The 56,717-nt window shown below is 56.3% G+C and carries 54 protein-coding genes and 3 tRNA genes (1 of these 57 running past the window's edge); 31 read left to right on the forward strand and 26 right to left on the reverse strand.

Translation table 11 applies throughout. The features are described 5' to 3' along the window. Window positions 1-122 precede the first annotated feature (122 nt). The 5 genes from N6P30_RS12525 to aspA all read right to left on the reverse strand — a co-directional run bounded on the left by N6P30_RS12525 (window position 123) and on the right by aspA (window position 5,705). Window positions 123-698 (reverse strand): transcriptional regulator, encoded by a 576-nt coding sequence (locus N6P30_RS12525; protein WP_021240733.1) that lies wholly within the window; start codon window positions 696-698, stop codon window positions 123-125. A 49-nt stretch (window positions 699-747) separates the two neighbouring features. Beyond that, window positions 748-2,439 (reverse strand): protein-disulfide reductase DsbD, encoded by a 1,692-nt coding sequence (locus tag N6P30_RS12530; protein ID WP_023293470.1) that lies wholly within the window; start codon window positions 2,437-2,439, stop codon window positions 748-750. Further along, a complete protein-coding gene (gene cutA / locus N6P30_RS12535) occupies window positions 2,415-2,738 on the reverse strand; it encodes a divalent cation tolerance protein CutA (protein WP_014168278.1) in 324 nt (107 codons plus the stop codon). Before cutA ends, N6P30_RS12530 begins: the two co-directional genes overlap by 25 nt. Window positions 2,739-2,851: 113 nt before the next feature. Beyond that, window positions 2,852-4,153 carry an anaerobic C4-dicarboxylate transporter gene (locus N6P30_RS12540; RefSeq protein ID WP_023293469.1) on the reverse strand — a complete coding sequence of 434 codons (1,302 nt, stop codon included), beginning with the start codon at window positions 4,151-4,153 and terminating at the stop codon, window positions 2,852-2,854. 115 nt (window positions 4,154-4,268) lie between these two features. Beyond that, window positions 4,269-5,705, reverse strand: coding sequence for an aspartate ammonia-lyase (gene aspA / locus N6P30_RS12545; protein ID WP_003855923.1), 1,437 nt, complete (start codon window positions 5,703-5,705; stop codon window positions 4,269-4,271). Between the two features lie 334 nt (window positions 5,706-6,039). Here aspA and N6P30_RS12550 point away from each other — a divergent pair, with 334 nt between their 5' ends. Further along, complete coding sequence (locus N6P30_RS12550) at window positions 6,040-6,504, forward strand: FxsA family protein (RefSeq protein WP_023616652.1); 465 nt, start codon at window positions 6,040-6,042, stop codon at window positions 6,502-6,504. Between the two features lie 36 nt (window positions 6,505-6,540). Here N6P30_RS12550 and yjeH read toward each other — a convergent pair whose 3' ends face one another. Further along, window positions 6,541-7,761: an L-methionine/branched-chain amino acid transporter gene (yjeH, locus tag N6P30_RS12555; protein WP_023293468.1), complete on the reverse strand. Its 1,221-nt coding sequence runs from the start codon at window positions 7,759-7,761 to the stop codon at window positions 6,541-6,543. Window positions 7,762-7,940: 179 nt separating this feature from the next. Between yjeH and N6P30_RS12560 the strand changes: the two genes are divergently transcribed. Then, window positions 7,941-8,234 (forward strand): co-chaperone GroES, encoded by a 294-nt coding sequence (locus N6P30_RS12560; protein WP_003855929.1) that lies wholly within the window; start codon window positions 7,941-7,943, stop codon window positions 8,232-8,234. 31 nt (window positions 8,235-8,265) lie between these two features. Next, on the forward strand, window positions 8,266-9,909 hold the full coding sequence (gene groL / locus N6P30_RS12565; RefSeq protein WP_008502946.1) for a chaperonin GroEL: 1,644 nt from the start codon (window positions 8,266-8,268) through the stop codon (window positions 9,907-9,909). A gap of 65 nt (window positions 9,910-9,974) precedes the next feature. Here the strand turns inward: groL and iadA are convergent, their stop codons facing one another. The 3 genes from iadA to N6P30_RS12580 are packed head-to-tail and all read right to left on the reverse strand — an operon-like array spanning window position 9,975 to window position 12,253. After that, entirely contained in the window at window positions 9,975-11,138 is a 1,164-nt protein-coding gene (iadA, locus tag N6P30_RS12570) for a beta-aspartyl-peptidase (RefSeq protein ID WP_023293467.1), read from the reverse strand. A 10-nt stretch (window positions 11,139-11,148) separates the two neighbouring features. Next, complete coding sequence (locus tag N6P30_RS12575) at window positions 11,149-11,610, reverse strand: YjiG family protein (RefSeq protein WP_023293466.1); 462 nt, start codon at window positions 11,608-11,610, stop codon at window positions 11,149-11,151. After that, window positions 11,591-12,253, reverse strand: coding sequence for a nucleoside recognition domain-containing protein (locus N6P30_RS12580; protein WP_023293465.1), 663 nt, complete (start codon window positions 12,251-12,253; stop codon window positions 11,591-11,593). Before N6P30_RS12580 ends, N6P30_RS12575 begins: the two co-directional genes overlap by 20 nt. A 234-nt stretch (window positions 12,254-12,487) precedes the next feature. Between N6P30_RS12580 and N6P30_RS12585 the strand changes: the two genes are divergently transcribed. Continuing rightward, window positions 12,488-12,841, forward strand: a complete 354-nt coding sequence (locus tag N6P30_RS12585) for a DUF4156 domain-containing protein (protein ID WP_008502942.1) — start codon at window positions 12,488-12,490, stop codon at window positions 12,839-12,841. A 65-nt stretch (window positions 12,842-12,906) separates the two neighbouring features. Here the strand turns inward: N6P30_RS12585 and epmB are convergent, their stop codons facing one another. After that, window positions 12,907-13,935 carry an EF-P beta-lysylation protein EpmB gene (gene epmB / locus N6P30_RS12590; protein WP_008502941.1) on the reverse strand — a complete coding sequence of 343 codons (1,029 nt, stop codon included), beginning with the start codon at window positions 13,933-13,935 and terminating at the stop codon, window positions 12,907-12,909. A gap of 40 nt (window positions 13,936-13,975) precedes the next feature. Between epmB and efp the strand changes: the two genes are divergently transcribed. The 3 genes from efp (at window position 13,976) to ecnB (ending at window position 14,987) form a co-directional block, all read left to right on the forward strand. Next, a complete protein-coding gene (gene efp, locus N6P30_RS12595; protein WP_008502940.1) occupies window positions 13,976-14,542 on the forward strand; it encodes an elongation factor P in 567 nt (188 codons plus the stop codon). Window positions 14,543-14,600: 58 nt separating this feature from the next. Next, entirely contained in the window at window positions 14,601-14,732 is a 132-nt protein-coding gene (locus N6P30_RS12600; protein WP_024907352.1) for an entericidin A/B family lipoprotein, read from the forward strand. 108 nt (window positions 14,733-14,840) lie between these two features. Beyond that, on the forward strand, window positions 14,841-14,987 hold the full coding sequence (gene ecnB / locus N6P30_RS12605; RefSeq protein WP_003025482.1) for a lipoprotein toxin entericidin B: 147 nt from the start codon (window positions 14,841-14,843) through the stop codon (window positions 14,985-14,987). Window positions 14,988-15,024: 37 nt separating this feature from the next. Here the strand turns inward: ecnB and N6P30_RS12610 are convergent, their stop codons facing one another. After that, window positions 15,025-15,624 (reverse strand): helix-turn-helix transcriptional regulator, encoded by a 600-nt coding sequence (locus tag N6P30_RS12610; protein WP_021240725.1) that lies wholly within the window; start codon window positions 15,622-15,624, stop codon window positions 15,025-15,027. Window positions 15,625-15,885: 261 nt separating this feature from the next. On the opposite strand from N6P30_RS12610, the gene sugE reads away from it, so the two are divergent. Next, on the forward strand, window positions 15,886-16,203 hold the full coding sequence (gene sugE, locus N6P30_RS12615; RefSeq protein ID WP_008502938.1) for a quaternary ammonium compound efflux SMR transporter SugE: 318 nt from the start codon (window positions 15,886-15,888) through the stop codon (window positions 16,201-16,203). On the opposite strand, the gene N6P30_RS12620 is transcribed toward sugE, so the two are convergent. Both N6P30_RS12620 and N6P30_RS12625 read right to left on the reverse strand, forming a co-directional pair. Next, window positions 16,200-16,730, reverse strand: a complete 531-nt coding sequence (locus N6P30_RS12620; RefSeq protein WP_021240724.1) for a lipocalin family protein — start codon at window positions 16,728-16,730, stop codon at window positions 16,200-16,202. The two genes, sugE and N6P30_RS12620, sit on opposite strands and share 4 nt — an antisense overlap. A 130-nt stretch (window positions 16,731-16,860) precedes the next feature. Continuing rightward, entirely contained in the window at window positions 16,861-18,006 is a 1,146-nt protein-coding gene (locus N6P30_RS12625; protein WP_023293464.1) for a cephalosporin-hydrolyzing class C beta-lactamase MIR-16, read from the reverse strand. 132 nt (window positions 18,007-18,138) lie between these two features. Between N6P30_RS12625 and ampR the strand changes: the two genes are divergently transcribed. Then, the gene (ampR, locus tag N6P30_RS12630; protein WP_023293463.1) at window positions 18,139-19,014 is read left to right on the forward strand and encodes a LysR family transcriptional regulator AmpR; all 876 of its coding nucleotides are present in this window, start codon (window positions 18,139-18,141) and stop codon (window positions 19,012-19,014) included. Window positions 19,015-19,043: 29 nt separating this feature from the next. Here ampR and frdD read toward each other — a convergent pair whose 3' ends face one another. The 4 genes from frdD to frdA are packed head-to-tail and all read right to left on the reverse strand — an operon-like array spanning window position 19,044 to window position 22,337. After that, window positions 19,044-19,403, reverse strand: a complete 360-nt coding sequence (gene frdD, locus N6P30_RS12635) for a fumarate reductase subunit FrdD (RefSeq protein WP_008502934.1) — start codon at window positions 19,401-19,403, stop codon at window positions 19,044-19,046. Window positions 19,404-19,413: 10 nt separating this feature from the next. Next, window positions 19,414-19,809: a fumarate reductase subunit FrdC gene (frdC, locus tag N6P30_RS12640; protein ID WP_008502933.1), complete on the reverse strand. Its 396-nt coding sequence runs from the start codon at window positions 19,807-19,809 to the stop codon at window positions 19,414-19,416. A 10-nt stretch (window positions 19,810-19,819) separates the two neighbouring features. Continuing rightward, window positions 19,820-20,554 carry a succinate dehydrogenase/fumarate reductase iron-sulfur subunit gene (locus N6P30_RS12645; RefSeq protein ID WP_021240721.1) on the reverse strand — a complete coding sequence of 245 codons (735 nt, stop codon included), beginning with the start codon at window positions 20,552-20,554 and terminating at the stop codon, window positions 19,820-19,822. Next, window positions 20,547-22,337: a fumarate reductase (quinol) flavoprotein subunit gene (gene frdA / locus N6P30_RS12650; RefSeq protein WP_023293462.1), complete on the reverse strand. Its 1,791-nt coding sequence runs from the start codon at window positions 22,335-22,337 to the stop codon at window positions 20,547-20,549. The genes N6P30_RS12645 and frdA overlap by 8 nt, the downstream gene beginning before the upstream one ends. A 310-nt stretch (window positions 22,338-22,647) precedes the next feature. Here frdA and epmA point away from each other — a divergent pair, with 310 nt between their 5' ends. Both epmA and yjeM read left to right on the forward strand, forming a co-directional pair. Beyond that, on the forward strand, window positions 22,648-23,625 hold the full coding sequence (gene epmA / locus N6P30_RS12655) for an elongation factor P--(R)-beta-lysine ligase (RefSeq protein ID WP_008502931.1): 978 nt from the start codon (window positions 22,648-22,650) through the stop codon (window positions 23,623-23,625). A gap of 177 nt (window positions 23,626-23,802) precedes the next feature. Next, entirely contained in the window at window positions 23,803-25,302 is a 1,500-nt protein-coding gene (gene yjeM / locus N6P30_RS12660; RefSeq protein WP_023293461.1) for a glutamate/gamma-aminobutyrate family transporter YjeM, read from the forward strand. A 37-nt stretch (window positions 25,303-25,339) separates the two neighbouring features. Here yjeM and mscM read toward each other — a convergent pair whose 3' ends face one another. The 3 genes from mscM to rsgA form a co-directional block, all read right to left on the reverse strand. Continuing rightward, window positions 25,340-28,663, reverse strand: coding sequence for a miniconductance mechanosensitive channel MscM (gene mscM, locus N6P30_RS12665; protein ID WP_008502929.1), 3,324 nt, complete (start codon window positions 28,661-28,663; stop codon window positions 25,340-25,342). Between the two features lie 19 nt (window positions 28,664-28,682). Next, window positions 28,683-29,651 (reverse strand): archaetidylserine decarboxylase, encoded by a 969-nt coding sequence (gene asd, locus N6P30_RS12670; protein WP_023293460.1) that lies wholly within the window; start codon window positions 29,649-29,651, stop codon window positions 28,683-28,685. Between the two features lie 97 nt (window positions 29,652-29,748). Then, a complete protein-coding gene (rsgA, locus tag N6P30_RS12675; RefSeq protein ID WP_008502927.1) occupies window positions 29,749-30,801 on the reverse strand; it encodes a small ribosomal subunit biogenesis GTPase RsgA in 1,053 nt (350 codons plus the stop codon). A 107-nt stretch (window positions 30,802-30,908) separates the two neighbouring features. Between rsgA and orn the strand changes: the two genes are divergently transcribed. The 4 genes from orn (at window position 30,909) to N6P30_RS12695 (ending at window position 31,950) form a co-directional block, all read left to right on the forward strand. Then, on the forward strand, window positions 30,909-31,454 hold the full coding sequence (gene orn, locus N6P30_RS12680; RefSeq protein WP_008502926.1) for an oligoribonuclease: 546 nt from the start codon (window positions 30,909-30,911) through the stop codon (window positions 31,452-31,454). Window positions 31,455-31,650: 196 nt separating this feature from the next. Next, window positions 31,651-31,726 (forward strand) — tRNA-Gly (locus tag N6P30_RS12685). A 36-nt stretch (window positions 31,727-31,762) separates the two neighbouring features. Then, window positions 31,763-31,838, forward strand: a tRNA-Gly gene (locus tag N6P30_RS12690). Between the two features lie 36 nt (window positions 31,839-31,874). After that, window positions 31,875-31,950: transfer RNA gene (locus tag N6P30_RS12695), tRNA-Gly, on the forward strand. Window positions 31,951-32,220: 270 nt separating this feature from the next. Here N6P30_RS12695 and queG read toward each other — a convergent pair. Further along, complete coding sequence (gene queG / locus N6P30_RS12700) at window positions 32,221-33,360, reverse strand: tRNA epoxyqueuosine(34) reductase QueG (protein WP_021240717.1); 1,140 nt, start codon at window positions 33,358-33,360, stop codon at window positions 32,221-32,223. Here queG and nnr point away from each other — a divergent pair. The 14 genes from nnr (at window position 33,359) to rlmB (ending at window position 49,133) form a co-directional block, all read left to right on the forward strand. Then, window positions 33,359-34,882, forward strand: a complete 1,524-nt coding sequence (gene nnr, locus N6P30_RS12705; protein WP_032664549.1) for a bifunctional ADP-dependent NAD(P)H-hydrate dehydratase/NAD(P)H-hydrate epimerase — start codon at window positions 33,359-33,361, stop codon at window positions 34,880-34,882. The two genes, queG and nnr, sit on opposite strands and share 2 nt — an antisense overlap. Beyond that, the gene (tsaE, locus tag N6P30_RS12710) at window positions 34,875-35,336 is read left to right on the forward strand and encodes a tRNA (adenosine(37)-N6)-threonylcarbamoyltransferase complex ATPase subunit type 1 TsaE (RefSeq protein ID WP_023293458.1); all 462 of its coding nucleotides are present in this window, start codon (window positions 34,875-34,877) and stop codon (window positions 35,334-35,336) included. Before nnr ends, tsaE begins: the two co-directional genes overlap by 8 nt. Window positions 35,337-35,352: 16 nt before the next feature. Beyond that, window positions 35,353-36,693 carry an N-acetylmuramoyl-L-alanine amidase AmiB gene (gene amiB, locus N6P30_RS12715; protein WP_021240715.1) on the forward strand — a complete coding sequence of 447 codons (1,341 nt, stop codon included), beginning with the start codon at window positions 35,353-35,355 and terminating at the stop codon, window positions 36,691-36,693. 9 nt (window positions 36,694-36,702) lie between these two features. After that, a complete protein-coding gene (gene mutL / locus N6P30_RS12720; protein ID WP_023293456.1) occupies window positions 36,703-38,547 on the forward strand; it encodes a DNA mismatch repair endonuclease MutL in 1,845 nt (614 codons plus the stop codon). Continuing rightward, window positions 38,540-39,490: a tRNA (adenosine(37)-N6)-dimethylallyltransferase MiaA gene (miaA, locus tag N6P30_RS12725; protein ID WP_023293455.1), complete on the forward strand. Its 951-nt coding sequence runs from the start codon at window positions 38,540-38,542 to the stop codon at window positions 39,488-39,490. Before mutL ends, miaA begins: the two co-directional genes overlap by 8 nt. A gap of 85 nt (window positions 39,491-39,575) precedes the next feature. Continuing rightward, entirely contained in the window at window positions 39,576-39,887 is a 312-nt protein-coding gene (gene hfq, locus N6P30_RS12730) for an RNA chaperone Hfq (RefSeq protein WP_008502919.1), read from the forward strand. Between the two features lie 74 nt (window positions 39,888-39,961). Further along, a complete protein-coding gene (gene hflX, locus N6P30_RS12735; RefSeq protein ID WP_008502918.1) occupies window positions 39,962-41,242 on the forward strand; it encodes a ribosome rescue GTPase HflX in 1,281 nt (426 codons plus the stop codon). 56 nt (window positions 41,243-41,298) lie between these two features. Continuing rightward, on the forward strand, window positions 41,299-42,558 hold the full coding sequence (hflK, locus tag N6P30_RS12740) for an FtsH protease activity modulator HflK (protein WP_008502917.1): 1,260 nt from the start codon (window positions 41,299-41,301) through the stop codon (window positions 42,556-42,558). A 2-nt stretch (window positions 42,559-42,560) separates the two neighbouring features. Beyond that, on the forward strand, window positions 42,561-43,565 hold the full coding sequence (gene hflC, locus N6P30_RS12745) for a protease modulator HflC (RefSeq protein WP_008502916.1): 1,005 nt from the start codon (window positions 42,561-42,563) through the stop codon (window positions 43,563-43,565). A gap of 71 nt (window positions 43,566-43,636) precedes the next feature. After that, window positions 43,637-43,834, forward strand: a complete 198-nt coding sequence (locus N6P30_RS12750) for a DUF2065 domain-containing protein (protein ID WP_003855996.1) — start codon at window positions 43,637-43,639, stop codon at window positions 43,832-43,834. A gap of 104 nt (window positions 43,835-43,938) precedes the next feature. Continuing rightward, the gene (locus N6P30_RS12755) at window positions 43,939-45,237 is read left to right on the forward strand and encodes an adenylosuccinate synthase (protein WP_032676879.1); all 1,299 of its coding nucleotides are present in this window, start codon (window positions 43,939-43,941) and stop codon (window positions 45,235-45,237) included. 192 nt (window positions 45,238-45,429) lie between these two features. Next, the gene (gene nsrR / locus N6P30_RS12760) at window positions 45,430-45,855 is read left to right on the forward strand and encodes a nitric oxide-sensing transcriptional repressor NsrR (RefSeq protein ID WP_023293453.1); all 426 of its coding nucleotides are present in this window, start codon (window positions 45,430-45,432) and stop codon (window positions 45,853-45,855) included. A 38-nt stretch (window positions 45,856-45,893) separates the two neighbouring features. Beyond that, window positions 45,894-48,335 (forward strand): ribonuclease R, encoded by a 2,442-nt coding sequence (gene rnr, locus N6P30_RS12765; RefSeq protein WP_023293452.1) that lies wholly within the window; start codon window positions 45,894-45,896, stop codon window positions 48,333-48,335. A 66-nt stretch (window positions 48,336-48,401) separates the two neighbouring features. Beyond that, the gene (gene rlmB / locus N6P30_RS12770) at window positions 48,402-49,133 is read left to right on the forward strand and encodes a 23S rRNA (guanosine(2251)-2'-O)-methyltransferase RlmB (protein ID WP_023293451.1); all 732 of its coding nucleotides are present in this window, start codon (window positions 48,402-48,404) and stop codon (window positions 49,131-49,133) included. A gap of 91 nt (window positions 49,134-49,224) precedes the next feature. Here rlmB and N6P30_RS12775 read toward each other — a convergent pair whose 3' ends face one another. Next, the gene (locus tag N6P30_RS12775) at window positions 49,225-50,499 is read right to left on the reverse strand and encodes an MFS transporter (RefSeq protein WP_023293450.1); all 1,275 of its coding nucleotides are present in this window, start codon (window positions 50,497-50,499) and stop codon (window positions 49,225-49,227) included. A 194-nt stretch (window positions 50,500-50,693) separates the two neighbouring features. Between N6P30_RS12775 and N6P30_RS12780 the strand changes: the two genes are divergently transcribed. Continuing rightward, window positions 50,694-52,316, forward strand: a complete 1,623-nt coding sequence (locus N6P30_RS12780; protein WP_023293449.1) for an isovaleryl-CoA dehydrogenase — start codon at window positions 50,694-50,696, stop codon at window positions 52,314-52,316. On the opposite strand, the gene N6P30_RS12785 is transcribed toward N6P30_RS12780, so the two are convergent. From N6P30_RS12785 to bsmA, 3 genes are all read right to left on the reverse strand, one after another. After that, a complete protein-coding gene (locus tag N6P30_RS12785) occupies window positions 52,313-54,244 on the reverse strand; it encodes a methyl-accepting chemotaxis protein (protein ID WP_023293448.1) in 1,932 nt (643 codons plus the stop codon). The genes N6P30_RS12780 and N6P30_RS12785 overlap by 4 nt on opposite strands. A gap of 172 nt (window positions 54,245-54,416) precedes the next feature. Continuing rightward, window positions 54,417-54,704 (reverse strand): DUF1471 family protease activator YjfN, encoded by a 288-nt coding sequence (gene yjfN, locus N6P30_RS12790; RefSeq protein ID WP_021240708.1) that lies wholly within the window; start codon window positions 54,702-54,704, stop codon window positions 54,417-54,419. Window positions 54,705-54,840: 136 nt separating this feature from the next. Then, window positions 54,841-55,170 carry a biofilm peroxide resistance protein BsmA gene (bsmA, locus tag N6P30_RS12795; RefSeq protein ID WP_071788887.1) on the reverse strand — a complete coding sequence of 110 codons (330 nt, stop codon included), beginning with the start codon at window positions 55,168-55,170 and terminating at the stop codon, window positions 54,841-54,843. A gap of 137 nt (window positions 55,171-55,307) precedes the next feature. On the opposite strand from bsmA, the gene yjfP reads away from it, so the two are divergent. After that, complete coding sequence (yjfP, locus tag N6P30_RS12800; protein ID WP_023293446.1) at window positions 55,308-56,030, forward strand: esterase; 723 nt, start codon at window positions 55,308-55,310, stop codon at window positions 56,028-56,030. Here the strand turns inward: yjfP and ulaR are convergent. Continuing rightward, window positions 56,027-56,717, reverse strand: partial view of an HTH-type transcriptional regulator UlaR gene (gene ulaR / locus N6P30_RS12805; RefSeq protein ID WP_023293445.1) — the 3' portion only. 65 nt of this gene lie beyond the right edge of the window; 691 of the gene's 756 nt are visible here — the last part of the coding sequence; the start codon falls outside the window, past its right edge — the gene reads right to left on this strand; it ends in the stop codon at window positions 56,027-56,029. The genes yjfP and ulaR overlap by 4 nt on opposite strands.

A 56,717-nucleotide genomic window follows, 5' to 3' on the forward strand; every position in this document is an offset into this window, starting at 1 on the left:
AGCGCATTAAACCGCAATCGCGCCTTATCGTCAACATTATTTCGGGGAAAGCTGTTCAATTGCTTAACTTTGCGGCAATCTGATGGTTTACGCGTCGAATACGTCAAATATGACAGGTTCGCTTACGTTAACGCCCCGCCCATACGGCACTGAGCAAAGCGCAGAATATCTTCTGCCAGCCGGTGCGCCGTATCCACATCGGCCTGGCTACGGTTCACCAGCATGCGGCTCAGGCAGCCCTCCAGCACCAGCTCCATCTGTTTCGCCACCATTGCCGGGTCATCCACTTCAAGACGGGTCAGCAGCTCGTGGGTGAAGTCATGCGCTGCCCGTTTTTGCTGATCCGCCAACTGGTGGACAGGATGGTCGGGATCGGGATAGAACGTACAGGCCGCAATAAACAGGCAGCCCGGATAGCGGTTGTTGCTGACACATTCCGTCAGGGCGGTATAGCGCGCCAGCAGCTTTTGTTCCGCAGTCAGTTCTTCATTCAGCATCAGCTGCCTGCGCCAGATATCAACCTGCTGGCTGAGATAGCGCAGAGCATCATAAACGAGCGCCTCTTTATCCGGCCAGAAGCGCTTAAGATCATCCAGGGGGTAATCGATACGGTCGGCTACCATCTCAAGCGTGGTGCTGGCGATCCCATAAATCTCAAGTAATTGCAGGGCTTGTCCCAGTACGTCTTCACGTTGCACGGTTATCTCCTCCGCTATTCCCAACGGTATGTTCCGTTTAAAGTGTTGTTTACGGTTGGCGATTGCGCAAATGCGCGCTAAATGCCGCTGCATCCATAAACCCGGTTACACGCTGTTCTGGCTGCTCCTGACCCTGTTGATTGAAGAACAGAATGGTTGGCAGCCCGAGCACGTTAAGCTGTTTTAGCAGAGCCTTATCCTGCGCATTATTGGCGGTTACGTTCGCCTGGAGCAGAACCGTCTCTTTCAGGGCATTTTGCACCTGTGGATCGCTAAAGGTGTATTTTTCAAACTCTTTGCAGGCGACGCACCAGTCGGCATAGAGATCGAGCATCACCGGTTTGCCCTTCGCCTGCGCAAGCGCGCTGTTGAGCTCATCGACGTTCTTAATCTGCATAAAGTTCAAATGCGCCTGCGTCTGGCCGACCGGCGAGCCGAACGCCCAATCCTGCAGAGGACGCACGCTCACCAGCGCGGCGGCGAGCAGGAGAATTTGCACCAGGCGCATCCACGCTTTTTTGGCCCCCAGACTGACGATAAATGCCCAGGAGAAGAACGCTACGCCGAGCATCGCCCACAGGCGAGTGCCCCAGACGTCACCCGTAATGCGTTCCAGCAGGAACACCGGCAGCGCCAGAATCACAAAACCAAATGCGGTTTTCACCGTCTCCATCCACGGGCCGCTCTTCGGCAGCAGGCGGTTGCCGAAAACCGTGACCAGAATCAGCGGCAGGCCCATGCCCAGCGCGTAAAGGTACAGCGTACCGCCGCCGAGCCACAGATTGCCGCTCTGGGCAATATAGAGCAGGATGGCGCTCAGCGGGGCAGTGGTGCAAGGGGAGCAAATCAGTCCGGCGATGGCCCCCATCATAAACACGCCGCCTGCCGAGCCTCCCTGCTGACGATTACTCATCAGCGTTAAGCGGGTTTGCAGAGCAGACGGTAACTGCAGCGTGAACAGGCCAAACATCGACAGTGCCAGCAGAATAAATATCGCCGACAGGCCAATCAGCACGTACGGGTGCTGAAGTGCGGCCTGGAACTGCAACCCGGCAGCGGCGACCACAAGGCCGAGCGCCGTGTAGGTCAGCGCCATACCCTGCACGTAAATAAAGGCCAGCAGCAGCGCGCGTGCGGTGGAAAGGCGCTGTTTGCCGCCCAGTACGATGCCAGAGATGAGCGGATACATCGGCAGCACGCAGGGGGTAAAGGCAATGCCAATGCCAATCAGTAAGGCCCACAGCGCGGAGAACGGAAGGTCAGCGGTATCCTCATGCTTCTCGCCTGAAGGAAGAGGTGAAATCGTGGGCGACGCTTTCACCTCACTAAGCGGAACCACCTTTGTTTCCGGCGGATAGCAGAATCCGGCATCCGCGCATCCCTGGTAGGTCACCGTCAGGGTCGCGCCTTTATCCGCCTGGTTCACCGTAACGGGCACACTCAGGCGCTGGCGATAGATTTCGCTTTTGCCGTAAAACTCATCTTCATGCCACTCGCCAGCGGGCATCTGTAATGCGCCCACGCTGGCCTGAGCAGGCGTAATGCTCACCTGCTTGCGATAGAGGTAATAGCCCTCTTTCACCTGCCAGTTGAGCGTAAGGTCGTGCTGGTTTTGCTGGAAATCGAAAACAAACGCCCGATCGGCAGGAATGAAGTTCGAACGGCCGGGCGCGTCAAACAGCCCGGCAAAAACTGATGTGCTGCAAAGCAGCAGGATCAGCGTAAGGAAGCGTTGAGCCATGATAGATAGTCGTTATCGCCATGAACCACTGGCAAGACCAGCAGTTCCGGGGTTTGGTAAGGATGATGAGATTTGAGGCAGTCCAGGAGTGCCTGCTGATTCGCCAGATTGGTTTTAAGCAACATCTGGACTTCGTACTCTTGCTCCAGCTTACCTTCCCAATAGTAAAGAGAGGTAGCGCCGGGGAGGAGCGTGACGCAGGCTGCCAGTTTTTCGGCCAGCACTTTGGCGGCGAGATCCTGGGCAGAAGCTTCATCAGGGGCGGTGCACAGTACGACAACGGCATCAGGCGTGTTCACAAGTCGACCTCCTCATCACGAAAGTCTTCACTATATCACGCAGGACGATTGGTCATTAATGAAACGGGCCGCTGAGCGGCCCGATTTTAACTATTTTTACAACGGCTAACCGTTTACAGCACAATGCCGCCGATGATAAAGCCGAGGACCACGCAAAGCGTAATCGCCACCACGCCCGGGATGAGGAACGCGTGGTTAAACACGTACTTACCGATACGGGTTGAGCCGGTGTCGTCCATCTCCACCGCCGCCAGCAGGGTTGGGTAGGTTGGCAATACGAACAGGGCAGAAACCGCCGCAAAAGAGGCAATTGCCGTCAGCGGCGTCACACCCAGCATCAGCGCCGCAGGCATCAGCGCTTTGGTGGTCGCCGCCTGGGAGTAAAGCAGAGTAGCCGCGAAGAACAGCACGACAGCCAGCAGCCACGGATAGTTGTGCAGCAGGTCACCAGCGACGGTCTGGATATCACTGATGTGCGCTTTCACGAAGGTATCACCAAGCCACGCCACACCCAGCACGCACACGCAGGCGCTCATACCGGATTTGAAGGTGCTGGCGTTCAGCACTTCGCTGGTATCAATTTTACAGGTGATGCTAATCAGCGTCGCGATGGTCAGCATGAACACCACAATCGCTTCGTTACGCGGCAGGACCGGGTTCTGGATCAGCCCCACGGTATCGCTGATGGCGGTCGCATAGAACATGACGGCAACAATACCAATCAGGAACAGCAGCACGGAGCGTTTCGCATGTGGCTTCAGTTCGAAGACCTGGCTGCCGCGCAGGCTCACTTCACCTTTTGCCAGACGCTCCTGATAAACCGGATCGTCTTTCAGTTCAGCACCGAGGAAGTTACACAGCACGGCGGTAATCATCACCGCAATCAGCGTCACCGGAATGCAGATCGCCAGCAGCGTCAGGTAGCTCACGCCCATCGGCTCCAGGATACCGGCGAAGAAGACCACCGCCGCGGAAATCGGCGAGGCGGTAATCGCGATCTGGGACGCGACGACTGCAATAGAGAGCGGACGCGACGGACGGATACCCTGTTCTTTCGCCACTTCGGTAATCACCGGTAACGTGGAGAAAGCGGTGTGGCCAGTACCGGCGAGAATGGTCATAAACCAGGTCACCAGCGGAGCAAGGAAGGTTATGTATTTCGGGTGGCGGCGTAACATGCGCTCCGCCAGGCTCACCAGGTAGTCCATACCGCCTGCCACCTGCATGGCGGCAATAGCGGCAATGACTGCCATGATGATTTCGATAACGTCGAACGGGATTGCGCCGGGTTTAATCTGAAAGATAAGGGTAAGAACGAGCACTCCAAGACCGCCGGCAAAACCGATGCCGATACCCCCGAGTCGTGCTCCAAAATAAATCGCCAACAAGACGATGACGAGTTCTGCTCCAAACATAAGGACCTGCCTTGCTTATTAACAAGTTGATATTGAATTGTTGTATTTTGGTAACGCCTAAAAAGAAAAAAGGCACGTCACAATTGACGTGCCTTAAGAAGCCTAGCCTGAACGGTTACTGTTCGCTTTCATCGGTATATCGTTTCGCTTTATAGGCCGGGTGCATCAGGTTCTGGGCTGAGAAAATATCGTCCAGCTCGGCTTCGGTCAACAGCCCGCGCTCCAGCACCACTTCACGCACGCTCTTACCGGTTTCGGCGCAAATCTTACCGACGATGTCGCCGTTATGGTGCCCGATGAACGGGTTGAGGTAGGTGACGATCCCGATGGAGTTATAGACATAACCCTCGCAGACTTCTTTATTCGCCGTGATGCCGTTGATGCATTTTTCCAGCAGGTTGTAGCAGGCGTTGGTCAGAATGTGGATAGATTCAAACATCGCCTGGCCAATGACTGGCTCCATCACGTTCAGCTGCAGCTGACCCGCTTCAGAGGCCATGGTCACGGTCGTATCGTTACCGATGACTTTGAAGCAAACCTGATTCACTACTTCTGGCACGACTGGGTTCACCTTGGCTGGCATGATGGACGAACCTGCCTGCAGTTCTGGCAGGTTGATTTCGTTCAGGCCAGCGCGCGGGCCGGAAGAGAGCAGGCGCAGGTCGTTACAAATTTTGGACAGCTTAACCGCCAGACGTTTCAGCGCGCTGTGTACCATGACGTAGGCGCCGCAGTCGGAGGTCGCTTCAATCAGGTCTTCTGCAGGCACAACCGGCAGGTTGGACACTTCAGCCAGCTTCTGTACCGCCAGCTGCTGATAGCCATCCGGGGTGTTCAGACGCGTACCGATGGCGGTAGCGCCCAGGTTCACTTCCAGCAGCAGCTCGGAGGTGCGCAGCAGATTTTTAGTCTCTTCGTTCAGCAGGACGTTAAACGCGTGGAATTCCTGGCCGAGGGTCATCGGCACCGCATCCTGCAGCTGGGTACGACCCATTTTCAGAATGTCCTGGAACTCAACCGCTTTACGCTGGAAGCCATCACCCAGCTGGTTGATCGCATCCACCAGTTTCACCACGGAGGCATACACCGCGATACGGAAGCCGGTAGGGTAGGCGTCGTTGGTGGACTGGCATTTGTTGACGTGGTCGTTCGGGTTCAGGTACTGGTATTCACCTTTCTGGTGACCCATCAGCTCCAGGCCAATGTTTGCCAGTACTTCGTTGGTATTCATGTTGACGGAGGTGCCCGCGCCGCCCTGATAGACGTCAACCGGGAACTGATCCATGCATTTGCCGTTGTTCAGCACTTCATCGCAGGCTGCGATAATCGCATTTGCCGCGCTTTTAGGAATGGTTTGCAGCTCTTTGTTGGCCAGGGCTGCGGCTTTCTTCACCATCACCATGCCACGAACAAACTCAGGGATGTCGCTGATTTTGCTGTTGCTGATGTAGAAGTTTTCAATCGCTCTCAGAGTGTGGACACCGTAGTAGGCATCCGCTGGAACTTCCCTGGTACCCAACAAGTCTTCTTCGATACGAATGTTGTTTAACATGTGAACCTTCTTTTCAAGCTGCCGATGGATTGTACTAAACACACAGTATTTATGTGGTTTTGAATATTTTCTGACCGACGATTATTCCCTCAATCAGCCAGATGCTCGAGATCATATGCTGATGATAGCGAATTGCCGTAAGCTGGATCACTTATTATCGAGCCGATTCCATGATAATTATTAATCTGTGAAATGGGTCACCGCTTTAATATTTCCAAAAAAAATATCCGTGCAAACTGATTGAATTTTCGCTAACCGTCACCATCTCATACAAACGCGTGTCGCGAACACATTCAGACAGGGGCCGATGGCCTCTGCCACACAGGAGATGCCAGTGCGCTGGATACCGTTTATTGCTTTCTTTCTCTATGTTTACATTGAGATTTCCATTTTCATCCAGGTTGCCCATGTGCTGGGCGTCCTGCTGACGCTGATTCTGGTGATTTTCACCTCCGTCATCGGCATGTCGCTGGTGCGTAATCAGGGTTTCAAAAATTTCCTGATAATGCAGCAAAAGATGGCCGCAGGCGAAAGCCCGGCGGAAGAGATGATCAAAAGCGTGTCGTTGATTATTGCGGGGCTGCTGCTGATTCTGCCCGGGTTCTTTACCGACTTCCTCGGCCTTCTGCTGCTTCTGCCGCCGGTGCAAAAGCACCTGACTATGAAGCTGCTGCCGCATCTGCGCTTTAGCCGTATGCCGGGCGGTGGGTTCAGCACCGGGCCAGGCGACACGTTTGAAGGGGAATATCAGCGTAAGGATGAACAGCACGACCGTCTGGATCACAAAGACGATCGGTGATTTTGTTGCCCGGTGGCGCTTCGCTTACCGGGCCTACTAAAGCGCCAGCCACAACACCGCCAGCATGACGATGGCATACACGCTCTTCCATCCCACCATCGCCAGCAGCAGCAGGCACAGTAGCCCCCCGACAAGCGCCAGTGCTTTATAACGACCTTTCAGCAAACGACAACCTGCCAGCATGCACAGCAGGTAGATCATGATGAAAATGCCGTTGGCGTAGACGAGCAGCGTATCCAGATTGACCTTCAGGGCGTAAATGCACAGCGTACTCACCACGCAGCAGCCCAGTACGGCATTCAGGGCATTCAGCGGCAGCTGGCGTTTAGACAGGCGCGCGAGGCGGTTATCAGGTTTATCCAGCGCCTGCGACCACACCAGACGGGCAAAGCTCTGGATATAAATGTTGAGGCTGGCAAAACAGGCCAGATAGCCGATAACGCAGGCGATCCACAGCGCCTTCACACCAAACAGTTCAACCACGATACCCGGCAGCGATGCCGCGGCGGCGAGATCGGCTCCGAAAGCCTTGAAGTGCAACACCAGCACGGTACACGCCCAGTACACCGTGCCTGCCAGCAGCAGGCCGATCATCAGTGCGCGGGGGAAATCACGTTCAGGCTGCTTAAATTCCGACGCCAGATGAGCAAAGGCTTCCAGACCGACAAAACACCAGAACATGACGGAGAGCGCGGCAAAAAGCTGTGAGTGGTCGACGTCTGTCACGGCCGGAAAGGGAATCTCTTTTACGGTGATATCGCCCGCCCACCAGATAGCGGCAACGAGCGCGACAATCAGCACCGCAACCAGTGTCTGCAGGTTGGCGCTGGAGCGGGCTCCGCGTGAACCCACCCACCAGACGATAGCCAGCGTACCCAGTTCGGCCAACAGCAACTGCTCGTCATGCCAGCCAAACAGCGCCTGGCCAAAGCCGGTTGCAATGTGCAGCGCCGCAGGAAGCCCAACCGGAATAACGGAGAGAAACAGCCAGCCGGTCACACGCTCCAGTCGCGGGCCAAATGCCAGCCTGACAAAATGCGCCACGCCGCCCGCGCTGGGGAAATGCCGCCCCAGGATGGCAAACACAATGGCAATCGGGAAAACCAATACAATCAGAACGGGCCACGCCCACAGACTGTTATTTCCGGCTACCAGTGCCGCCAGTGCAGGTACGGCGAACACGCCCGTTCCTAACAAGGAGGTTGAGAGCAGGCCGACGCCCTGCGCCAGCCCCAACTCCTGCTTGAGTCCACTCATTGACATCGTCCTGCCAATTCCAAAAGAGAGGCGATGGTAACACTTTCGCAAAATTTTTTTTCAACTCCCCCTTGAAGGGGTAAAAAGCTATCCCCATCTCTCAGGGCACTAGTCGGAAAACCGCATGCGGGCCGGCGTCATCCATAACTGATAATGACTTTCTCAAAGGAGAGCTATCAATGAGTATTCGTCCGTTACATGATCGTGTGATCGTCAAACGTAAAGAAGTTGAAACCAAGTCTGCTGGCGGCATCGTTCTGACCGGTTCTGCAGCAGCCAAATCAACGCGTGGCGAAATCATCGCTGTCGGTAAGGGCCGCATCCTGGAAAACGGAACTGTGCAGCCACTGGACGTTAAAGTTGGTGACATCGTAATTTTCAACGATGGCTACGGCGTGAAATCCGAGAAGATCGACAATGAAGAAGTGTTGATCATGTCCGAGAGCGACATTCTGGCAATTGTTGAAGCGTAATTTACGCACGAGAATTTGAGGAAATAAGAACATGGCAGCTAAAGACGTAAAATTCGGTAACGACGCTCGTGTAAAAATGCTCCGCGGCGTAAACGTACTGGCAGATGCAGTTAAAGTGACCCTGGGCCCGAAAGGCCGTAACGTAGTGCTGGATAAATCCTTCGGCGCGCCAACCATCACCAAAGACGGTGTTTCCGTAGCACGTGAAATCGAGCTGGAAGACAAGTTCGAAAACATGGGTGCGCAGATGGTGAAAGAAGTGGCCTCTAAAGCGAACGACGCTGCAGGCGACGGTACCACCACCGCGACCGTTCTGGCGCAGGCCATCATCACCGAAGGTCTGAAAGCCGTTGCTGCGGGCATGAACCCAATGGATCTGAAACGTGGTATCGACAAAGCTGTCGCCTCCGCTGTGGAAGAACTGAAAGCGCTGTCCGTACCGTGCTCTGACTCTAAAGCGATTGCTCAGGTTGGTACCATCTCCGCTAACTCCGACGAAACCGTAGGTAAACTGATCGCGGAAGCGATGGACAAAGTCGGTAAAGAAGGCGTGATCACCGTTGAAGACGGTACCGGTCTGGAAGACGAACTGGACGTGGTTGAAGGTATGCAGTTCGACCGCGGTTACCTGTCCCCATACTTCATCAACAAGCCAGAGACTGGCGCTGTTGAGCTGGAAAGCCCGTTCATCCTGCTGGCTGACAAAAAAATCTCCAACATCCGCGAAATGCTGCCAGTGCTGGAAGCCGTTGCGAAAGCAGGCAAACCGCTGGTTATCATCGCTGAAGATGTTGAAGGCGAAGCGCTGGCGACCCTGGTGGTTAACACCATGCGCGGCATCGTGAAAGTGGCTGCGGTTAAAGCACCTGGCTTCGGCGATCGTCGTAAAGCGATGCTGCAGGATATCGCTACCCTGACCGGCGGTACCGTCATCTCTGAAGAGATCGGTATGGAGCTGGAAAAAGCGACCCTGGAAGACCTGGGCCAGGCGAAACGCGTTGTGATCAACAAAGACACCACCACCATCATCGATGGCGTGGGTGAAGAAGCCGCTATTCAGGGCCGCGTTGGTCAGATCCGTAAGCAGATCGAAGAAGCGACTTCCGATTACGACCGTGAAAAACTGCAGGAGCGCGTAGCGAAACTGGCAGGCGGCGTTGCGGTAATCAAAGTCGGTGCTGCGACCGAAGTTGAAATGAAAGAGAAAAAAGCGCGCGTTGACGATGCCCTGCACGCGACCCGTGCTGCGGTAGAAGAAGGCGTGGTTGCGGGTGGTGGCGTTGCGCTGGTGCGCGTTGCCGCTAAACTGGCTGGCCTGACCGCTCAGAACGAAGACCAGAACGTGGGTATCAAAGTTGCGCTGCGCGCAATGGAAGCGCCTCTGCGTCAGATCGTGTCTAACGCCGGTGAAGAGCCATCTGTGGTGGCGAACAAGGTGAAAGCGGGCGAAGGTAACTACGGTTACAACGCGGCAACTGAAGAATACGGCAACATGATCGACTTCGGTATCCTGGACCCAACTAAAGTGACCCGTTCTGCTCTGCAGTACGCGGCCTCTGTTGCTGGTCTGATGATCACCACCGAGTGCATGGTGACCGACCTGCCTAAAGGCGATGCGCCTGACTTAGGTGCTGCTGGCATGGGCGGCATGGGTGGAATGGGCGGCATGATGTAATCATGTTGTTCTGAACCTCTCAGAACGAACCCCGGGCAGAAATGCCCGGGGTTTTTTATTACGTGCTATTCGAAAGTCCCTTTGACGCACACGGCACCTTCTCGCACCATCTGGCGGCCTTTGGCCCAGACCTCGCGAATCTTCAGATCGTCCGTCAGTACCAGGAAATCCGCGTCGCATCCGGGCGCGAGCCGTCCCTTATGCTCCAGCCCGAGAAACGCCGCCACGTTTCGCGTAAAGGGAAGAAGCGCCTCTTCCAGCGGCAGCTGATGTCGGCTGACCAGCTGCTGCAGCGTTTCGAGCAGGGATTCGAACCCCGCCACGCCCATACCCACCAGATTGCCGCTCTCATCAAATTTCGGCTGGCTGCCGTTGCCGTCCGAACTGAGCGTAAGCCGGTTAAACGGCACCTGCGCCTCGCGGGCCATCACGATGGCGCTGGCGGCGTTAATCGGTTCACTGATGCTGGTTGTGATGTCGATAAAACCGCCTTCGCGGGCATAGCTCAGCGCGGCATCGAACAGCGCCCGGGCGCGGTTAACGTGGGTTGGCAGCAGTTTTACGCGGGGAACGTCGGCGTTATTCAGGATGCTAAACAGCGGCTCTAGCAGCTTTGGGCTGTTGCCGAGGTGAAACACGGAGATACCCGCTTTGGCACCCAACAGCCCGCCTACGCGTGACTGGGCAGCCATACTGGCGAGCTGGTCCTCGGCTGGCGCGGAAGAACGATGGTCAGAGATCGCGCATTTCACGCCAATGATTTTATCAATCAGCGCCACGTCTTTTTCGACACTGCCGGTGATGGTCGGCGAAGGCAGCCCGTACGCCCCCGTCAGCATCCATGCGCTGATCCCTTCATGTTCAAGGGCCCGCGTTTTTGCCAGCAGCGATTCAGGATGCCGGGTCACGCCGTCGGTGCCTAGCAGGCCAACAACCGAGGTGATGCCTGCGGCAACGAGTGCAGACAGGCGAACCTCTGGCGTGCGGGTGTGAGGGCCCGCCTCACCGCCGCCACCGATCAAATGCACATGCTGGTCGATAAACCCCGGGCAAACCACCGCCCCAGCCAGATCGCTTTCCGGGCAGTCTGGCCTCGTTGTTCCGTGGTTCGCTTTTTCGATCGCCACGATTTTTCCCGCAGCGATCAGCAGATCGCAACGTCCCTTATCCTCCGGGGCGTAGAGATGTGCGTTGCGGAAAAGGTGAGGGTTCAGCACTGAAAAATCCATTTTTATCTCCTCAGAAGAGTAGCTGCATCACCCACATTGAGAGCAGGGCATTAATGACACAAAGAGTAATAATATGCGGATAATATTTCGGGTTTACGCCGGCGGTACCCAGGCAGCGGCCGGTGTTTTGCACCGGATTGCCCATCAGATAGATGGCGGGCAGCAGGATGGTGGCATCGTGGCCGTTGAGCGTGCCGGCGGCGACCAGGCTGGCGCAGACGCCCACGCCGCCGCCCATACTCATCACCGAGGCCAAAAGAACCGTTGCCGCCGCACCCGGAAGGCCCCACAGCGCCATAATTGGCTCGCATATCTTGCCGACAATATCCAGCAGGCCGGTGACCTTGAGCGCCTGAATGATGACAAACGCCATAACGACGTTCGGCAACAGGCTGGTGGTGGCGATGGTAAAGCCGCGGCGGGCGCCATCAATAAACATATCCATGATATTTTTACGCGGCTGGGCGATCATGTTCTTCCTCATGAAGACGATTTTCCATGTGGGCGATCCACAGGCGCAGGACGTTCGCGCCAACGAATTTAAACACCAGAATAACGGCCAGTGGCGTAATCACCGGGATGGTGATAACGGTGAAGAGCGCGGCACCGGAAGAAAAATAGTTGGTAATGATGGCGCTACCGCTGGTCTGAAAGGTGGCGAAAATAGCGCGCTCCTGGTCCGTAATCGCGCCTTCATCGGTTAACTCTTTGGTCATCCCTGCCGCCGCATCGGTGTTTTGCAGGTTGGCTATCAGCGCCAGGGAGCAAACGCCCGGCACACCCAGCAGCGGACGTAAAATGGGAGTCATAAGCTGCTGTGCGGCACGCAGCCCGCCCAGACCTTCGGTGACGGCGATGATACCAAGCGATAAAATGACCGAGGGAGCCAGCTCAAGGGCAAAGAGGAAACCGTCTTTTGCCCCCGTTCCGCCCGTTCCGCGAAACGTCAGAGCGCCGTTGACCGGGCCAAAGCTGCCGTTTAAGACGGTAAAATCCAGCACGCGCCACCATTCGGTGCTTTTGGCGAAAAAGCCCGAGAAAAAAACGATGGTAAGTACAAACGCCACATAACCCACCCATGTCACTTTTTCCTCTCCTGAGGATGATGCACTCATAAAACCTCCTTTTTTAGTCGCGTACAAAAGTTGTACGTTGCATCACTAAAAACGATCGGGGGCTAAAACACGATATCCCAAAGGTTATTATCAGAATTCATTTAAGATGTCGGAGGAGTGCCTCGCGGAATCTGGCTCGCAGAAATGCGCGGGGGTTTTTCTTTTAGTCATCTTTTAGGTATAAGATTTACACACGGACAATTACTGTCCAGCTTATTGAAAACGAGGAATAACATGCGCGTAAAAGTCTGTGCAGGGATTGTAGGGGCAGCACTGCTGCTGGCGGGTTGTAGCTCCAGCAATGAGCTGTCGGCAGCGGGCCAGGGCGTTCGCTTTGTGGAAGATAAGCCTGGCAGTGAATGCCAGCTGTTAGGCACGGCAACCGGTGAACAAAGTAACTGGATGTCGGGTCAGCACGGTGAGGAAGGCGGTTCTATGCGCGGAGCGGCGAATGCCCTGCGTAATCAGGCTGCGGCAATGGGCGGCAACGTGATTTACGGCGTAAGTAGCCCAACGCAGAGTATGCTGTCCAGCTTCGTGCCGACCGCCAGCCAGATGACGGGCCAGGTCTATAAGTGCCCGAACTGATGTAATGTGCTAATGGCGCTGCGCCCGGCCCTGTAGGGCGGGTAAGCGTAGCGCCACCTGCCTTTTTAGTGCTGCCGCAGCTGCAAATCGAGCGGCGTCTTGCTCGGCTCTCCGCCAATCTCACGTGCCAGCTTCGGCACCATATAGCCTGAAACCAGCGTTAACAGTTCGCGCATAATCTGCCGGGCTTCTTCATCCGTCACCATGAAATGCGCCGCGCCCTGAACGCGATCCAGCACGTGCAGGTAATACGGCATCACGCCCGCATCAAACAGGGCATTGCTCAGATCGGCCAGCACGCGGGCGCTGTCATTCACGCCGCGCAGCAGCACGCTCTGGTTCAGCAGCGTCACGCCCGCTTTACGCAGTCGCGCCATCGCCGCGCGAAACGCATCGTCAATTTCGTTCGCGTGATTAATATGATTAACCAGCAGCACCTGCAGGCGAGATTGCTCCAGGCGTGCCACAAGGCCGTCGGTGATACGTGCCGGAATGACAATCGGTAAGCGGCTATGAATGCGCAGGCGCTTAATGTGCGGGATGGCTTCAAGCTGAGTCAGCAGCCAGTCCAGCTCATGATCTTTCGCCATCAACGGGTCACCGCCGGAAAAAATAATCTCATCCAGCTCCGGATGGGCTGCGATATAGTCCAGCGCGACCTGCCAGTTGCGTTTATTGCCCTGGTTTTCGGCATAGGGGAAGTGCCGACGGAAGCAATAACGACAATTTACCGCACAGCCGCCTTTTACCAGCAGCAGGGCGCGGTTGAGATACTTGTGCAGTAAACCCGGCACCACGCTGTTCTGCTCTTCCAGCGGATCGGTGCTGTATCCCGGCGCAGTAATGAATTCATCCTGCGAAGTAAGCGTTTGTTTTAATAGCGGATCGTCGGGGTTGCCTTTCTCCATCCGGGCCACAAACGCACGGGGAACGCGCAGGGCGAAAAGGCGCTTTGCCTCGCGGCCTGCAAGCAACTCTGGGTGCTGATCGAGGTCTAAAAGACGCAGCAATTCATCAGGACTGGTGATTACATCGGCAAGTTGCGATAACCAATCTTCTCTGGACGGGGTGTTTAGGGTTACAATATGCGCCATTTTGTGGCTTAGCTACCAGTTAACAAATTTAGAGGGCCTTATGGCAACGTACTATAGCAACGATTTTCGTGCTGGTCTTAAAATCATGATGGACGGCGAACCGTACGCGGTTGAAGCCAGCGAATTCGTTAAACCAGGTAAAGGCCAGGCATTCGCACGCGTTAAGCTGCGCCGTCTGCTGACCGGTACCCGTGTTGAGAAAACCTTCAAGTCTACTGACTCTGCTGAAGGCGCTGATGTTGTTGATATGAACCTGACCTATCTGTACAACGATGGCGAGTTCTGGCATTTCATGAACAACTCCACTTTCGAACAGCTGTCTGCTGATGAGAAAGCGGTAGGTGACAGCGCTAAATGGCTGCTGGATCAGGCTGAGTGCATCGTGACCCTGTGGAACGGCCAGCCTATCGCAGTGACCCCACCAAACTTCGTAGAACTGGAAATCGTTGAAACCGATCCAGGTCTGAAGGGTGATACCGCAGGTACCGGCGGTAAGCCAGCCAAACTGTCTACCGGCGCAGTGGTGAAAGTGCCACTGTTCGTACAGACTGGCGAAGTGATCAAAGTGGATACCCGCTCCGGCGAATACGTATCCCGCGTGAAGTAATTTACGTATGATTGAAGGCGCAGCGCCCGCTGCGCCCGATTTTTTGCAGGCAGGGATGATGAAACGTACCGTTAAAATTCTGCTTCTGTTAGCGCTCTCCAGTGCATTGCTTTCTGGCTGTAACACCACGCGTGGAATGGGACAAGATATCCAGGATCTGGGTCATATCATTTCTCACGCCGCCAGCTAAGTTCGTCTAATTTTCCTAAAAATGCTTCCTCTTCCGTCAACCGGCGGGATTTTGTCTATTCTTAAGTTGCTATACACAAAACAACTTTGGCTATAAAAGGAAGATATTATGGTTAAGAAGACAATTGCAGCGATCTTTTCAGTCCTGGTACTTTCTTCAGTGTTAACGGCCTGTAATACCACGCGTGGCGTCGGTCAGGATATTTCTGAAGGTGGTAGCGCAATCTCTGGTGCGGCAACAAAAGCTCAGCAGTAATGAATAAACGGTACGGGACCAGCCGGGTTTCGTACCGTCAGCTTTCTGATTCCTGCAGGGATAAGAACGGAGAAAAACGCGTATCCATATGTAATTTCATGCGGATATTGCGTTTATAGGTATAAACCGTTTTTCCGTTGATGCTCAGGTGAGCGGCAATTTTTTGATTGCTCGCGCCGTCCATCCATAACGTCAGCACCTTCTCTTCCTGTCGGGTCAGCAAAGGGGCTGCCGCCGTTGGCCTGTCAGCGCTGGCGCGCGAAATTAACGCGTCGTTGATAACCGTTGCCACCTCTTCGAGACTGGCGTTTTTCAACAGCGACGACCAGACCGGAAACTTCCCAAGCCAGTCGGTCATGCCGCTGTCCTCTCCCGACTGCAGCAAAATAAACGGTAATCGTTCACTGGCGTTAAGCAGGGAAGAGAGCTGCTGAAAATGGTGAATATCCTGCCTGAAGCCGTACAGGTCAGCGATAACCAGCGTCGGTTTCCATTGCAGAATGTGTTCTCTGGCAAGAAACAGATTATTCAGCCCGGTCACAACGTAGTGTCCCGGGAACAAACCGGAATGATTGAGCCATGCTTCAAACCCCGCGCGGGTGAAGTGACAACGGTCAATCAAAAGAATTTTGAACATATTTTATTCGCAGTCGGCTAGTGGTTTGGCTTCCTGCCATCAGAAAGCACATCATCATAGAGAAGTCGGATGAGTGCTAAAAGCCGGAACTCCGCGCCATACTGCGGCTATTTCTTGCCTTAACGTGTTCAGCAAAAAAGGATTGAAAAAAAATAGCACGCTAACCACAATAGGTGGCGTAATCTCTGCCTTACGGGACGACCCGTAAGCGTTTCTTTCACCGGGGACGGCCCCAACTTGCATTAAGTTAAGGAGCCTGACATGTCCTGGATCATTCTTTTTATTGCTGGCCTGCTCGAAGTGGTATGGGCGATTGGTCTCAAGTACACCCACGGATTTACCCGCCTGACGCCCAGCGTCATTACCGTTACCGCCATGATAGTCAGTATTGTTCTGCTATCCTGGGCGATGCGCTCTTTGCCTGTGGGAACGGCTTATGCCGTCTGGACGGGTATTGGCGCAGTGGGGGCCGCCATCACAGGCATTTTGCTACTCGGCGAGTCAGCGAGTCTGGCGCGTATCGCCAGCCTCGCTCTGATTGTGGCCGGGATCGTTGGGCTTAAGCTCAGCACCCACTAATGGGGCTGTTTTACCCAGATAAGTTTTGATACATCAAACCCTTGCCGGGTCGCGACGTCCAGCATCTGCTGCTTCATTTCTGGTGAAATAGTTGGCGTGCGGGAGAGTATCCACAGGTAGTCGCGATCCGGCCCACAGACCAGCGCATGGCGATACGCTTTGTCGAGCGCTATCACGTTATAACCGCCATAAAACGGACCAAAGAAAGAGACCTTAAGCGCGGCCCGTCGCGGGTCTCCAGTGAAGTACGCTTTTCCCACCGACTGCTGCCACATCTCCCGATCGGGATTATAGCCCCGGTTGATCACCTGAATACCGCCATCATCCATCGGACTGTAATTCGCCGTGACCTTCTCTAAACCCTGCTCAAACCGATGGTCGAGGCGCGCGATTTCATACCATGTTCCAAGGAAGCGTTGTGCATCAAAAGGCGTGACGACGGTGACGCCAGGAGGCGGGGTAGGGGAACTGCAGGCAACCACTAAAAACGCGGCTGTCACCGCGGCGATAACAGGCAGAATGCGCATAGGAGTTTCCTTACTGTTTTTTGTTAAGTGTAGATGACAGCAGGAAAAATGCGGAAGATTGTGCGGCGAATTTCGCCGCACACTGTGGTTTTGTAGGCCGGGTAAGGCGAAGCCGCCACCCGGCAATGTTTTACTGCAGCGCGTCGAGGATACGGTATGCCGCCTCAACGCGTGCCGGGTTCGGATAGCTTTTATTCGCGAGCATCACAATGCCGAGCTGCTTTTCAGGAATAAATGCCACGTAGCTGCCAAACCCGCCCGTCGAGCCTGTTTTATGGACCCAGGAGGCCTTGACCGGAGGCGCGGGTGGATTCACTTCTGCCACGGGCAATGGTGCCAGCGCCACCTTGTTATCACTGCCTCCGACGACGGTTTTGGCATCGACCGGCCAGTTGAGCATCTCCCAGCCTAACCCCTGATACATAGCCCCCACGCGCCAGTAGCGAGACTGCGCCAGAGCAATGCCTTGCTTGAGTGAGGGAGCCTGAAGAGAATCCGGCTTCATGTTGGCTATCACCCAGCTCGCCATATCCTTCACGTTAGTTTTTACGCCATAGGCTTCCGCGTCCAGCATCCCTGGCGAAACGTGGACCGCTTTACCCTCACGGTATCCCCAGGCGTAATGCGCCTCTTCCGCTTTCGGGACGTTAATCCATGTATGGTCCAGCTTGAGGGGTTTAAAGACCCGCGTCGTCATGGCCTGCTCATAGCTCATGCCGGAAGGTTTGACCGCCAGCGCACCAAAAAGACCGATGCTGGCGTTAGCGTAAAGACGCGTGGTGCCCGGCTTCCACTGCGGCTGCCAGTTTTGATAAAAGCGCAGCAGAGAGGCGGTATCCGTGACCTCATCCGGCACCTGTAACGGCAGACCGCCTGCGGTATAGGTTGCCAGATCCAGCATGCGAATGCCCTGCCACTGCTTGCCCGTGAGCTCAGGCCAGTATTTTGCTACCGGATCGCCCAGCGCTATTTCACCCCGGGCAATGGCATCGCCGCCCAGTACGCCGGTGAAGGTTTTACTTATAGAGCCCAGCTCAAACAGGGTTTGCGGGGTGACGGGTTTGTTCGCCGCAACATCGGCTTTACCGAAGGTAAAGTAGTGTGGCTGACCCTGATAAATTACCGCCACCGCCATACCCGGAATGGCCTGCGCGTTCATCAGCGGCGTAACGGTACGTTCCACCACCTCAGCCAGCTGTTTTTCGGACATCGGTGCGGCGAATGCAGCGCTGGCGACGCTGAGCAGCAGGGCACAGCTTAGGGATTTTGTCATCATCGGTTATCTTCCGTAATAGCAGTTCAAGGGAGTGTCCGGGCCCGTCAGACCGCTGTAGTCTGTTGGATTTGACTGTGGCTGACAAACGGTTAAATTTAGCATTAGCTGTTAATTTTTCTAACGGATGGGACCATGACCCGCAGCTATCTTCCGCTTAATTCGCTTCGCGCCTTCGAAGCTGCCGCAAGGCACCTCAGTTTTACGCATGCCGCTATTGAACTGAATGTCACCCATTCCGCGATTAGCCAGCACGTAAAGGCGCTGGAGCAGCATCTTAACTGCCAGCTGTTCGTCCGCGTTTCGCGTGGGCTGATGTTGACCACGGAAGGCGAGAATTTGCTGCCGGTGCTGAATGACTCGTTCGACCGAATTGCCGGAATGCTGGATCGCTTTGCCAGCCAGCGCGCCCAGGAGAAGCTGAAAATTGGCGTGGTGGGTACCTTTGCTACGGGGGTGTTATTCTCGCAGCTCGCTGACTTTCGTCGCTGCTATCCGCATATCGATCTTCAGCTGTCGACGCACAACAATCGCGTCGATCCGGCGGCCGAGGGGCTTGATTACGCCATTCGTTATGGCGGCGGGGCGTGGCACGGCACGGAAGCGACGTTTCTTTGCCCTGCACCGCTTGCGCCGCTTTGCACGCCTGACATTGCAGCCGCGTTGCACACCCCTGCCGATATCCTGAAGTTTACCCTCCTGCGTTCTTACCGGCGCGACGAGTGGACCGCCTGGATGCAGGCCGCGGGAGAAAACCCGCCTTCACCGACGCACCGGGTAATGGTATTTGATTCGTCCGTGACCATGCTGGAAGCCGCGCAGGCAGGTACGGGCATCGCGATTGCCCCTGTCGATATGTTCACCCATCTGCTGAACAGTGAGCGCATTGTACAACCCTTTGCGACGCAGATTGACCTTGGCAGCTACTGGCTCACGAGGCTGCAGTCACGCGCAGAAACGCCCGCAATGCGCGAGTTTGCTCAATGGCTGGTGGGGAAGATGCAGAAATAAAAGGCCCGCCGGATGGCGGGCCAGAGGCGTCAGATAGTGATCACGGCAATCAGCGTGACCACGGTCAGGATGGTCGCCAGACCGTAGAATACCCATTTCCCGCTCGGTACATGGATTTTCAGGTCATGCATCGCATGGTGAATACGGTGCAGGCCACACCACAGCGGCAGGACGATCATCAGGAAGATGAACACGCGGCCGATAAAGCTGCTCGCGAACGCCAGTACGCGTTCGTAGCTCAGCGCATCGCCCGGGAACAGCCCCAGCGGCAGCATAATGCCCACCAGCAGAATGATGACGGGGGCAATGATGGCACTCCACATGCCGCCTGCGCCAAAGAGGCCCCAGAAGACCGGCTCGTCAGAACGTTTTGGATTTGGATTGATCACAGTAGTCTCCTTACCAGAACAGTGCGACAAACAGAATGACCACAGTGACCAGAATCGTCACCGCCCAGAGCCCCTTAATCACCGGTTCTGGCCCCATTTTCTCGCCTTTTACGATGATGTTCGCCGCTTTTGGCGCCAGTTCAAACCAGGTTTTAGTATGCAGCAGCGCGGCCGCAAGCACGATCAGATTCAGAATGACAATGATCGGGTTTTGCAGGAAACCGACAAAGCTGGCCCAGGTTTCCGGGCCATGCTTGAGGGCAAAAACGCCGTACATCAGCTCAAGGCTGAACCAGACCGCCGGTACCGCTGTGCCTTCACGCAGCATGTAGAAGCGATAAAACGGCAGGTTTTTCCACCAGGTGGACGGCACAGGCCGCACATAGGCTTTGCGTTTAGTCGTCATCATGCACTCCTTAGCGTGGTTTCAGGGTAGCGATAAGAAAGTCTTTCGAGCTTTCCACTTTACCCTGCTGAATGGCGGCGGCCGGGTCGACGTGCTTCGGACAGACTTCGGAGCAATAACCCACAAAGGTACAGGTCCAGACGCCGTTCTGGCTGTTAAGCTGCGCCATACGTTCTTTTTTACCGTGGTCGCGGCTGTCTTCGTTATAGCGGTGCGCCAGCGTAATGGCGGCCGGGCCGATGAACTCGGGGTTCAGGCCAAACTGCGGACAGGCGGCGTAGCAAAGACCGCAGTTGATGCAGCCGGAGAACTGATGGTATTTCGCCATCTGAGCTGGAGTCTGGTTGTTTGGCCCCTGATCCGGCGTGCGCGGGTTGCCAATAATGTAAGGCTTAATGGCTTCCAGGCTTTCGATAAAGTGGGTCATATCGACCACCAGATCGCGCTCGATAGGGAAGTTGCCCAGGGCTTCGACCTTGATGCCTTTGGTGTAGTCACGCAGGAAGGTCTTACAGGCCAGCTTCGGCACCTTGTTGACCATCATGCCACAGGAGCCGCAGATCGCCATGCGGCAGGACCAGCGGTAGCTCAGGTCTGGCGCCAGGTTGTCTTTGATATACCCGAGCGCGTCCAGCAGGGAGGTTTGCTCGTCGTAAGGAACTTCATAGAAAGCGCTGTGCGGTGCGGCATCCACTTCCGGGTTGTAGCGCACCACTTCAACTTTCAGTTTTTGCATCTCAGCCATTCGCCTTCTCCTTCTTCTCGGCGGCTTCTGCTTCTGCACCGTACACGCGTTTAGCCGGCGGCAGCGTGGTGATTTTCACGTCGCTGTAGTCCAGACGTGTGGTGCCATCCGCATCGCGCCAGGCGAGAGTGTGTTTCAGGAAGTTGACGTCGTCACGTTCGGTACAGCCTTCATCAAGACGCTGATGCGCCCCACGCGACTCTTTACGCGCTAGCGCAGAGTGCGCCATACATTCCGCCACGTTCAGGCCGTGGCCCAGTTCGATGGTATAGAGCAGGTCGGTGTTGAAGACGCTGGAGGTGTCGGTGATGCGCACGCGCTTGAAGCGCTCCTGCAGTTCCGCCAGCTTATCGACGGTTTTTTGCATCAGCTCAGGGGTACGGTAGATACCGCAACCTTCTTCCATCGACAGGCCCATCTCGTCGCGGATCTTAGACCAGTTCTCGTTACCTTCCTGGTTCACCAGATCTTTCAGGCGTTTTTCAACGTCTGCGACCTGCGCATCCAGTGCGGCACCGTTAGCTTCGCCTGCGGTTGCCGCACGTTCCATCGCGCGCTCGCCCGCCATGCGGCCAAAGACCACCAGCTCGGCCAGCGAGTTTGAGCCGAGGCGGTTGGCACCGTGCAGGCCCACGGAGGAACATTCACCGACGGCGAACAGACCCTTAATACGGGTTTCGCACTGCTGGTCGGTTTCGATCCCGCCCATGGTGTAGTGCGCCGTTGGGCGGACCGGAATCGGCTCTTTCACCGGATCGACGCCGACGTAGGCTTTCGCCAGCTCGCAGATGAACGGCAGACGTTCCAGCAGCTTTTTCTCGCCCAGGTGACGCAGGTCGAGGTGAACCACGTCGCCACGCGGTGTGGAGATGGTGTTGCCTTTGCGCCACTCGTGCCAGAAAGCCTGAGAGACTTTGTCGCGCGGGCCGAGTTCCATGTACTTGTTCTTTGGCTCGCCGAGCGGGGTTTCCGGGCCCATGCCGTAATCCTGCAGGTAGCGGTAGCCGTTTTTGTTGACCAGGATACCGCCTTCACCGCGGCAGCCTTCCGTCATCAGAATGCCGGAGCCCGGCAGACCGGTTGGGTGATACTGCACGAACTCCATATCGCGCAGCGGCACGCCGTGGCTGAGCGCCATACCCATACCGTCGCCGGTAACGATGCCGCCGTTGGTGTTATAACGATAAACGCGGCCTGCACCGCCCGTCGCCATCACCACCGCATTGGCGCGGATCTGGACGAGCGAGCCTTCCATCATGTTCATCGCCACCAGGCCGCGCGCGTGACCATCATCCACCAGAATGTCGAGGACGAAATGCTCATCAAAGCGCTGGATTTGTGGGAACTGAAGGGAGGTCTGGAACAGGGTGTGCAGCATGTGGAAGCCGGTCTTATCGGCGGCGAACCAGGTACGTTCGATCTTCATGCCGCCGAAGCGACGAACGTTGACGCTGCCGTCCGGGCGACGACTCCACGGACATCCCCACTGTTCAAGCTGGGTCATCTCCGTTGGACAATGGTGCACAAAGTAGTCAACGACATCCTGTTCGCAAAGCCAGTCGCCCCCTGCAACCGTGTCGTGGAAATGGTATTCAAAGCTGTCATGATCCTGCGCAACGGCGGCGGATCCTCCTTCTGCGGCCACCGTGTGGCTGCGCATTGGATAGACTTTTGAAATCAATGCGATTTTAGCGTTGGGATTAGCTTGCGCTGCAGCAATCGCAGCACGTAATCCAGCCCCGCCAGCGCCTATTACGGCAAGATCGGCCTGAAAAGTTTGCACGACATTCCTCCAGATTTTTGTTATTTCGCAACGCGATAAACTAAAGGTAGTTCACCCGTCCAAAAGGACGATTGCGAAAGCGTTTCCACTGCTCCTTTATGGGTAAAACAGTATAACCGTGTAGATGTCAGGGAAATTTGACGTGTTCGATTTTTTTGCTGTTCTGTCCGGCGATTTATCATTGAGATTGATGAATTGCATCACGCAATTGTTCACCTAAATGAAATGCGCTTTTTTACTGCGCAAAATTTGTCTCTGTCCCTGCTAACGAGTAGACTTCGTGCCCTTGTCTGAAATCGGAGAACAACTCATGAGCGAAACGGCCACCTGGGAGCCGAGCGCATCCATCCCTAATCTGTTAAAACGCGCTGCAATTATGACGGAGATCCGCCGTTTCTTTGCCGACCGCGGCGTCCTGGAGGTGGAAACCCCGTGCATGAGTCAGGCAACGGTAACGGATATTCATCTGGTCCCGTTTGAAACCCGTTTTGTTGGCCCCGGCCACTCTCAGGGCATGAATTTGTATCTGATGACCAGCCCGGAATACCACATGAAACGCCTGCTGGCGGCGGGATGTGGTCCGGTCTATCAGCTGTGCCGTAGCTTCCGCAACGAAGAGATGGGTCGTCACCACAACCCGGAATTCACCATGCTGGAGTGGTACCGCCCGCATTATGATATGTACCGCCTGATGAATGAGGTGGACGATCTGCTTCAGCAGGTTCTGGATTGCTCAGAAGCGGAAACGCTCTCTTATCAGCAGGCCTTCCAGCGCCATCTGGAAATCGATCCGCTGTCGGCGGACAAAACCCTGCTGCGCGAAGTGGCGGCAAAACTGGATCTGAGCAACGTGGCAGATACCGAAGAGGACCGCGACACGCTGCTGCAGCTGCTGTTCACCTTCGGCGTGGAACCGCAGATTGGCAAAGACCGTCCGACGTTTGTCTATCACTTCCCGGCAAGCCAGGCGTCACTGGCGCAGATCAGCACCGAAGACCACCGTGTGGCAGAGCGTTTTGAGGTCTATTACAAAGGCATTGAGCTGGCGAACGGCTTCCACGAACTGACGGACGCCCGCGAGCAGGCGCAGCGTTTCGAGCAGGATAACCGCAAGCGCGCCGCGCGCGGCCTGCCGCAGCAGCCTATTGATGTTAATCTGCTTGAAGCATTAAAAGCAGGTCTGCCGGATTGCTCCGGCGTGGCGCTGGGTGTTGACCGTCTGGTCATGCTGGCCCTGGGCGCAGAGCAGCTTGGCGATGTGATTGCCTTTACGGTCGATCGCGCTTAAAGAATTGCCGGGTGGCGCTGTCGCTTACCCGGCCTACTCGGTCATTGGCCCTGCCACATTAAAAACTGCCATATTATTAATATACGGGTCTTTTTCTTAATTTGCCCCTTATAGCCACAATATTAGTCTGGTCATCTGCTACCATCCGCGCAGTTTAATTCCTTTTCGGATGGTTCTATGTCCCAGTCACTCAAAAAGATGACCCTCACCGGGCTCATCCTGATGATATTTACCTCAGTCTTTGGCTTTGCCAACAGCCCATCAGCGTTCTATCTGATGGGTTACAGCGCGACGCCGTTTTATATCGTTTCGGCTCTGTTCTTCTTTATCCCGTTTGCGCTGATGATGGCGGAGATGGGCTCGGCTTACCGGAAAGAAGAGGGCGGGATCTACTCATGGATGAACAACAGCGTCGGCCCGCGTTATGCCTTTATCGGCACGTTTATGTGGTTCTCCTCTTATGTCGTCTGGATGGTTAGCACGGCGGCCAAAGTCTGGGTGCCATTCTCCACGTTTCTTTTCGGTGCCGATAAAACGCAGGTCTGGTCTCTGGCGGGGCTGAGCTCCACGCAGGTCGTCGGTATCCTGGCGGTATGCTGGATGGTGGTGGTCACGCTGGTGGCGTCAAAAGGCATCAACAAAATTGCCCGTATCACTGCCGTTGGCGGTATTTCCGTGATGTGTCTGAACCTGGTGCTGCTGCTGGTGAGTATTGCCATTCTGTGCCTGAACGGTGGTCATTTTGCGCAGGAGGTGAACTTCGTTTCCTCGCCTAATCCAGGTTACCAGTCCGGGCTGGCCATGCTCTCCTTCGTGGTGTTTGCCATCTTCGCCTACGGCGGTATTGAAGCGGTGGGTGGGCTGGTCGACAAGACCGAGAACCCGGAAAAGAACTTTGCCAAAGGGATTATTTTTGCCGCTATCGTGATTTCCATCGGCTATTCACTGGCGATTTTCCTCTGGGGCGTCAGCACCAACTGGCAGCAGGTATTGAGTAACAACACCACCAACCTCGGGAACATTACCTACGTGCTGATGAAAAGCCTGGGGATGACGTTGGGTAACGCCATGCACCTGACGCCGGAAGCATCGGCCACCATGGGGATCTGGTTTGCGCGCATTACCGGCCTGTCGATGTTCCTTGCCTATACCGGCGCATTCTTCACGCTGATCTACTCGCCGCTGAAAGCGATCATCCAGGGTACGCCAAAAGCGCTGTGGCCGGGACGCATGACCCAGCTCAATACCGCAGGCATGCCTGCCAACGCCATGTGGATGCAGTGTCTGCTGGTGTGCGTGTTTATTCTGCTGGTCTCATTTGGCGGTGATACCGCATCGGCGTTCTATAACAAGCTGACCCTGATGGCGAACGTGTCGATGACCCTGCCGTACCTGTTCCTGACCCTGGCGTTCCCGTTCTTTAAGGCAAAGCAGGATCTTGAGCGTCCGTTTGTGATCTTCAAAACCCGCGCGGCAACGCTGTTGGCCACCACGGTGGTGCTGCTGGTGGTGGCGTTTGCCAATATTTTCACCATCATTCAGCCGGTGATTGAGGCGAACGACTGGAGCAGCGCGCTGTGGATGGTGGGCGGCCCAATCTTCTTCTCGCTGTTAGCGATGGGAATTTATGAGAATTACCGTCGACGCGCGACGGCGTACGTTGCAGAAGTGGCGTAGCGGGAATACTCCCCTCCCGAAAGGGAGGGGAGACGCGTTATAAGCTGCCCGCCGGGCGCGTACGCGCCGCTGACGTCAGCGTTCTTCCCGTTTTACGCCCGTCCAGGCTTTCCAGACGCATCTGGAACGGTGGGAACGGCATATCAATACCGTGCTCGCGGAAGCCCGCCAGAATCAGCTGGTGGATCTCATGGCGCAGCGGCATACGGTGGCCCATTTCGGCGGCGTAGATACGCAGCTCGAAAATCTGAATCCCCTGCTGTAAATCCACAAGGAAGACTTCCGGCGCCGGGTTGTCGATGACCAGCGAGCAGCGCTCCGCGGCAGTGTAGAGGATCTGGGTGACCTCTTCGCTGTTCGCGTCCGACGGTGCCGGTACCGTCAGCACCACACGGGTAACGGAGTCTGAGAGCGACCAGTTGATGAACTGCTCGGTAATAAACGCCTTGTTTGGCACGATGATCTCTTTCCGATCCCAGTCGCTGATCGTCGTCGCTCGGGTGTTGATCTTCGTGATGCTGCCGGTCAGATCGCGGATCGTGACGGTATCGCCAATGCGGATCGGTTTTTCGAACAGAATGATCAGGCCAGAGATGAAGTTGGCGAAGATCTCCTGTAAACCAAAACCTAATCCAACGCCGAGCGCTGCGACGAGCCACTGGAGCTTCGACCACTCAATGCCGATCATCGAGAAGCCAACCAGACCGCCAAACAGCATGATCAGATACTTGGTAATGGTCGTGATTGCATAGCCCGTACCCGGCGTTAAATCCAGATGCTGCAGCAGCGCCAGCTCCAGCAGTGCCGGGAAGTTGCGCACAAGTTGGGTGGTGATGATCAGCACCAGAATGGCAATCAGCACCGCCCCTAAGGTGATCGGCTCCAGGCTTTCAACGCCCTGCACCGTAGAGGTCACGTCCCACAGCGAGATGTTCTCCAGGAAGCCAAATGCCGAGTGGATCTCCGACCACAGGAAGATGACCGACAGGAGGGCAATCAGCATCAGGATGGAGCGAACCAGACGCAGGGACTGGGTACTGATGGCATCCAGATCCAGTTCGACCTCATCCGCCTCCGTCGTACCTTCCGTACTGTTAACGTGGTTTGGTTCTTCCTCACCCCGCGCGCGCTGGGCGAGGATCTCCGCCCGGCGATGCTTGGCACGGTCAAACGCCAGACGGCGGCGCTGGATCAGCATCCAGCGGCGGATAACGTGATACACCACCAGCAGCAGGAACCAGATGGCCACCGAGGTTTCGAGACGTGCCAACAGCGCCTGTGACGTCGCCAGGTAACCCACCGCGGCTGCCAGCATCGCAATCAACGGTGCGCTGAGCAGCAGGTTCCAGAGCAGCCGGTTGAACATATTGTCGCCGCTGCCGGTTTTATCCAGATAGAGCGGAATACCCGCGCGCTTCAGGCTGAGCGTGACGATGGCCAGCGCTCCGCATATCAGCATAAAGCAGAGGCGGCCCAGGGAGCCTGAAAACTCCCGGTCGTTGAGATTATCGAACATGATCAGCGCCATAATCAGCGGCACAATCAGCCCGATGCTCATCAGATAGTAACGCATGGCGCGCGCCACGCGATTACGCGGCCAGCCAAAGTGGGCGATGAACAGGCCATTGGGTCGCGCAAAGGTGGCGCAAATCATTACCACCCACAGCAGCGGTACCGTGGCGGTGACGCCATCGCCAATCGCTACCGCGAGCGGATAGGGCCAGGCTTCCCGCAGGCCATAGCCCAGCGTCATCCACAGCACCGGCAGCGGGGAGGCGACGAGAATCGACCAGAATACGGTGCGCAACGTCAGCCAGAAGTGATCCTGGGTAACCTTCCCCACCCGGGAACTGGAACGCTCGAGGAAGCGGGTGAAATGTCTGCGTGAGTAAATGCTGAAGCCCACCAGAATTAACGCCCCCAGCAGCGGGAAAATGGTCTCTTTGCTGGTGAGCATCATCACGCTGGCCTGTCCCAGCTGGCTGAAGGTATCGAGCGAAATCAGACGACGCAGATCCTGGACAATCTCAATTGGCCACGAGAAGGTCATCGGACGCACGTCGGACGTCCAGAAGAGATAACGGTGCGTCGCCTCGTTCACCTCTTTCAACGCATCTTCCAGCTGGCTGTTGGACACTTTTAGCTTGGTCAGCTCAAGAATCAGCGTATCCCCGCCCTGGAGCAGAGAGTTCAGCAGTTCACGCTGGGTACGCAGCTGGGCTTCCAGAATGCGGCTTTGCTCGCTGGTCAGAGGCTGTCCGTCAGCCTGACGGATCTGGCGGATTTGCGGCTGCTTATTGAGAAGATCTTCAAAATGCAGTCGCTGAACACGTAGCTGGGCCATTTCGGTATCCAGCTGCTGCGGCTTCGGCATCTCCGGCAGGCGCGCGACCTGGGCGCGTAGCGCTTCGCCCAGCAGGTTTGACGATCCGAGCCACTGGGACTGTTCGCGCAGGGTGTTGAGCGCCTGGCGAACCTGAAGGGTTTGATTAGTGGCCTGACGCTGCTGCGAGGCCACCAGATCCATACGCTGCGCCTGTTGATTCAGCGCGGCCGAAAGCTCACGGTTGACCTTAAACTGCTCGACGATGCCGGCAGGCAGGTTATCGCTATTTTCTGCCAGCAGCTCGGTACTTTCCAGCGCGCGCTCCGCTTCACGCTGGCGCTGGCTATTGAGCTGGTTGCGCAAGGCCTGAAGATAGGCGTCCAGCTGCTCGCTCTGCTTCTGAGCGAGTTCTGAGCGCATCCGCGACAGCTCCTGGCGGTTATTGGCGGAAAGCTGCGCCAGCTCGAGCTCATCGACAAGGGCCTTCAGGCGAGCTGATTCTGCCTGCAGGCCCAGATTTTGGGCCTGCGCCTGTGGCGTGTTGCCGTTTTGTGTCCCCACGCGGCGCTCAACTTCATTAAGCTGGCGGCGGGCGTCGGTTTGCTGCTGCGGAAGCTGGCTGAGGGAGTCGGCAATTTCGCGCGCTCGCTCCTGCTCCTGCTGAGCAAGGCGGCTCTTTTCCAGAAGCTGGCTGCTGACCTGCAGGATCTCCTGGTTCAACGCGTCGGAGGTCATCCCTGCCGGCACATCGCGCGGTTCGTCGCGCAAGTTATTGAGCTGCGCGCGCAGCGTCTGCGAGAGTTTGGGGAAGTTGTCGATAACCTGCTGATACTGCTGAGCGCGCTCAAGCGAGCCTTTCCGCTCCTCAAGCGCGTTCAGTGCGGACTGGAGCGACTCGACGGTCTCTGGCTGAGCGGGTTTGGCCGCTTTTGCCTGCTCCAGTTCCTGGGTTATCTGTTTGGCGTCGGGGGCTGTCGCTGCGTACGCCCCCATGCTGAGGCACCAGGCCATCAGTAGAACGATAATCGGGCGCACGTCAGCGATCCTTCTGTTGTTAGCCTTCGTCTTTTTTGTCGTCAACCAGCGGGCTGGCGTCGTGCTCGGCCTGGATCTCTTCCTGTGACAGCGGAGCCGGTTCTGCTTCTGGCGTCACGAAGGTTTCAGTAGAGACCGCCAGCGGCTGGCCCAGCTTTGTCACCGACAGGCTTTCAAGCTGTTCAGCCAGCTTCACTTTGCCCGGCGCAAACAGGTTGATCACGGTGGAGCCCAGCTTAAAGCGGCCCATCTCCTGACCTTTGAGCAGGGCCACGGAACCTTCCGCTTCACCGGCAGGCCAGGTCCAGCGTTTGATCACGCCTTCGCGCGGCGGGGTGATGGTGCCTGCCCAGACGGTTTCGATGCTGCCGACGATGGTCGCACCGACCAGAATCTGTGCCATAGGGCCAAATTCAGTATCGAACAGGCAGATGACGCGCTCGTTACGGGCAAACAGGTTTGGCACGTTCTGCGCGGTCAGGTGGTTCACGGAGAACAGATCGCCCGGGACGTAAATCATTTCACGCAGGATGCCGTTACACGGCATGTGCACGCGGTGGTAGTCGCGCGGTGACAGATAGGTGGTGGCAAAGGTACCGTTGCGGAACAGATCCGCCATCAGGTAGTTCCCCGCCAGCAGCGCTTCCAGGCTGTAGTTATGGCCCTTCGCCTGCAGAATTTTGTCGTCTTCGATGTTACCCAACTGGCTGATCACGCCGTCTGCCGGCATCACCAGGACGTTAGGGTCGGTGTTCACCGGGCGCACGTCGTCACGCAGCGGGCGCACGAAGAATTCGTTGAAGGTGCGGTAGCTGGCGGTGTCCGGCTTCTGCGCCTCTTTCATGTCGACCTTGTAATATTTTACGAAAAGGTCGATGACCAGTTTGGTCAGCCAGCCTGCGCGTTTGCTCGCGCCCCAGCCCGCCAGGCGAGTGAGCCACAGTTTTGGCAGAATGTATTGAAGCGAAAGTTTAAATGCGTTTAACAAGGTAGCCTCCAGGCCATTGTTTTGTCGTTCCTGATCCGGCGGTAAGCCACCGGAACCTGAAAAAAGGGGACGATTTTAGCGATGCTTAGCTTAGTTGTCAGTTATCAGAATCAGAAAAGTTTTTACGCGTTTTTACCTGATCCATGCTCTCAAGAATGCGGTGATAATTCTCGAAGCGGGTCTCCGCGATTTCGCCTTTCTCAACCGCTTCACGGATAGCGCAGCCTGGATCGTTATCGTGTTTACAGTCGCGGTACTTGCAAGCGCCTAAATAATCATGGAATTCGACAAATCCGTTAAAGATTTGTTCCGGCTCAAGGTGCCATAAACCGAACTCTCGCACGCCCGGGGAGTCGATCACGTCGCCGCCATGTGGGAAGTGATACAGGCGTGACGCGGTGGTGGTGTGCTGGCCGAGGCCCGAGACGTCAGACACATCGTTGGTGAGGATCTCTTGCTGAAGGCCAAGCAGGTTGTTCAGCAGGCTCGATTTACCCACGCCGGACTGGCCCGCAAAGATGCTGATGCGGTCGGTCAGTGCCTCTTCAAGCGGTTTCAGGCCATCTTTGGTGTAGCTGGAGACCATCAGGACGCGATAGCCAATTTTGCGATAGATATCCATCTGCTCATTGACGAAGGCCATTCCGTCGTCGTCCAGCAGATCGATTTTGTTCAGCACGATGATCGGTTCAACCTGCAGCGTTTCGCAGGCGACGAGGTATCGGTCGATAATATTGAGCGACAGTTCGGGCAAAATCGCCGATACGATAACGATTTGGTTAATGTTGGCGGCAATCGGTTTGACCCCGTCGTAGAAATCGGGACGGGTTAACACGGACGTGCGCTCATGGACCGCTTCAACAATACCTTTTACCGTTACGCCTTCCGCCGCCTCTTTACCCGGTCGCCAGACGACGCGGTCGCCGGTCACCAGAGAACGAATGGTCCGGCGGATGTTGCAGCGGTGAATCGCACCATCGGCGGATTCCACGTCAGCGTGCATACCGAAACGGCTGATGACTACGCCTTCCGTTGGGTCGCCAAACAGGTTGTCGTCGTAATCGACCTTCTCCGCAGTGGTTTTAAGACGGCGCTGGTGATTGGCATTCACGCGGCGCTGCTGCCCTTTGGAGAGTTTATTTTTACTCAATCGCACTGGCTCCTGGTCGCCCGTAGGGGGCAAAACCTCTATGATACACTCTAATTAATACTAGTTAACCTGCTACTGCCGGTTATGCGAGAAGGGTGGAAAATAACATGAGCGCGGATGAAAACAACCTGATTTGGATCGATCTCGAAATGACCGGGCTGGATCCCGAGCGCGATCGCATCATTGAAATTGCAACCCTGGTGACGGACGCCAACCTGAATATCCTGGCGGAAGGGCCAACGATAGCGGTGCATCAGTCCGATGACCAGCTGGCGTTGATGGACGAGTGGAACGTGCGTACCCACACCGGCAGTGGTCTGGTGGAGCGCGTGAAGGCGAGCACCATGGGTGACCGTGAGGCGGAGCTGGCGACGCTTGAGTTCCTGAAACAGTGGGTTCCGGCGGGCAAATCGCCTATCTGTGGGAATAGCATCGGCCAGGATCGGCGTTTCCTGTTTAAGTACATGCCGGAGCTGGAGTCTTACTTCCACTACCGCTATCTGGATGTCAGCACGCTGAAAGAGCTGGCGCGTCGCTGGAAGCCTGAAATCCTCGACGGCTTTAAAAAGCAGGGGACGCACCAGGCGATGGATGATATCCGAGAGTCCGTGGCGGAGCTTTCCTACTACCGCGAAAACTTTATTAAGCTGTGATTTTGAGATCCGGCGCCTTGCGTGGCCGGGTTTTTGTCGTTAAATTGTTCAGCTTGCCGATTAAATAAGCATTTGAACTGAATTTCGAAAAAATCGCTTTAAGGGGGGTTGCAGCTAAAAGGATTTCTCGTATAATGCGCCTCCCGTAACGACAGAGAATTACACGTTACGACAGCAACAAAAGCAGTGCAGATTTGCGGGAATAGCTCAGTTGGTAGAGCACGACCTTGCCAAGGTCGGGGTCGCGAGTTCGAGTCTCGTTTCCCGCTCCAAAATTTGAAAGTGCTTTCACAGCACAGACTGCCCAAGCGGGAATAGCTCAGTTGGTAGAGCACGACCTTGCCAAGGTCGGGGTCGCGAGTTCGAGTCTCGTTTCCCGCTCCAAAATTTGAAAGTGCTTCTACGGCACGGACCACCCAAGCGGGAATAGCTCAGTTGGTAGAGCACGACCTTGCCAAGGTCGGGGTCGCGAGTTCGAGTCTCGTTTCCCGCTCCAAATTCTTCTTCATCTCTAAAATATCCACAGCGAAAAGAATCGCTGGGGACGTTTTCTGTTTTCTCTGAAATACTCTTGTGAACAGAGTTATCCACAGAAACTGCGCTTAACCGAAACAGGGTTAAAACTTAGCAGGGTGAATAATATCTTCATAAAATACTGTATTTACTTCATAAAATTTGATTTCAAAATGTTATTGAGATCACTTGATCTCTTCTCCAGCCCCGATGGCGCTTGAGTTTGTAATTTTATTCACAGGCTGTGAATAGTTCAGGCATCCCGCGGAAGCCCTTTTTCAATCACCCTCACCAGACGCTGTTTCTTCGGTAGCTGCACCTCGACCACACAGGCATTACGTTTCTCAATTTGCTGCGCAATCGCCCATTCTATGTGTTCATCAAGAAGTGGGTGCTCACCTCTACGGCTTTCAAGCGCCCGAATATTCGCTTCATCCCACGGGGCATTTCCCAGCGCGACGGCCACATTTCGCAGCCAGCGCAGATGGCCGATACGGCGGATGGCCGAACCCTCCGTCACTTTCAGGAACCAGGCCTCGGTCCAGGCGAACAGTTCAGCGAGCGGCGGGGCATGGAGCGCCTTGCGCGGGCTGAAATCCTCTTCGTCGGTGAGCTGTGAATAGCGGTTCCACGGGCAGATGAGCTGGCAATCGTCGCAGCCGTAGATGCGGTTGCCGATAAGCGGTCGGAACTCCTCCGGAATGGCGCCTTCCAGTTCGATCGTGAGGTAGGAGATACAGCGGCGCGCATCAACGGTGTAAGGCTCAACGATGGCGCCGGTGGGGCAGATGGTCATACAGGCCACGCAGCGGCCACAGCCTTCCTCTACCGGGCCGTCTACCGGCAGCGGTAAATCAATCAGCAGTTCACCGAGGAAGAAGAACGATCCGGCGTCGCGGCTAAGAATAAGTGAGTGCTTACCTGTCCAGCCAAGCCCGGCTTTTTCGGCGATCGGACGCTCAAGAATAGGCGCGGAATCGACAAAGGGTCTAAAATTCAGCGAAACACAGTGCTGCTGAATAGTTTCCCCGAGTTTTTTTAAACGGTTACGCAGAAGCTTATGGTAATCACGACCGAGGGCGTACCGGCTAACGTAACCCAGCGAGGGGTCTTTGAGCGTGCGCGCAAAGGCCGCGTTGGCGGGCAGGTAGTTCATGCGCACGCTGATGACGCGTAATGTGCCCGGCAAAAGCTCGTGTGGACGGGCGCGCATCATGCCATGACGTGCCATCCACTCCATTTCGCCGTGGTATTGTTTGTCCAGCCAGGCCTGCAGTTTGGGCTCGCTGGCGGAGAGGTCGGTATCGGTAATGCCTACCTTCTGGAAGCCAAGCTCAGCACCCCACTGTTTGATTTTTTGCGCTAATTCATTGAGATCGAGGGGCTGTGACATGACGGACCATACGGTGAAGAAAAACCCCGCAAGTATACCACATTCCATCTGGCATGCGGATGACCTCCGGCGCGCCGAAAAAGAGGCTGCAGACAGCCTCGGGATTACCCTGTATGAACTGATGCTCCGCGCGGGTGAGGCAGCGTTTGACGTTGCCCGTAGCGCCTGGCCGCAGGCCGCCCACTGGCTGATTCTGTGCGGGCACGGCAACAACGGCGGTGACGGCTACGTCGTCGCCCGTCTCGCGGTGGCTGCGGGTATCCGCGTGACCTTGCTGGCTCTCGAAAGTGATAAACCGCTGCCGGAAGAGGCCAGCGCGGCGCGGGAGGCATGGCTGAACGCCGGCGGTGTGATTCATGCGCCTGATATCGTCTGGCCAGAGGATGTTGATCTGATTGTTGACGGGCTGCTGGGCACCGGGCTGCGCAGCGCGCCGCGCGAAAACGTTGCCGCACTCATTGAACACGCTAACAGACATTCCGCGCCGGTAGTCGCCCTGGATATTCCCTCTGGCCTGATTGCACAAACGGGTGCGACGCCGGGGGCGGTGATTCAGGCGGCACATACGGTAACCTTTATCGCCCTGAAGCCAGGATTACTGACCGGCAAAGCGCGGGATGTCGTTGGCGTGTTGCACCACAGTGCGCTGGGGCTGGAGAGCTGGCTGGCCGGGCAGGAAACGCACCTCATGCGTTGTGATGCGTCGCAGCTTGCAGCGTGGCTCCCGCCGCGACGACCAACGTCACATAAGGGCGATCACGGCAGGCTGGTGATTGTGGGCGGTGACCACGGTACGGCGGGTGCGATTCGCATGACCGGTGAAGCGGCTCTGCGCAGCGGCGCCGGATTAGTGCGAGTGCTCACTCGCATTGAGAATATTGCGCCGATCGTCACGGCCCGACCGGAGCTGATGGTCCATGAGCTTACGCTCCAGACGCTGGAGGAAAGCCTCGAATGGGCGGACGTGGTGGTGATCGGTCCCGGGCTTGGGCAGCAGGCGTGGGGTAAACAGGCCCTGCAAAAGGTCGAGAATTTTCGCAAACCGATGCTGTGGGATGCCGACGCGCTTAACCTTCTGGCAATAAACCCGGATAAGCGTCACAATCGCATTCTGACGCCACACCCCGGCGAAGCCGCGCGGCTGCTTAACTGCAGCGTGGCAGAAATTGAAAGCGATCGCTTACTTTCTGCTCAGCGTCTGGTAAAACGTTACGGAGGTGTTGCCGTTTTAAAAGGGGCGGGAACCGTTGTCGCCTGTGACGAGACGCAGGGCATTATTGATGCCGGAAATGCGGGCATGGCGAGCGGCGGCATGGGCGATGTGCTTTCCGGCATCATCGGCGCATTGCTTGGACAGAAACTTCCCCTTTATGATGCAGCCTGTGCGGGCTGCGTGGCCCACGGCGTTGCGGCAGATAAACTGGCTGCGCGTTACGGTACGCGCGGTATGCTGGCCACCGATCTCTTTTGCACGCTGCGGCGTGTAGTTAACCCGGATGTGATTGACGTAGAAAATGACTAATCGAGCGATTCCTTTACCTGATGAACAAGCCACTTTAGATCTCGGCAAGCGCGTGGCGCAGGCCTGTCAGGGGGCAACCGTCATTTATCTGTATGGTGATTTAGGGGCGGGTAAAACCACCTTCAGCCGGGGTTTTTTGCAGGCGTTAGGGCATAACGGGAATGTGAAAAGCCCAACCTACACGCTGGTAGAACCGTACACCCTTGAAAATATCATGGTGTACCACTTCGATTTATACCGCCTTGCGGATCCTGAGGAGCTGGAATTTATGGGGATCCGTGATTATTTTGCCAACGACGCCATTTGCCTGGTGGAGTGGCCGCAACAAGGTGCGGGTGTGCTGCCTGACCCGGATGTCGAAATTCACTTAGATTACCAGGCTCAAGGGCGTGAGGCACGCATCAGTGCTGTTTCCTCATCAGGCAGTTCCTTACTGGCGCGTCTGGCCGGTTAAGCGTAGGGATGACGGGATGATAAATCGCGTTAAAGGTTGGTTGTTGGCTGCCACCGTGCTGCTGTGCGCGCAGGCCGGGGCGGCAAATCTTTCAGATATTCAGGTATCGAACGGCGAAAGCCAGGCCCGGATCACGTTCAGCTTTATGGGCGATCCTGAGTATGCGTTTTCACAGCCAGACAGCCACAGCGTGGCGCTGGATATCAAACAGACAGGCGTGATCCAGGGATTACCGCTGCAGTTCAGCGGCAACAACCTGGTGAAAAGTATCCGTTCGGGTACGCCGCAGGATAGCCAGTCGTTACGCCTGGTGGTCGATCTGACCGAAAAGGGCAAAACGAAGGCGGTGAAGCAGCAAAACGGGGCGAACTATACGGTGGTCTTTACCATCAATGCCGATGTCCCGCCGCCGCCTCCACCGCCGCCTGTCGTTGCCAAACGCGTGGAAGAACCGGTGTATACGCCGCGTCCTGCTGAACCTGCGCGTAATCCATTTAAATCACAGAACGATCGCATCACTGCGGCAACCAGCAGCAATACGGTGACCCGTCCGGCGGTGAGTACGCGCCGTGCTGCGACCAGCGGTGACAAAGTGATTATCGCCATTGATGCCGGTCATGGTGGACAGGACCCGGGTGCGATTGGCCCGGGTGGGACGCAAGAGAAAAATGTCACCATCGCCATTGCCCGTAAGCTGCGTGCACTGCTCAACGACGACCCTACGTTCAAAGGCGTGTTGACCCGCGACGGGGATTACTTCATTTCGGTAATGGGGCGTTCAGACGTCGCGCGCAAGCAGAATGCGAATTTCCTGGTTTCCATCCACGCGGATGCTGCGCCTAACCGTAACGCGACCGGTGCCTCGGTATGGGTACTCTCGAACCGTCGCGCCAACAGCGAAATGGCCAACTGGCTGGAAGAGCATGAGAAGCAGTCTGAACTGCTAGGCGGCGCGGGCGATGTGCTGGCAAACAGCCAGTCAGACCCGTACCTGAGCCAGGCGGTGCTGGATTTACAATTCGGTCATTCTCAGCGCGTCGGGTATGATGTGGCCACTAACGTATTGAACCAGCTGCAAAGCATTGGTGTGCTGCATAAGCGTCGTCCTGAACATGCCAGCCTCGGCGTTCTGCGCTCGCCAGATATCCCGTCCATCCTTGTAGAGACGGGCTTTATCAGTAACAACGGTGAAGAGCGTCTGCTGGGAAGCGACAGCTATCAGCAGCAAATTGCCGAAGCGATTTATAACGGTCTGCGTAAATACTTTGATGCCCATCCGCTGCAGTCTGCGCCACAGAGCGGCGCTGCCCAGACGGCCAGCGCAGCGCTACCGGGTGAGATGACCGCGACCAACTAAGGAGAATTCATGCCGATTCAGGTTCTGCCGCCGCAGCTTGCGAACCAAATCGCCGCCGGTGAGGTGGTGGAACGCCCTGCATCGGTCGTGAAGGAGCTGGTGGAAAACAGCCTCGATGCGGGCGCGACCCGCATCGATATTGATATCGAGCGCGGTGGCGCGAAGCTTATCCGCATTCGCGACAACGGCTGCGGCATTAAAAAAGAGGAGCTGGCGCTGGCGCTGGCCCGTCACGCCACCAGTAAAATTGCTTCTCTGGATGACCTGGAAGCGATTATTAGCCTCGGCTTTCGCGGTGAAGCGCTGGCCAGTATCAGCTCGGTTTCGCGCTTAACGCTGACCTCCCGTACCGCCGAACAGCAGGAAGCCTGGCAGGCTTACGCCGAAGGGCGCGATATGGATGTGACGGTCAAACCCGCGGCGCACCCTGTCGGCACGACGCTTGAAGTATTAGATCTCTTCTACAACACCCCCGCCCGACGCAAGTTCATGCGTACCGAGAAGACCGAATTCGGACACATCGACGAGATCATCCGCCGTATCGCGCTGGCGCGTTTCGATGTCACCATCAACCTCAGCCACAACGGCAAGGTGATGCGTCAGTATCGCGCGGTGGCAGAAGGTGGACAGAAAGAGCGTCGCCTGGGCGCCATTTGCGGGACCCCGTTTCTGGAACAGGCGCTGGCCATTGAGTGGCAGCACGGCGATCTGGCGCTGCGCGGCTGGGTAGCCGATCCGAACGCGAGCAGCGCTGCGTTTGCGGAGATCCAGTATTGCTACGTCAACGGCCGCATGATGCGCGACCGTCTCATCAATCACGCCATTCGCCAGGCCTGCGAAGACAAGCTCGGGGCCGATCAGCAGCCTGCTTTCGTGCTTTATCTGGACATCGACCCGCATCAGGTGGATGTGAACGTCCATCCTGCCAAGCATGAAGTGCGGTTCCACCAGTCGCGACTGGTGCATGATTTTATCTATCAGGGCGTGCTGAGCGTGCTGCAGCAGCAGGGTGAAACGCCGTTGCCGCTGGAACACGCAGAACCTGCGCCACGCCCAATTCCTGAAAACCGTGTCGCTGCGGGCCGCAACCATTTTGCGGAGCCCGCCGTTGCGCGTGAACCGGAAGCGCCGCGCTTTTCCTCCGCAGGGGCCGCACCGCGTTCAACGGGCGCCAACTACCCGAATGCCCAGCCTGGCTATCAAAAGCAGCAGGGCGCGTTGTACCGCAAACTGCTGGAGACGCCAGCCGTAGAGCGTAAAGAACCCATTCCGGCACCTCAGCCTTCTCTGGACGGCCATAGCCAGAGTTTTGGCCGGGTGCTGACGATTATCGCGCCGGATATGGCACTGCTGGAACGTGACGGTAAATTGATGCTTCTGGCACTGCCGGTTGCCGAACGCTGGCTTAAACAGGTGCAGCTCACGCCGGGCGAAAATGCCGCCTGTGCGCAGCCGCTGTTAATTCCGGTTCGCCTGAAAATATCCCCTGATAAAACAAGGATATTGCAGCGTGCCGAAGCACAGCTGGCGCAAATGGGTATTGAAATTGTGCTCGAACCACAACATGTGACAATTCGTGCAGTGCCTTTACCCTTACGCCAACAAAATTTACAAAACTTGATTCCTGAACTGATAGGCTACCTGGCGCAGCAAACATCGTTTGATGCCGCTAACACCGCGCAGTGGATCGCCCGCCATCTGGCCAGCGAACACGCGCCGTGGAGCATGGCACAGGCCATCAGCGTGCTGGCGGAGGTGGAACGCCTCTGTCCGCATCTGGTGAAAGCGCCGCCGGGTGGGTTATTACAACCTGTTGATTTAAAAACGGCGATGAACGCCCTGAAACATGATTGACGTAAGTAAGGCGAGCCTGCCTAAGGCAATTTTTTTAATGGGCCCAACGGCCTCCGGCAAAACGGCGCTCGCCATTGAGTTGCGTAAAGTTTTGCCTGTAGAGTTGATTAGCGTCGACTCCGCCCTCATCTACCGAGGGATGGACATCGGCACGGCGAAGCCTGACGCAGAAGAACTGCGCGCGGCACCGCACCGTTTGCTGGATATCCTCGACCCGGCTCAGGCTTACTCCGCAGCGGATTTTCGCCGGGATGCCTTAGCCGAGATGGCCCAGATAACGGCGGCGGGGCGTATACCGCTGTTGGTTGGCGGAACCATGCTCTACTTCAAGGCGCTGCTGGAGGGGTTATCACCTCTGCCATCCGCGGACCCGGAAGTAAGAGCGAAAATTGAGCAGCAGGCGGCAGAGCAGGGGTGGGACGTTTTGCATCAGCAACTGGCGGAGATTGACCCGGTTGCCGCAGCGCGGATCCATCCAAATGATCCGCAAAGGCTTTCCCGGGCACTGGAAGTTTTTTTCATTTCGGGTAAAACTTTAACGGAACTGACGCAAACGTCAGGAGACGCTCTGCCGTATCAGGTGCATCAGTTCGCCATCGCCCCGGCGAGCCGTGAACTGCTCCATCAGCGAATTGAGCAGCGTTTTCATCAGATGTTAGCTTCAGATTTTGAAGCAGAAGTGCGGGCGCTATTTGCCCGTGGAGATTTGCATACGGACATGCCTTCCATTCGTTGTGTGGGATACCGCCAGATGTGGTCGTACCTTGAAGGTGAGATTTCATACGATGAAATGGTTTATCGAGGTGTTTGCGCCACGAGACAGTTAGCGAAGCGCCAGATCACCTGGTTGCGCGGTTGGGAAGGGGTTCACTGGTTAGACAGTGAAAAACCACAACAGGCGTTAAGCGACGTGATTGAGGTTGTTGGTGATATCGCTCACTGAATGTGTACAATTGAGGCGTATCGTGCGCAATTTTTCAGAATCGCAAGGTTCTAAGTACAAAACAAGCATATAAGGAAAAGATAGAATGGCTAAGGGGCAATCTTTACAAGATCCGTTCCTGAACGCATTGCGTCGGGAACGTGTTCCAGTTTCTATTTATTTGGTGAATGGTATTAAGCTGCAAGGTCAGATTGAGTCTTTCGATCAGTTCGTGATTCTGTTGAAAAACACGGTCAGTCAGATGGTCTATAAGCACGCTATTTCTACTGTTGTTCCGTCCCGTCCGGTATCTCATCACAGCAATAACGCTGGCGGCGGCACAGGTAGTAACTACCATCATGGCAGCAACGCGCAGGGTTCTTCAACGCCAGCGCAGGACAGCGACGAGACCGAATAAGGTTTCGCACTGTTATCCACACGGGGAGCCAGGGATCCTGCGTTCCCCGCTGATCTTTTTAGAGAGGTTTACGCTTGTTTGACCGTTATGATGCCGGTGAGCAGGCGGTGCTGGTACACATCTATTTTTCGCAAGACAAAGATATGGAAGACCTCCAGGAGTTTGAATCTCTGGTCTCTTCCGCCGGTGTCGAAGCAATGCAGGTGATTACCGGTAGCCGTAAAGCGCCGCACCCAAAGTATTTTGTTGGTGAAGGTAAAGCAGTCGAAATTGCGGATGCCGTAAAAGCAACCGGCGCGTCAGTCGTGTTGTTTGATCATGCGCTGTCTCCAGCCCAGGAGCGCAACCTGGAAGCTCTCTGCGAATGCCGTGTTATCGATCGCACGGGATTGATTTTAGACATTTTTGCTCAGCGTGCACGTACCCACGAAGGGAAACTGCAGGTTGAGCTGGCGCAGCTGCGTCATCTGGCAACGCGTCTGGTGCGTGGCTGGACCCACCTTGAAAGACAAAAAGGCGGGATTGGTTTGCGCGGCCCGGGTGAAACCCAGCTCGAAACCGACCGTCGTTTGCTGCGTGGCCGAATTACCCAGATCCTCTCACGTCTGGAAAGGGTCGAGAAACAGCGTGAGCAGGGGCGTCGGGCACGAACCAAAGCCGACATCCCGACGGTGTCGCTGGTGGGGTATACCAACGCCGGTAAATCCACCCTGTTTAACCAGATAACCGAGGCCCAGGTTTATGCCGCAGACCAGCTGTTTGCGACCCTGGACCCGACGCTGCGCCGTATTGACGTTGCAGACGTCGGTGAAACGGTGCTGGCGGATACCGTAGGGTTTATCCGTCACCTGCCGCATGACCTGGTGGCGGCGTTCAAGGCCACCCTGCAGGAGACGCGACAGGCGACCCTGCTGCTGCACGTGATTGATGCGGCAGACGTGCGCGTGCAGGAGAACATCGACGCGGTGAACGTGGTGCTCGAAGAGATCGACGCCCACGAAATCCCAACGCTGTTGGTGATGAACAAGATCGATATGCTGGACGATTTCGAACCGCGTATCGACAGAGATGAAGAGAACAAACCGATTCGGGTCTGGCTTTCTGCCCAGACCGGTCTTGGTGTGCCACTGCTTTTCCAGGCTTTGACAGAACGTCTTTCCGGTGAGGTAGCTCAGCACACGCTGCGACTGCCGCCACAGGAAGGCAGGCTGCGCAGCCGGTTTTATCAGCTTCAGGCGATAGAAAAAGAGTGGATGGAGGATGACGGCAGCGTGGGGATGCAGGTGCGTATGCCGATCGTTGACTGGCGTCGCCTCTGTAAACAAGAACCTGCGCTGGTCGACTATATCGTCTGATCAGAAAGGGGATGCCTGAATAATTCGCCCTTGCATAACAAATATGGAGCATATACATGGCGTGGAATCAGCCCGGTAATAACGGACAGGACCGCGACCCGTGGGGAAGCAGCAATAATCAAGGCGGCAACTCTGGGGGAAATGGCAACAAAGGTGGTCGCGAGCAGGGGCCGCCGGATCTGGATGATATCTTCCGCAAGCTGAGCAAGAAGCTTGGTGGTCTTGGCGGAGGTAAAGGTTCTGGCTCAGGTGGAAATTCCACCCAGGGGCCGCGCCCGCAAATGGGTGGCCGCGTAGTCGGTATTGTTGCCGCTGCAGTGGTAATCATCTGGGCTGCTACCGGGTTCTACACCATTAAAGAAGCGGAACGCGGTGTCGTTACGCGTTTTGGCAAGTTCAGCCATCTGGTTGAGCCGGGCCTGAACTGGAAACCGACCTTCATTGACGACGTGACCGCGGTCAACGTGGAATCGGTCCGTGAACTGGCGGCGTCTGGTGTGATGCTGACGTCTGATGAAAACGTGGTGCGCGTTGAGATGAACGTGCAGTACCGCGTGACCGATCCTGAGCGTTATCTGTTTAGCGTGACCAGCGCCGATGACAGTCTGCGCCAGGCGACCGACAGCGCCCTGCGCGGGGTGATCGGTAAATACACCATGGACCGTATCCTGACCGAAGGTCGTACCGTTATCCGTAGCGATACCCAGCGTGAGCTGGAAGAGACCATTCGTCCATACAACATGGGGATTACCCTGCTGGACGTCAACTTCCAGGCTGCACGTCCGCCGGAAGAGGTAAAAGCGGCCTTTGACGATGCGATTGCTGCACGTGAAAACGAACAGCAGTACATCCGTGAAGCAGAAGCCTACACCAACGAAGTTCAGCCACGTGCTAACGGTCAGGCGCAGCGTATTCTGGAAGAAGCGCGTGCGTATAAGACCCAGACCATCCTGGAAGCACAGGGTGAAGTGGCTCGCTTTGCGAAGATCCTGCCTGAGTATAAAGCGGCGCCGGAAATTACCCGTGAGCGTCTCTATATCGAGACCATGGAAAAAGTGCTGAGCCACACCCGCAAAGTGTTGGTTAATGACAGTAAAGGCGGAAACCTGATGGTGCTGCCGCTGGATCAGATGCTGAAAGGCGGTTCTGCACCGGCAGCAAAAGACAACAGCGGTGCGAACAACCTGCTGCGTCTGCCACCTGCGTCATCCGGTAGCACAAGCGCAACAACCACGTCTTCTTCGAGCGATGGTGACATTATGGACCAACGCCGTGCTAACGCGCAGCGTAACGACTACCAGCGTCAGGGGGAATAAGGATGCGTAAGTCAGTTATTGCGATCATCGTCATCGTACTGGTCGTGCTTTATACCTCGATCTTTGTGGTGAAAGAGGGCGAGCGTGGGATCAAGTTCCAGTTCAGCAGCGTCGTGCGTGATGGCGACAAACGCCCGGTGATCTACGAGCCGGGTCTGCACTTCAAGGTGCCGTTCATTCAGTCAGTGAAAACGCTTGATGCGCGTATCCAGACCATGGATAACCAGGCCGACCGTTTCGTGACTAAAGAGAAGAAAGACCTGATCGTTGATTCCTATATCAAATGGCGCATCAGCGATTTCAGCCGTTACTTCCTGGCAACGGGCGGCGGTGACGTTTCTCAGGCAGAAGTGCTGCTGAAACGTAAGTTCTCTGACCGTCTGCGTTCTGAGATTGGTCGTCTGGATGTGAAAGACATCGTGACCGACTCCCGTGGCCGTCTGACCCTGGAAGTTCGCGATGCGCTGAACTCCGGCACAGCGGGCACGGAAGATGAAGTTTCAACGCCGGCAGCAGATGATGCGATTGCCAAAGCGGCTGAGCGCGTTCAGGCTGAAACCAACGGTAAAGTGCCGGTGATCAACCCGAACAGTATGGCTGCGCTGGGTATTGAAGTGGTAGACGTGCGTATCAAGCAGATCAACCTGCCGGTGGAAGTGTCCGAGGCGATTTACAACCGTATGCGCGCCGAGCGTGAAGCGGTCGCCCGTCGTCACCGTTCACAGGGCCAGGAAGAGGCGGAGAAGCTGCGCGCTGCTGCGGACTACGAAGTGGCCAAAACGCTGGCGGAATCTGAGCGTCAGGGCCGTATCCTGCGTGGTGAAGGTGATGCCGAGGCGGCGAAGCTGTTTGCCGATGCCTTCAGTCAGGATCCTGACTTCTATGCCTTTATCCGTAGCCTGCGTGCTTACGAGAATAGCTTCCAGAGCAACCAGGATGTGATGGTGCTCAGCCCGGACAGCGATTTCTTCCGTTATATGAAGACGCCGACTAACGCAACACGATAAACTCAGACTCGTTTGAGTATTCAAACCACCGCTCCCCACGGAGCGGTGGTTTTCTTTTATAAGGAACAAAAATGAATTCAACGATCTGGCTCGCGCTGGCCCTGGTCCTGGTGCTGGAAGGTCTGGGACCGATGCTCTATCCACGCGCCTGGCGTCGAATGATCGCCACCATGAGCCAACTGCCGGATAATATTTTACGTCGTTTTGGCGGCGGTCTTGTGGTTGCGGGCATCGTGATCTACTACATGTTGAGGAAAACGATTGGCTGATCAAAAAGTGGTCGGATTTGGGATATTCTGAGGTCAAAAAGTGCTGTATATCTGAAAAAGCGATGGTAGAATCCATTTTTAAGCAAACGGTGATTTTGAAAAAAATGGGTAACAACGTCGTCGTACTGGGCACCCAATGGGGTGACGAAGGTAAAGGGAAGATTGTTGATCTTCTGACTGAACGGGCTAAATATGTTGTGCGCTACCAGGGCGGTCACAACGCAGGCCATACTCTCGTAATCAACGGTGAAAAAACCGTCCTCCATCTTATTCCATCAGGCATTCTTCGCGAAAACGTCACCAGCATCATCGGTAACGGCGTTGTGCTGTCTCCAACTGCGCTGATGAAAGAGATGAAAGGTCTGGAAGACCGTGGTATCCCTGTTCGTGAGCGTCTGCTGCTCTCCGAAGCCTGCCCGCTGATCCTGGACTATCACGTGGCGCTGGACGTTGCGCGTGAAAAAGCCCGCGGCGCGAAAGCGATCGGCACCACCGGTCGTGGTATCGGTCCGGCTTACGAAGATAAAGTGGCTCGTCGCGGTCTGCGCGTGGGTGACCTCTTCGACAAAGCAACCTTCGCTGAAAAACTGAAAGAAGTGATGGAATATCACAACTTCCAGCTGGTGAACTTCTACAAAGCTGACGCTGTTGACTACCAGAAAGTGCTGGATGACGTCATGGCGATTGCAGACATTCTGACCGGTATGGTTGTTGATGTGTCCGATCTGCTGGACCAGGCGCGCAAGCGTGGCGATTTCGTCATGTTCGAAGGTGCGCAGGGTACGCTGCTGGACATCGACCACGGTACCTATCCGTATGTAACCTCTTCCAACACCACCGCGGGTGGCGTGGCGACCGGCTCTGGCCTGGGTCCACGTTATGTGGATTACGTTCTGGGCATCATCAAAGCGTACTCCACTCGCGTGGGTGCAGGTCCATTCCCGACCGAACTGTTTGATGAAACCGGCGAGTTCCTGTGCAAGCAGGGTAACGAGTTTGGCGCGACCACCGGTCGTCGTCGCCGTACCGGCTGGCTGGATGCGGTTGCCGTGCGTCGTGCAGTGCAGATCAACTCCCTGTCTGGCTTCTGCCTGACCAAGCTGGACGTGCTGGACGGCCTGAAAGAAGTGAAAATCTGCGTAGGCTACCGTATGCCTGATGGCCGCGAAGTGACCACCACGCCGCTGGCTGCTGACGACTGGGAAGGCATTGAGCCAATCTACGAAACCATGCCGGGCTGGTCTGAGACCACTTTCGGTGTGAAAGAGCGTAGCGGCCTGCCGCAGGCGGCGCTGGATTACATCAAGCGTATTGAAGAACTGACCGAAGTGCCGATCGATATTATTTCTACCGGCCCGGATCGTACTGAAACGATGATCCTGCGCGACCCGTTCGACGCATAATCTTCGTGACTGCTGGCCTGCGGGGAGACCCGTAGGCCGGATAAGCGTAGCGCCATCCGGCGACCGCTCCTGGATCTCCGCTTTTTCGCCCCGTCTGTCAAATAAATTAGCCGCTAACTATCTGGCTGGTTTATCATCATTAATGAATATCTCTGCGGTTTGTCCGCGATTTCCCTTTTTCCTGAGGTTGATGTGCAGTTAACAAGTTTCACCGATTACGGCTTACGCGCGCTGATCTACATGGCGTCGTTACCCGATGGGAAAATGACCAGTATCTCTGAAGTCACAGAGGTCTACGGCGTATCCCGTAATCATATGGTCAAAATAATCAATCAACTTAGTCGTGCCGGATACGTTGCTGCCGTCCGCGGGAAGAATGGTGGGATCCGTCTCGGTAAACCGGCACAGAGTATTCGTGTTGGCGATGTGGTACGTGAACTGGAGCCGCTGTCTCTGGTGAACTGCAGCAGCGAGTTCTGCCACATCACGCCCGCCTGCCGCCTGAAAAAGGCGCTTTCTAAGGCCGTGCAAAGTTTTCTCAAGGAGCTGGATAACTACACGCTGGCCGATTTGGTTGAAGAGAATCAACCGCTTTATAAATTATTGCTGGTGGAATGAAGAAAATTTCCACCGGAGCTGACAACGGAGGAACCGACATGTCACACGATCCTTTCCAGGAACGCGAAGCCGAAAAATACGCGAATCCTATCCCCAGCCGCGAGTTCATCATTGAACACTTAACAAAACGCGAAAAACCCGCCAATCGTGAAGAACTTGCTGTTGAATTAAACATTGAAGGTGAAGAGCAAATTGAAGCCCTTCGCCGCCGCCTGCGCGCGATGGAGCGTGACGGGCAGCTGGTCTTTACCCGCCGCCAGTGCTACGCGCTGCCAGAGCGCCTCGATCTGCTGAAAGGGACCGTCATTGGTCACCGCGATGGCTTCGGCTTCCTGCGCGTGGAAGGCCGTAAAGACGATCTGTATCTCTCATCTGAACAGATGAAAATGTGCATCCACGGCGACCAAATTCTGGCGCAGCCGCTGGGCGCTGACCGTAAAGGTCGCCGAGAAGCGCGCGTCGTGCGCGTCCTGGTGCCAAAAACCAGCCAGATTGTTGGCCGCTACTTTACCGACGCGGGCGTGGGCTTCGTGGTGCCGGACGACAGCCGTCTGAGCTTCGACATTCTGATCCCACCTGAAGAGGTGATGGGCGCCCGCATGGGCTTTGTGGTGGTGGTGGAACTCACCCAGCGCCCAACCCGTCGCACCAAAGCGGTAGGTAAAATCGTCGAAGTGCTGGGCGATAATATGGGCACCGGCATGGCCGTTGATATGGCGCTGCGCACCCACGAAATTCCATACATCTGGCCGAAAGCGGTTGAAGAGCAGATCGAAAGCCTGCGTGAAGAAGTGCCGGAAGAATCCAAAGTGGGCCGCGTGGATCTCCGCTCCCTGCCGCTGGTTACGATCGACGGTGAAGACGCCCGTGACTTCGATGACGCCGTCTACTGCGAGAAAAAACGCGGCGGCGGCTGGCGTCTGTGGGTAGCGATCGCTGACGTAAGCTATTACGTCCGTCCGCACACCCCGCTGGATAACGAAGCCCGCAGCCGCGGCACCTCGGTCTACTTCCCGTCCCAGGTCGTGCCGATGCTGCCGGAAGTGCTGTCTAACGGTCTGTGCTCCCTGAACCCGCAGGTTGACCGCCTCTGTATGGTTTGCGAGATGACCATCTCCACCAAAGGGCGCTTAACCGGCTACAAGTTCTACGAAGCGGTGATGAGCTCGCACGCGCGTCTGACCTACACCAAGGTCTGGCATATGCTGCAGGGCGACCAGGATCTTCGCGAACAGTACGCGCCGCTGGTCAAACACATCGAAGAGCTGCATAACCTCTACAAAACGCTGGATCAGGCGCGCGAAGAGCGCGGCGGGATCTCCTTTGAGAGCGAAGAGGCGAAATTTATCTTCAACGCCGAGCGCCGCATTGAGCGCATCGAGCAGACCCAGCGTAACGATGCGCACAAGCTGATTGAAGAGTGTATGATCCTGGCGAACATCTCGGCGGCACGCTTCGTTGAGAAAGCCAAAGAGCCTGCGCTGTTCCGTATTCACGATAAACCGTCGACGGAAGCCATCACCGCGTTCCGCTCCGTGCTGGCTGAACTGGGCCTGGAGTTGCCGGGCGGCAATAAGCCAGAGCCGCGCGATTACGCCGAGCTGCTGGAATCCATTAGCGATCGTCCTGATGCAGAAATGCTACAGACAATGCTGCTGCGCTCGATGAAGCAGGCGATTTACGATCCGGAAAACCGCGGTCACTTCGGCCTGGCGCTGCAGTCTTACGCCCACTTTACGTCGCCGATCCGTCGTTACCCTGACCTTTCGCTGCACCGTGCGATCAAGTATCTGCTGGCGCAGGAGCAGGGCCATAAAGGGAACACCACCGAAACCGGTGGCTACCACTATTCGATGGAAGAGATGCTGCAGCTGGGTCAGCACTGCTCCATGACCGAACGCCGTGCGGATGAAGCTACCCGCGACGTGGCGGACTGGCTGAAGTGTGACTTTATGCTGGACCAGGTCGGTAACGTCTTCAAAGGCGTGATTGCCAGCGTGACCGGCTTTGGCTTCTTCGTTCGTCTGGACGAGCTGTTTATCGACGGTCTGGTGCACGTCTCCAGCCTGGATAACGACTACTACCGCTTCGACCAGGTCGGTCAGCGTCTGATCGGCGAATCTGGCGGCCAGACCTATCGTCTGGGCGACCGTGTGGAAGTGAAGGTTGAGGCCGTGAATATGGACGACCGTAAAATCGACTTCAGCCTGATCTCCAGCGAGCGCGCGCCGCGTAACGTCGGTAAAACCGAGCGCGAAAGAGCGAAAAAAGGCGGAAACGGCAAAACGAGCGGCAAGCGCCGTCAGGCCGGTAAGAAGGTGAACTTCGAGCCGGACAGCGCGTTCCGCGGTGAGAAGAAGCAGAAGCCGAAGGCGGCGAAGAAAGAAGCCCGTGCCGCGAAGAAACCTTCCGCGAAGACACAGAAAATAGCGGCCGCCACCAAAGCGAAGCGCGCGGCTAAGAAAAAGCAGGCGGAGTAAATTCTCCCCTCACCCTGACCCTCTCCCCAACCGGGAGAGGGGAAATACTTATTACGAGAACCATCAATGAGTGAAATGATTTACGGCATCCACGCGGTGCAGGCCCTTCTCGAGCGCGCACCGGAGCGTTTTCAGGAAGTGTTTATTCTGAAAGGGCGTGAAGACAAACGTCTGATGCCGCTGATCCACGCCCTGGAAGCGCAGGGCGTGGTGATCCAGCTGGCTAACCGCCAGTTCCTGGATGAAAAAAGTGACGGGGCGGTGCACCAGGGCATTATTGCCCGCGTGAAGCCGGGCCGTCAGTATCAGGAAAACGATCTGCCGGATCTGATCGCTGAGCTCGAGAATCCGTTCTTCCTGATCCTCGATGGCGTTACCGATCCGCACAACCTCGGCGCGTGTCTGCGCAGCGCGGATGCGGCGGGCGTGCATGCGGTGATCGTGCCGAAAGATCGTTCCGCGCAGCTGAACGCGACGGCGAAGAAAGTGGCCTGCGGCGCGGCGGAAAACGTTCCGCTGATCCGCGTGACCAACCTGGCGCGCACCATGCGTATGCTGCAGGAAGAGAACATCTGGATCGTCGGCACGGCCGGTGAAGCGGATCATACCCTGTATCAGAGCAAAATGACCGGCCGTCTGGCGCTGGTGATGGGGGCGGAAGGCGAAGGCATGCGTCGTCTGACGCGCGAGCACTGCGACGAGCTGATCAGCATCCCGATGGCGGGCAGCGTGTCCTCTCTGAACGTGTCTGTTGCGACGGGCATCTGCCTGTTTGAAGCGGTGCGTCAGCGCGGGTAGCCTGTTATGCCGGGTGGCGGCTTCGCCTTACCCGGCCTACAAAGGCACGGTACCGTAGGCCCGGTAAGCGTAGCGCCACCGGGCATTAACCTCATTCCTCCAGTGACCGCAAATGGTCATCCTTCCTCAGCGTCATCAGCGCGAAAATACTCACTACCGCCGTCGCCATCACGTAGTACGCCGGAATATCCAGATTGCCCGTCTGCTTAATCAGCCCGGTTATGATTAACCCTGCGCATCCCGAGAAAATCGCGTTCGATAACGAATAGGCCAGCCCCAGCCCCGTATAGCGCACGCGGGTCGGGAACATCTCAGAGAGCATCGCCGGGCCCGGCCCCGCCAGCATGCCCACCAGACCGCCCGCAATCAATACTACTATCGCTTTCACCGCCAGCGTGCTGGACTCCGCCTGCAGAAGTTTCAGCAGCGGCAGGGCGAGGATCAGCAGCAGCGCGGTGGCGATAATCATCACCGTGCGACGCCCGATCCTATCGCTCAGGATCCCCGACGGAATGATCGTCAGCGCAAACCCAACGTTCGAAATCACTGCGATCAACAGCGCCTGATTAAACCCGGTGTGCAGCGCCGACTGCAGATAGGTCGGCATAATCACCAGGTAGGTGTACCCCGCCGCAGACCAGACCATCACGCGGCCAATCCCCATCACGATGGCCCGGAGCGTGGCGGCAATGTCCGCCTGAGCGACGGCCGGTTTGTCCTGCTGCTGCACAAAGCTGGGTGTCTCCTCCATGCTGACGCGAAGCCACAGCGCAACAGCGCCCATGGGCAGCGCCAGGAAGAAAGGAATGCGCCAGCCCCAGTCGTGCAGGGCTTCAGGCGTGAGAAGGGCGGAGAGCAGCGCCACGATGCCGGCACCCGCTAACAGCCCCAGCGCCACGGTAAAGGACTGCCAGGCACCATAGAGCCCGCGCTTGCCTCGCGGGGCGAACTCCGTCATCAGCGAGACCGCACCGCCGTACTCGCCGCCCGCGAACAGTCCCTGCAGGATGCGAAGCAGTGTAATAATGAGCGGGGCGGCAATCCCGATGCTGGCGTAGACCGGCACAATGCCGATGGCGGCGGTAGCGAGCGTCATCAGCACCAGCACAATGATTAGCGTCGGCTTACGGCCAATCCGGTCGCCGATGCGGCCAAACACCACCGCCCCCAGCGGGCGGAAGAAGAAGGCGATGGCAAATGAGGCGTAGGTGAGGATCAGGCTGGTAAGCCCCGCTTCCCCTTCAAGCTGAAAGAAGTTCTTCGCAATGACGGTCGCCAGAAAACCGTAGACCGCAAACTCATACCACTCGATAAAGTTACCAATGGAGCCGGCAATTAATGCTCGCTTGTGCGCATCCGGTTGCATAACTTTCCTCACTGAAAGGGGGAGAGAATAAATTATTCAACAAAAGCGAAGTCATGAAATAGTTTATTCTTATGTTCTGTGAGCTATTTCACGAATGATATCAGCGGGATCGTGAACGTGTGACTCCCCTCCCATGCAGCGTGTGCGCGGTCTGTCCATACTTATCGTCATTGCCACTGAAGGAGGGAGACAGTATGCACTGGCAGACTCATACCGTTTTCAATCAACCTGCACCACTCTCTAACAGCAACCTTTTTCTCTCGGACTGCGCGCTGCGTGACGCAGTCTCGCGTGAGGGTGCCGAGTGGGATATCGAACTGCTCGCCAGCATCGGGCAGCAGTTAGGTACCGCAGAGTCGCTGGAGCTGGGCAGGCTGGCGAACGTGAATCCGCCGGAGTTGCTTCGCTATGACGCCACCGGAGAGCGACTGGATGACGTTCGCTTTCACCCGGCATGGCACCTGCTTATGCAGGGGCTGTGTGCCAATCGGGTACATAACCTGGCATGGGAAGAGGAGGCGCGTAAGGGGGCGTTTGTCGCCCGGGCCGCACGCTTTGTGCTTCATGCTCAGGTTGAGGCAGGCACGCTTTGTCCCGTCACCATGACGTTTGCCGCGACACCGCTCCTGCAGCAGGCGCTCCCTAAATTATTTCACGACTGGCTGACGCCGCTGCTCAGCGATCGCTACGATCCTCATCTGGTGCCTGGCGCGCAAAAACGCGGCCTGCTGATCGGTATGGGGATGACGGAAAAACAGGGCGGCTCGGACGTGCTGAGCAACACCACCAAAGCGGAAAAATGCAGCGACGGCAGCTACCGGCTGGTGGGCCATAAATGGTTTTTCTCCGTCCCGCAAAGCGATGCGCATCTGGTGCTGGCACAGGCGAAGGGCGGGTTGTCCTGCTTTTTTGTGCCGCGCTTTTTACCTGACGGACAGCGCAACGCCGTCCGGCTGGAGCGCCTTAAGGACAAGCTCGGGAACCGCTCCAACGCCAGCAGCGAGGTAGAGTTTCTTGATGCCTCCGGCTGGCTGCTGGGGGAAGAGGGCGAAGGGGTACGGCAGATCCTCAAAATGGGCGGCCTGACGCGCTTTGACTGCGCGCTGGGCAGCCACGGACTGATGCGTCGTGCGCTGTCCGTGGCGCTATACCACGCGCATCAGCGTCAGACCTTCGGCAAAAATCTTATCGCTCAGCCGCTCATGCGTGAGGTGTTAAGTCGGATGGCGCTGGTGCTGGAGGGGCAAACGGCGCTGCTGTTTCGCCTGGCCCGGGCGTGGGATAAACGCGCGGATCCCCAGGAAGCGGCATGGGCGCGGCTGTTTACCCCGGCCGCGAAATTTAGCGTGTGCAAAGCGGGCATCCCGTTTGTGGCGGAAGCGATGGAGGTGCTGGGCGGAGTCGGGTACTGCGAGGAGAGCGAACTTCCCCGCCTGTATCGCGAGATGCCGGTGAACAGCATCTGGGAAGGGTCCGGCAATATCATGTGCCTGGACGTGCTGCGCGTGCTGGCGAAGCAGCCGGGTATTCACGATCTGCTTGCCGATGAGTTTGCACAGGTAAAAGGGCAGGACAGACACTTCGACCGCAGCTGGCGACAGCTTCAGCAAAAACTGCGTAAACCGCAGGAGGCGCAGGGGCGGGAAATTGCGCAGCAGCTTTTCCTGCTGGGTGCTGGAAGCGAAATGCTGCGGCACGCATCGCCCCCGGTGGCGCAGGCGTGGTGCCGCATGATGCTGGATACTCGTGGCGGTACGCTGATGAGCGAGCAGGTGCAAAATGACCTGCTGCTACGTGCGACGGGCAGAGTCGGTTAGTCTTTTAGCTGGAACAGACTCACCAGTTGAGCCAGATGTGACCCTTTCTCGCGCAGCGTTTGAGCGGTTTGTTCGCTGCGTGAGATACGATCCGCATTAATATGCGACGCTTCGCCAATGTGGGTCATGGCGAGATTCACCTGGCCAATCCCTGCGGACTGCTCGCGTGAGGCATGGTTAATCTCGGTGACCAGCTGGCTGATGTTATCGATATGAATGATGATGTCATCCATCGCCAGGCGCGTCTGTTCAGACAGCGCATGGCCTTCGCTCACTTTCCTGAGCGTATCGCCAATCAGCTGTTCAATCTCCTTCACCGCGTTGGCGCTGCGTCCGGCCAGGGCGCGAACTTCCTGCGCAACCACCGCAAACCCTTTCCCGTGCTCGCCCGCGCGGGCCGCTTCCACTGCCGCATTCAGCGCCAGGATATTAGTCTGGAAAGCGATGGACTCAATCACGCGCGTGATGTCTTCGATGCGTTTTGACGCCTCGCGAATGTCGTCCATGGTCGACACGGCGTGAGTGACCGTCTCACCGCCCTGATGGACCGCGAGGGAGGTTTCACCCACCAGCTGCTGCGTTTGCTCCATGTTGGCGGCATTTTGCTGTACGGTGGCGGCCAGCTGCTCCATGCTGGCGGAGGTCTCTTCCACGCTGCTGGCCTGCTTGTTGATCTGCTCAGAAATCTCGCCGGTATCGGAAGCCAGCGCGTTAGTACCCAAATGGATCTCGCCTGCGGCCTCGCGAACCTGCAGAACAATTTTTTGCAGACCGCCGCCGATGCCGTTAATGGCGTCGATCAGCTGGCCGACTTCGTCCTGACGCGTCACGGGCAGGCTGGAACGGAGATCCCCTGCAGCATATTGCCGGGCAAGATGGATCACATTGCTCAGCGGCCGGGTCAGGACGCGGCGAATAAGGACCACAAACAGACCAGCAAACAGGATAGATAAGACCACGCCGGCCAGCAGGAAGCGATCGCGCATGGCGTTAACGCTTGCGAGCAGCACCGATTTATCCACTTCGCCCACGATAGTCCAGTTCCAGCCTGGCAGCGGGGTATACGCCATTTTAAGCGTGCGGCCGTCGTCGCTTACGCGTTCCAGGGTGCCGGGCTTGTCACCCAGAAGCTGCTGCTGCGTCGCGTCGTCCCACTTCGGCAACTGCCCCTCTTCACCGGCATGGAACAGATATTGCCCGCGCGTTTTGCCGTTGCTGCGATCCAGCACAAAGAAGTGACCGCTCTCGCCCAGGCGGCGGGTGAGGATTTTCTCGCGCATGACGTTCCAGGAGTGCGTAATGTCCACGCCAACAAAGACGATCGCAATGACCTGTCCTTCGGCGTTTTTAACCGGCTGATACTGGGTGATATAGCGTTTGCCAAACAGCAGCGCCAGTCCGCGGTAGACTTCCCCTCTGTTGACGGCGGCAAAGGCCGGGCTGGCGGTATCCAGCACGGTGCCCATCGCCCGCTCGCCATTCTCTTTGCGCAGGGAGGTGGCTACGCGAACAAAGTCATTACCGCTGCGTACAAACAGCGTCGAAATGGCTCCCGTACGGTTCAGGAACTCGTCAGACAGGGTGTTGTTTTGATGCAGTCCGGTGTCACCGCCTTTCAGAAGCGGGACGCTGAGTCCGTTAATCGTCTGAGCCTGGGAAGTATCAATATTCAGTGGCTGCGGTAAAAAAGTGGTAAACAGCCGGGTATAACTCTCAACCTCTTCACTCAGGCTGGTGTTAAACATCTGCACCATGTCGACCATGCCGGTGGACTGATTGTGCAGGTCTTCTACCGCAAGGGCTTCAAGCTGCTGGCTGGCTTTTTGACTGAGCAGAAAAGTGAAAAGCAGAAACAGCGTGGCGACACTGACGCCCGTAAGCAGCGACAGCTTCGCCCCCAGGCCTGCACGGCGAAAAACGTTGATCATAAATTGCTCATCATTGAATAGGTGTGGTTCTTCAACGGCAGAGCGGAGATTACGTTTACTGAATTAATGTAACAAAATGTTATTTTGTTGTTATTGATTGGTTTTTAATAAGATAAAAAATTTGCAAAAGCGAAAAGCCACTAAAAATAAGTGGCTTTTATCAGGAGGGAGTTTACACGTAGAGAATGGCCTGTACCCGCCAGTGGTCGATATGGTTATCTTCCTGCATCTGGATGATGCGATACCAGGAAGCACCCTGCTCATCGGCCTTTAATGCCACGACGCGTTCAACGTCTTGCGGGCTCCCCGAGATATTATTCACGGAGATCTGGCCAATTTCATTCAGGCCAGTTACACAGTCAGCACTGGCGAATTCTGCTGACTGCGCGGTGGTGCTCACCAGGCCTGCGGAGAGCAACAGAGAGGTCAAAGCAAGAGTTCGTTTCATCGTCAGCTCCATTTCACATATTTCCGGTATCCGCCGGGCAATCCTTCGCGAATAAACCCCCATTCCTTGTCGCTGGCATGGAGTTTATTGTGGACAGGAAAATGTCTATGGACGCAAAGCAGTGTAAATGTCGTTCAAAGGTAAACCATTATTTTCGGTACAAAATGGCCTGTGAATACCACTGTCCCGTTATGATGGTTTCGTCGATCATAATAATGACGTAATAATCTGCTTTGGCGGCGACGGCTTGTGCCTTTATTGCCTCTTCTGCGTCATCCGGCGAACCGCGAACCAGCGCGGAGACGGTGCCCATTCGCTGTAATCCTTCCGTCTGATTACGACGAATCTCCTGCGGATGATCGGCAACCGGGGGAGCGGGTTGCGGTGTTCCCTGCAGTGCGCTACAGCCGTTAAGCAGAAACACCAGCAATAAAGCAGCAAACCTGTGCATAACCATATCTCGTTTCCTGATAGCCATAGTGTAGTTGTCTGTGAATTTAGTTTTGGGGGAATGTTCCCGAAGTGTTAGCTGGGACGTAATTTTCGAATGAAAATAGCCTGAAACCGTAATCCAGTTCTCAACATTATGAATCATCCATTCGTGCAGGGTCGACAATGATTGAAATTGAAATACGCCATCTCGGCGACCATGAAATTTTACACGCTATGCCAGCGGGTAAACGTGATAAACCGCTGCCTGTTGTGGTTTTTTATCATGGATTTACCTCATCGAAGCTGGTTTACAGTTACTTTGCGGTCGCGCTGGCGCAGGCGGGTTTTCGCGTGGTGATGCCGGATGCGCCTGACCACGGCGCACGATTTATGGGTAATGAGCAGGCGCGCCTTGGGCAGTTCTGGCACATACTGCACGGGAGTCTGACCGAGTTTGCCGGATTGCGCGATGCGCTTTATGAGGCAGGGCTGGTGGCCGAGCATCGTCTGGCCGTGGCCGGGGCGTCGATGGGCGGTATGACAGCCCTGGGGATCATGACGCACCATCCAGAAGTGAAGTCGGTCGCCTGTCTGATGGGCTCGGGTTATTTTACCTCGCTGGCGAAGACCCTTTTTCCCCCTCAGGATTTAGCGGAAATCACCGCGAGGCTGGAAGAGTGGGAAGTAACCCGGGCATTGCCGCGCCTCGCAGATCGCCCGCTTTTGCTGTGGCACGGTGACGCGGATGATGTGGTGCCACCTGACGGTACCTTCCGCCTGCAGCAGGCGTTAAAGAAGGAAGGGCTGGACGGTAATCTGACCTGTTTGTGGGAATCAGGCGTTCGCCACCGCATCACGCCAGCGGCGCTCGACGCCACGGTAGCGTTTTTCCGCCAGCACCTTTAAACGCGCAGCACTTTTACTCCCTGATCTTCCAGCTTCTGGAGGATCTCGAGGTTAGCCCCTTTGCCGGTGATCACCAGGTCGATCTGTTCTGCGCGGCTGAACAGCATGCCTGCGCGTTCACCGACTTTACTGCTGTCGACCAGCACCACGAGTTTGCCTACCACGTTGAGCATGTTTTGTTCCGCCATCGCGGTCAGCATATCGGTTTTATACAAACCTTCAGCGGTCAGGCCTTTGCCGCTGGTAAACATCCAGTGTCCGGCGTAGAGACTGTTTTCGCTGTCCTGTGGGCTAAGCGTAATCGACTGACTTTTATTGTACTGACCACCCATGATCACCACGCTCTCATGCTCCTGATCGATGAGATAGTTGGCGAGCGGTAAGTAGTTCGTGATGATTTGCACCGGCTTGCCGCACATCTCGCGGCCCAGCAAAAACGCCGTAGAGCCGCAGTTGATAACGACGCTCTCACCGGGATTCACCAGCTGCGACGCGGCTCTGGCGATCCGTACTTTTTCATCGTGATTCTGCGCCTGATGAATGTTCATCGGCGTCCAGCGGGGGCGCTGCTGGCTAATGGCTTCCGCACCGTTGCGAACTTTTTTCAGCTTGCCGCTTTCATCCAGCTTGTTAATGTCTCGCCGCGCGGTGGCAGGGGAAATCCCTAAACGTTCGATCACTTTCTCG

The organism is Enterobacter sp. PL1, from assembly GCF_945957325.1.
Lineage (GTDB): Bacteria > Pseudomonadota > Gammaproteobacteria > Enterobacterales > Enterobacteriaceae > Enterobacter > Enterobacter roggenkampii.

Coding starts and splice junctions, on each gene's coding strand:
- iadA (WP_023293467.1), bottom strand. CDS start 11,138: ATGGATTTTTCAGTGCTGAACCCTCACCTTTTCCGCAACGCACATCTC.
- yjeH (WP_023293468.1), bottom strand. CDS start 7,761: ATGAGTGGACTCAAGCAGGAGTTGGGGCTGGCGCAGGGCGTCGGCCTG.
- N6P30_RS12560 (WP_003855929.1), top strand. CDS start 7,941: ATGAGTATTCGTCCGTTACATGATCGTGTGATCGTCAAACGTAAAGAA.
- N6P30_RS12785 (WP_023293448.1), bottom strand. CDS start 54,244: ATGATCAACGTTTTTCGCCGTGCAGGCCTGGGGGCGAAGCTGTCGCTG.
- N6P30_RS12580 (WP_023293465.1), bottom strand. CDS start 12,253: ATGAGTGCATCATCCTCAGGAGAGGAAAAAGTGACATGGGTGGGTTAT.
- yjfN (WP_021240708.1), bottom strand. CDS start 54,704: ATGGAGCTGACGATGAAACGAACTCTTGCTTTGACCTCTCTGTTGCTC.
- N6P30_RS12645 (WP_021240721.1), bottom strand. CDS start 20,554: ATGGCTGAGATGCAAAAACTGAAAGTTGAAGTGGTGCGCTACAACCCG.
- efp (WP_008502940.1), top strand. CDS start 13,976: ATGGCAACGTACTATAGCAACGATTTTCGTGCTGGTCTTAAAATCATG.
- sugE (WP_008502938.1), top strand. CDS start 15,886: ATGTCCTGGATCATTCTTTTTATTGCTGGCCTGCTCGAAGTGGTATGG.
- aspA (WP_003855923.1), bottom strand. CDS start 5,705: ATGTTAAACAACATTCGTATCGAAGAAGACTTGTTGGGTACCAGGGAA.
- N6P30_RS12610 (WP_021240725.1), bottom strand. CDS start 15,624: ATGTTCAAAATTCTTTTGATTGACCGTTGTCACTTCACCCGCGCGGGG.
- orn (WP_008502926.1), top strand. CDS start 30,909: ATGAGCGCGGATGAAAACAACCTGATTTGGATCGATCTCGAAATGACC.
- miaA (WP_023293455.1), top strand. CDS start 38,540: ATGATTGACGTAAGTAAGGCGAGCCTGCCTAAGGCAATTTTTTTAATG.
- frdC (WP_008502933.1), bottom strand. CDS start 19,809: ATGACGACTAAACGCAAAGCCTATGTGCGGCCTGTGCCGTCCACCTGG.
- groL (WP_008502946.1), top strand. CDS start 8,266: ATGGCAGCTAAAGACGTAAAATTCGGTAACGACGCTCGTGTAAAAATG.
- yjfP (WP_023293446.1), top strand. CDS start 55,308: ATGATTGAAATTGAAATACGCCATCTCGGCGACCATGAAATTTTACAC.
- ecnB (WP_003025482.1), top strand. CDS start 14,841: ATGGTTAAGAAGACAATTGCAGCGATCTTTTCAGTCCTGGTACTTTCT.
- N6P30_RS12755 (WP_032676879.1), top strand. CDS start 43,939: ATGGGTAACAACGTCGTCGTACTGGGCACCCAATGGGGTGACGAAGGT.
- nnr (WP_032664549.1), top strand. CDS start 33,359: ATGACGGACCATACGGTGAAGAAAAACCCCGCAAGTATACCACATTCC.
- N6P30_RS12600 (WP_024907352.1), top strand. CDS start 14,601: ATGAAACGTACCGTTAAAATTCTGCTTCTGTTAGCGCTCTCCAGTGCA.
- N6P30_RS12585 (WP_008502942.1), top strand. CDS start 12,488: ATGCGCGTAAAAGTCTGTGCAGGGATTGTAGGGGCAGCACTGCTGCTG.
- yjeM (WP_023293461.1), top strand. CDS start 23,803: ATGTCCCAGTCACTCAAAAAGATGACCCTCACCGGGCTCATCCTGATG.
- hflK (WP_008502917.1), top strand. CDS start 41,299: ATGGCGTGGAATCAGCCCGGTAATAACGGACAGGACCGCGACCCGTGG.
- hflC (WP_008502916.1), top strand. CDS start 42,561: ATGCGTAAGTCAGTTATTGCGATCATCGTCATCGTACTGGTCGTGCTT.
- hfq (WP_008502919.1), top strand. CDS start 39,576: ATGGCTAAGGGGCAATCTTTACAAGATCCGTTCCTGAACGCATTGCGT.
- N6P30_RS12575 (WP_023293466.1), bottom strand. CDS start 11,610: ATGATCGCCCAGCCGCGTAAAAATATCATGGATATGTTTATTGATGGC.
- epmB (WP_008502941.1), bottom strand. CDS start 13,935: ATGGCGCATATTGTAACCCTAAACACCCCGTCCAGAGAAGATTGGTTA.
- N6P30_RS12540 (WP_023293469.1), bottom strand. CDS start 4,153: ATGTTTGGAGCAGAACTCGTCATCGTCTTGTTGGCGATTTATTTTGGA.
- bsmA (WP_071788887.1), bottom strand. CDS start 55,170: ATGGCTATCAGGAAACGAGATATGGTTATGCACAGGTTTGCTGCTTTA.
- mutL (WP_023293456.1), top strand. CDS start 36,703: ATGCCGATTCAGGTTCTGCCGCCGCAGCTTGCGAACCAAATCGCCGCC.
- N6P30_RS12620 (WP_021240724.1), bottom strand. CDS start 16,730: ATGCGCATTCTGCCTGTTATCGCCGCGGTGACAGCCGCGTTTTTAGTG.
- N6P30_RS12750 (WP_003855996.1), top strand. CDS start 43,637: ATGAATTCAACGATCTGGCTCGCGCTGGCCCTGGTCCTGGTGCTGGAA.
- amiB (WP_021240715.1), top strand. CDS start 35,353: ATGATAAATCGCGTTAAAGGTTGGTTGTTGGCTGCCACCGTGCTGCTG.
- rlmB (WP_023293451.1), top strand. CDS start 48,402: ATGAGTGAAATGATTTACGGCATCCACGCGGTGCAGGCCCTTCTCGAG.
- N6P30_RS12530 (WP_023293470.1), bottom strand. CDS start 2,439: ATGGCTCAACGCTTCCTTACGCTGATCCTGCTGCTTTGCAGCACATCA.
- ampR (WP_023293463.1), top strand. CDS start 18,139: ATGACCCGCAGCTATCTTCCGCTTAATTCGCTTCGCGCCTTCGAAGCT.
- queG (WP_021240717.1), bottom strand. CDS start 33,360: ATGTCACAGCCCCTCGATCTCAATGAATTAGCGCAAAAAATCAAACAG.
- N6P30_RS12625 (WP_023293464.1), bottom strand. CDS start 18,006: ATGATGACAAAATCCCTAAGCTGTGCCCTGCTGCTCAGCGTCGCCAGC.
- N6P30_RS12780 (WP_023293449.1), top strand. CDS start 50,694: ATGCACTGGCAGACTCATACCGTTTTCAATCAACCTGCACCACTCTCT.
- N6P30_RS12775 (WP_023293450.1), bottom strand. CDS start 50,499: ATGCAACCGGATGCGCACAAGCGAGCATTAATTGCCGGCTCCATTGGT.
- epmA (WP_008502931.1), top strand. CDS start 22,648: ATGAGCGAAACGGCCACCTGGGAGCCGAGCGCATCCATCCCTAATCTG.
- rnr (WP_023293452.1), top strand. CDS start 45,894: ATGTCACACGATCCTTTCCAGGAACGCGAAGCCGAAAAATACGCGAAT.
- tsaE (WP_023293458.1), top strand. CDS start 34,875: ATGACTAATCGAGCGATTCCTTTACCTGATGAACAAGCCACTTTAGAT.